This window comes from Sphingomonas sp. CFBP 13733, assembly GCF_014841795.1.
GTDB lineage: Bacteria > Pseudomonadota > Alphaproteobacteria > Sphingomonadales > Sphingomonadaceae > Sphingomonas > Sphingomonas aerolata.
This window is the reverse complement of sequence record NZ_JACYUP010000001.1, coordinates 115343-173013: the sequence shown is the minus strand read 5'-3', so window position 1 is coordinate 173013 and position 57671 is coordinate 115343. Positions and strand designations below refer to the sequence as shown.

47 protein-coding genes (2 of these 47 running past the window's edge) are annotated in these 57671 nt (G+C 64.4%); 23 read left to right on the top strand and 24 right to left on the bottom strand.

The window, feature by feature from the left end; genetic code table 11:
• The 4 genes in view from IFT71_RS00645 to IFT71_RS00630 are tightly spaced (at most 3 nt apart) and all read right to left on the bottom strand, a layout consistent with a single transcriptional unit that may run on beyond the window.
• A protein-coding gene (locus IFT71_RS00645) for a tryptophan halogenase family protein (RefSeq protein WP_192139221.1) crosses the window boundary here: on the bottom strand, positions 1-249 show its beginning. 1260 nt of this gene lie to the left of the window's left edge; the window shows 249 of its 1509 coding nt (coding positions 1-249); the start codon lies at positions 247-249; its stop codon lies beyond the left edge, outside the window.
• A gap of 3 nt (positions 250-252) precedes the next feature.
• Positions 253-1764, bottom strand: a complete 1512-nt coding sequence (locus tag IFT71_RS00640) for a tryptophan halogenase family protein (RefSeq protein ID WP_192138785.1) — start codon at positions 1762-1764, stop codon at positions 253-255.
• On the bottom strand, positions 1761-3257 hold the full coding sequence (locus tag IFT71_RS00635) for a tryptophan 7-halogenase (protein WP_192138784.1): 1497 nt from the start codon (positions 3255-3257) through the stop codon (positions 1761-1763). The genes IFT71_RS00640 and IFT71_RS00635 overlap by 4 nt, the downstream gene beginning before the upstream one ends.
• On the bottom strand, positions 3254-4783 hold the full coding sequence (locus IFT71_RS00630) for a tryptophan halogenase family protein (RefSeq protein ID WP_342212561.1): 1530 nt from the start codon (positions 4781-4783) through the stop codon (positions 3254-3256). Before IFT71_RS00630 ends, IFT71_RS00635 begins: the two co-directional genes overlap by 4 nt.
• A 417-nt stretch (positions 4784-5200) precedes the next feature.
• On the opposite strand from IFT71_RS00630, the gene IFT71_RS00625 reads away from it, so the two are divergent.
• Together IFT71_RS00625 and IFT71_RS00620 are read left to right on the top strand one after the other, a co-directional pair.
• Positions 5201-8488 (top strand): TonB-dependent receptor, encoded by a 3288-nt coding sequence (locus IFT71_RS00625; RefSeq protein ID WP_197975978.1) that lies wholly within the window; start codon positions 5201-5203, stop codon positions 8486-8488.
• A 58-nt stretch (positions 8489-8546) separates the two neighbouring features.
• Positions 8547-9146 (top strand): CC0125/CC1285 family lipoprotein, encoded by a 600-nt coding sequence (locus IFT71_RS00620; protein WP_192138781.1) that lies wholly within the window; start codon positions 8547-8549, stop codon positions 9144-9146.
• Positions 9147-9533: 387 nt separating this feature from the next.
• Here IFT71_RS00620 and IFT71_RS00615 read toward each other — a convergent pair whose 3' ends face one another.
• The 3 genes from IFT71_RS00615 to IFT71_RS00605 all read right to left on the bottom strand — a co-directional run bounded on the left by IFT71_RS00615 (position 9534) and on the right by IFT71_RS00605 (position 12480).
• Positions 9534-10934: a DNA photolyase gene (locus tag IFT71_RS00615; protein ID WP_342212560.1), complete on the bottom strand. Its 1401-nt coding sequence runs from the start codon at positions 10932-10934 to the stop codon at positions 9534-9536.
• 71 nt (positions 10935-11005) lie between these two features.
• Positions 11006-11506 carry a DUF427 domain-containing protein gene (locus tag IFT71_RS00610; RefSeq protein WP_192138779.1) on the bottom strand — a complete coding sequence of 167 codons (501 nt, stop codon included), beginning with the start codon at positions 11504-11506 and terminating at the stop codon, positions 11006-11008.
• Positions 11503-12480, bottom strand: coding sequence for an SDR family oxidoreductase (locus tag IFT71_RS00605; protein ID WP_192138778.1), 978 nt, complete (start codon positions 12478-12480; stop codon positions 11503-11505). The genes IFT71_RS00610 and IFT71_RS00605 overlap by 4 nt, the downstream gene beginning before the upstream one ends.
• Before the next feature lie 269 nt (positions 12481-12749).
• On the opposite strand from IFT71_RS00605, the gene IFT71_RS21135 reads away from it, so the two are divergent.
• A complete protein-coding gene (locus IFT71_RS21135) occupies positions 12750-14717 on the top strand; it encodes an alpha/beta fold hydrolase (RefSeq protein ID WP_206757430.1) in 1968 nt (655 codons plus the stop codon).
• A 146-nt stretch (positions 14718-14863) separates the two neighbouring features.
• Positions 14864-15940, top strand: coding sequence for an L-glyceraldehyde 3-phosphate reductase (mgrA, locus tag IFT71_RS00595; RefSeq protein ID WP_192138777.1), 1077 nt, complete (start codon positions 14864-14866; stop codon positions 15938-15940).
• Positions 15941-16220: 280 nt separating this feature from the next.
• On the opposite strand, the gene IFT71_RS00590 is transcribed toward mgrA, so the two are convergent.
• From IFT71_RS00590 to IFT71_RS00575, 4 genes are all read right to left on the bottom strand, one after another.
• Positions 16221-18137 carry an alpha/beta hydrolase-fold protein gene (locus IFT71_RS00590; RefSeq protein WP_192138776.1) on the bottom strand — a complete coding sequence of 639 codons (1917 nt, stop codon included), beginning with the start codon at positions 18135-18137 and terminating at the stop codon, positions 16221-16223.
• Positions 18134-18607: a DUF6265 family protein gene (locus IFT71_RS00585; RefSeq protein WP_192138775.1), complete on the bottom strand. Its 474-nt coding sequence runs from the start codon at positions 18605-18607 to the stop codon at positions 18134-18136. The genes IFT71_RS00590 and IFT71_RS00585 overlap by 4 nt, the downstream gene beginning before the upstream one ends.
• Before the next feature lie 212 nt (positions 18608-18819).
• Positions 18820-19575 carry a response regulator gene (locus tag IFT71_RS00580; protein ID WP_192138774.1) on the bottom strand — a complete coding sequence of 252 codons (756 nt, stop codon included), beginning with the start codon at positions 19573-19575 and terminating at the stop codon, positions 18820-18822.
• Entirely contained in the window at positions 19572-20636 is a 1065-nt protein-coding gene (locus IFT71_RS00575; protein ID WP_192138773.1) for a sensor histidine kinase, read from the bottom strand. Before IFT71_RS00575 ends, IFT71_RS00580 begins: the two co-directional genes overlap by 4 nt.
• Before the next feature lie 422 nt (positions 20637-21058).
• On the opposite strand from IFT71_RS00575, the gene IFT71_RS00570 reads away from it, so the two are divergent.
• Together IFT71_RS00570 and IFT71_RS00565 are read left to right on the top strand one after the other, a co-directional pair.
• The gene (locus IFT71_RS00570) at positions 21059-21886 is read left to right on the top strand and encodes an alpha/beta fold hydrolase (RefSeq protein WP_192138772.1); all 828 of its coding nucleotides are present in this window, start codon (positions 21059-21061) and stop codon (positions 21884-21886) included.
• Between the two features lie 71 nt (positions 21887-21957).
• A complete protein-coding gene (locus IFT71_RS00565; protein ID WP_192138771.1) occupies positions 21958-22548 on the top strand; it encodes an NADPH-dependent FMN reductase in 591 nt (196 codons plus the stop codon).
• A gap of 51 nt (positions 22549-22599) precedes the next feature.
• Here the strand turns inward: IFT71_RS00565 and IFT71_RS00560 are convergent, their stop codons facing one another.
• Positions 22600-24183, bottom strand: coding sequence for a Na+/H+ antiporter (locus IFT71_RS00560; protein WP_342212559.1), 1584 nt, complete (start codon positions 24181-24183; stop codon positions 22600-22602).
• 170 nt (positions 24184-24353) lie between these two features.
• Here IFT71_RS00560 and IFT71_RS00555 point away from each other — a divergent pair, with 170 nt between their 5' ends.
• Positions 24354-25751: an FAD-dependent oxidoreductase gene (locus IFT71_RS00555; RefSeq protein WP_192138770.1), complete on the top strand. Its 1398-nt coding sequence runs from the start codon at positions 24354-24356 to the stop codon at positions 25749-25751.
• 407 nt (positions 25752-26158) lie between these two features.
• Here IFT71_RS00555 and IFT71_RS00550 read toward each other — a convergent pair whose 3' ends face one another.
• Entirely contained in the window at positions 26159-27295 is a 1137-nt protein-coding gene (locus tag IFT71_RS00550) for a hypothetical protein (protein WP_166747259.1), read from the bottom strand.
• A gap of 311 nt (positions 27296-27606) precedes the next feature.
• Entirely contained in the window at positions 27607-28146 is a 540-nt protein-coding gene (locus IFT71_RS00545) for a hypothetical protein (protein ID WP_031441423.1), read from the bottom strand.
• Positions 28147-28591: 445 nt separating this feature from the next.
• On the opposite strand from IFT71_RS00545, the gene IFT71_RS00540 reads away from it, so the two are divergent.
• From IFT71_RS00540 to arsH, 4 genes are read left to right on the top strand one after another with little or no spacing between them, the layout of a single operon-like run.
• Positions 28592-28924 carry an ArsR/SmtB family transcription factor gene (locus tag IFT71_RS00540; RefSeq protein ID WP_192138769.1) on the top strand — a complete coding sequence of 111 codons (333 nt, stop codon included), beginning with the start codon at positions 28592-28594 and terminating at the stop codon, positions 28922-28924.
• An 11-nt stretch (positions 28925-28935) separates the two neighbouring features.
• Positions 28936-29364: an arsenate reductase (glutaredoxin) gene (gene arsC / locus IFT71_RS00535; RefSeq protein ID WP_056677719.1), complete on the top strand. Its 429-nt coding sequence runs from the start codon at positions 28936-28938 to the stop codon at positions 29362-29364.
• The gene (locus tag IFT71_RS00530; protein WP_192139219.1) at positions 29364-30650 is read left to right on the top strand and encodes an arsenic transporter; all 1287 of its coding nucleotides are present in this window, start codon (positions 29364-29366) and stop codon (positions 30648-30650) included. The genes arsC and IFT71_RS00530 overlap by 1 nt, the downstream gene beginning before the upstream one ends.
• A gap of 37 nt (positions 30651-30687) precedes the next feature.
• On the top strand, positions 30688-31440 hold the full coding sequence (arsH, locus tag IFT71_RS00525; protein WP_192138768.1) for an arsenical resistance protein ArsH: 753 nt from the start codon (positions 30688-30690) through the stop codon (positions 31438-31440).
• A 708-nt stretch (positions 31441-32148) separates the two neighbouring features.
• Here arsH and IFT71_RS00520 read toward each other — a convergent pair.
• Positions 32149-32586, bottom strand: coding sequence for a winged helix-turn-helix transcriptional regulator (locus tag IFT71_RS00520; protein ID WP_031395707.1), 438 nt, complete (start codon positions 32584-32586; stop codon positions 32149-32151).
• A gap of 69 nt (positions 32587-32655) precedes the next feature.
• Here IFT71_RS00520 and IFT71_RS00515 point away from each other — a divergent pair, with 69 nt between their 5' ends.
• The 11 genes from IFT71_RS00515 (at position 32656) to IFT71_RS00465 (ending at position 45538) form a co-directional block, all read left to right on the top strand.
• Entirely contained in the window at positions 32656-33603 is a 948-nt protein-coding gene (locus tag IFT71_RS00515; RefSeq protein ID WP_192138767.1) for an aromatic alcohol reductase, read from the top strand.
• A gap of 672 nt (positions 33604-34275) precedes the next feature.
• Positions 34276-35367, top strand: a complete 1092-nt coding sequence (locus IFT71_RS00510) for an FUSC family protein (protein WP_197975976.1) — start codon at positions 34276-34278, stop codon at positions 35365-35367.
• A 43-nt stretch (positions 35368-35410) separates the two neighbouring features.
• Positions 35411-36322 (top strand): acyl-CoA thioesterase, encoded by a 912-nt coding sequence (locus tag IFT71_RS00505; protein ID WP_192138766.1) that lies wholly within the window; start codon positions 35411-35413, stop codon positions 36320-36322.
• A gap of 145 nt (positions 36323-36467) precedes the next feature.
• Positions 36468-38030 (top strand): OprO/OprP family phosphate-selective porin, encoded by a 1563-nt coding sequence (locus IFT71_RS00500; RefSeq protein ID WP_192099455.1) that lies wholly within the window; start codon positions 36468-36470, stop codon positions 38028-38030.
• A 74-nt stretch (positions 38031-38104) separates the two neighbouring features.
• The gene (locus IFT71_RS00495) at positions 38105-38614 is read left to right on the top strand and encodes a MaoC family dehydratase (RefSeq protein ID WP_031441432.1); all 510 of its coding nucleotides are present in this window, start codon (positions 38105-38107) and stop codon (positions 38612-38614) included.
• 114 nt (positions 38615-38728) lie between these two features.
• Positions 38729-40102, top strand: a complete 1374-nt coding sequence (locus IFT71_RS00490; RefSeq protein ID WP_192138765.1) for an MFS transporter — start codon at positions 38729-38731, stop codon at positions 40100-40102.
• Positions 40099-41493: an MmgE/PrpD family protein gene (locus IFT71_RS00485; protein WP_192138764.1), complete on the top strand. Its 1395-nt coding sequence runs from the start codon at positions 40099-40101 to the stop codon at positions 41491-41493. The genes IFT71_RS00490 and IFT71_RS00485 overlap by 4 nt, the downstream gene beginning before the upstream one ends.
• Positions 41490-42668 carry an acyl-CoA dehydrogenase family protein gene (locus tag IFT71_RS00480; RefSeq protein ID WP_192138763.1) on the top strand — a complete coding sequence of 393 codons (1179 nt, stop codon included), beginning with the start codon at positions 41490-41492 and terminating at the stop codon, positions 42666-42668. The genes IFT71_RS00485 and IFT71_RS00480 overlap by 4 nt, the downstream gene beginning before the upstream one ends.
• Positions 42665-43873 (top strand): CaiB/BaiF CoA transferase family protein, encoded by a 1209-nt coding sequence (locus IFT71_RS00475; protein ID WP_192138762.1) that lies wholly within the window; start codon positions 42665-42667, stop codon positions 43871-43873. The genes IFT71_RS00480 and IFT71_RS00475 overlap by 4 nt, the downstream gene beginning before the upstream one ends.
• 83 nt (positions 43874-43956) lie before the next feature.
• On the top strand, positions 43957-44700 hold the full coding sequence (locus tag IFT71_RS00470; protein ID WP_031441437.1) for a GntR family transcriptional regulator: 744 nt from the start codon (positions 43957-43959) through the stop codon (positions 44698-44700).
• A gap of 10 nt (positions 44701-44710) precedes the next feature.
• Complete coding sequence (locus IFT71_RS00465) at positions 44711-45538, top strand: HpcH/HpaI aldolase/citrate lyase family protein (protein ID WP_192138761.1); 828 nt, start codon at positions 44711-44713, stop codon at positions 45536-45538.
• A gap of 375 nt (positions 45539-45913) precedes the next feature.
• On the opposite strand, the gene IFT71_RS00460 is transcribed toward IFT71_RS00465, so the two are convergent.
• The 9 genes from IFT71_RS00460 to IFT71_RS00420 all read right to left on the bottom strand — a co-directional run bounded on the left by IFT71_RS00460 (position 45914) and on the right by IFT71_RS00420 (position 56315).
• The gene (locus tag IFT71_RS00460) at positions 45914-46636 is read right to left on the bottom strand and encodes a FadR/GntR family transcriptional regulator (protein WP_056677755.1); all 723 of its coding nucleotides are present in this window, start codon (positions 46634-46636) and stop codon (positions 45914-45916) included.
• On the bottom strand, positions 46633-47385 hold the full coding sequence (locus tag IFT71_RS00455; protein ID WP_192138760.1) for a helix-turn-helix transcriptional regulator: 753 nt from the start codon (positions 47383-47385) through the stop codon (positions 46633-46635). Before IFT71_RS00455 ends, IFT71_RS00460 begins: the two co-directional genes overlap by 4 nt.
• 96 nt (positions 47386-47481) lie before the next feature.
• On the bottom strand, positions 47482-48786 hold the full coding sequence (locus IFT71_RS00450; RefSeq protein ID WP_244654678.1) for an MFS transporter: 1305 nt from the start codon (positions 48784-48786) through the stop codon (positions 47482-47484).
• Positions 48787-48795: 9 nt separating this feature from the next.
• The gene (locus IFT71_RS00445; RefSeq protein WP_192138759.1) at positions 48796-49731 is read right to left on the bottom strand and encodes an alpha/beta hydrolase; all 936 of its coding nucleotides are present in this window, start codon (positions 49729-49731) and stop codon (positions 48796-48798) included.
• Positions 49732-49782: 51 nt separating this feature from the next.
• A complete protein-coding gene (locus tag IFT71_RS00440) occupies positions 49783-51186 on the bottom strand; it encodes an FAD-binding oxidoreductase (RefSeq protein ID WP_056677761.1) in 1404 nt (467 codons plus the stop codon).
• Between the two features lies 1 nt (position 51187).
• Positions 51188-53347, bottom strand: coding sequence for a TonB-dependent receptor (locus IFT71_RS00435; RefSeq protein WP_192138758.1), 2160 nt, complete (start codon positions 53345-53347; stop codon positions 51188-51190).
• Positions 53348-53476: 129 nt separating this feature from the next.
• The gene (locus IFT71_RS00430; RefSeq protein WP_056409893.1) at positions 53477-54238 is read right to left on the bottom strand and encodes an SDR family NAD(P)-dependent oxidoreductase; all 762 of its coding nucleotides are present in this window, start codon (positions 54236-54238) and stop codon (positions 53477-53479) included.
• A gap of 10 nt (positions 54239-54248) precedes the next feature.
• The gene (locus IFT71_RS00425; protein ID WP_342212558.1) at positions 54249-55733 is read right to left on the bottom strand and encodes a carboxylesterase/lipase family protein; all 1485 of its coding nucleotides are present in this window, start codon (positions 55731-55733) and stop codon (positions 54249-54251) included.
• A 132-nt stretch (positions 55734-55865) separates the two neighbouring features.
• Positions 55866-56315, bottom strand: a complete 450-nt coding sequence (locus IFT71_RS00420) for an NUDIX domain-containing protein (RefSeq protein WP_244654677.1) — start codon at positions 56313-56315, stop codon at positions 55866-55868.
• Between the two features lie 85 nt (positions 56316-56400).
• Here IFT71_RS00420 and IFT71_RS00415 point away from each other — a divergent pair, with 85 nt between their 5' ends.
• Positions 56401-57671 carry the 5' portion of an alpha-hydroxy acid oxidase gene (locus tag IFT71_RS00415; protein ID WP_244654676.1) on the top strand. Its footprint extends 139 nt past the window's final position, so 1271 of the gene's 1410 nt are visible here — the first part of the coding sequence; its start codon is at positions 56401-56403; its stop codon lies off the right edge, out of view.

Here is a 57671-nt window from a genome sequence, read left to right as displayed (position 1 = left end):
CTCGATCCCCAGCTTGAACGTCGCGGCGGTGCGGCGGACGAAATCGTCCTCGTCGATCCCGAGCAGCCTATTGAAATATTGCAGGTGCGGGATGGTCGCTTCGCCGACGCCGACCGTCCCGATCGCCTCTGATTCGATCAGCTCGATCTCGACCGCGCGACCCAGGACGCGGGACAGGGCTGCAGCCGCCATCCACCCGGCGGTGCCGCCACCGACCACCACGATCCTGCGAATGGCAAGTTCGTCCATCACTCAGCCCTCCGTCGCGGCGCAGTAGGACGCAAGGAAGCTCGCATGTGTCGGCATGCGCGATGCAGCGTCCTTCATCGCCGACGCCATGAATTGCAGGCTGTTCGCCACGTCGCGCGCGGGCAGCGCCGCGACGATCGGATCGCATCGTTTGGGCATGATTCCCTGGCCCAGCATCACCGCCACCCAGCTCGGGCGGGCAAAAAGCTCGTCATCATAGCGGAAGATGCGCCCCGTTTCGCGGAACAGGTCCAACTTGTGCCTGAGGCTGTCCGGCACGGTCATGGTCCGGCAATAGCGCCAGAACGGCGTATCGTCCCTGTTCGTCGCGACATAGTGCAGCACGATAAAGTCTCGTACCTGCTCGAATTTTTTCTGCATGTAACGATTATATTCTACTCGGAGTATATCGGGCATATCCCCGTTGGGAAACAGCGAGATGAAGCGGCTGATTCCTTCCTGGATCAGATACAGCGACGTCGACTCAAGCGGCTCCAGAAAACCAGCGGCAAGCCCGATCGCGATACAATTGCCGCGCCAAAACTGCCGCCGGTGCCCGGCCTTGAAACGGATCGAGCGGGGCTCTGCAAGAAGCGTGCCCTCGACCCCCTTGCGCAGGACCCTCTCCGCTTCGTCATCGTCCATGAAGCTGCGGCTGTAGATGTGGCCATTGCCGACGCGGCGTTGCGTCGGGATCCGCCACTGCCAACCGGCGGGGCGCGCCGTGGAACGGGTATAGGGCGGGGGCGGTCCGACATGCGCGCTCGGCACCGCCAGCGCGCTGTCGCACGGCAGCCACGCGCTCCAGTCGACGAAATCGATGTCGAGCGTCTGCCCGGTCAGCAGCGCGCGAAATCCCGTGCAGTCGAAGAAGAAGTCGCCCTTGACCTGCGCACCCGAGTCCATCGTCACGGCGGCGATGCCGTCGCCCTGCGCGGTCCGGTGAACCGCATTCACCACGCCCTCGATGCGCTTGACGCCCCGCTTTTCGGCGTAACGCCGCAGATATCGCGCGTACAGCGTCGCATCGAAGTGATAGGCATAGCGAAGATGCGAGAACACCGATCGCGGGTTCGGGTCAGGCAGGGCGAAGCGACCCGCGCCGGCGGCAACCGCGGAGAGGCTGTAGTCCTCGATCGGTGCAGTGCCGCCATCCCTGTTCAGGCGCAGCCAATATTGGTGGAAGTCGATCCCCTCCATGTCGACACCGTGCTGGCCAAAGGGGTGAATGTAGCGGTCGCCCTTGTGACCCCAGTCGACGAACTCGATCCCGAGTTTGAACGTCGCCTCGGTGGCACGCATGAACTCGGCTTCGCTGATGCCGAGCATCTGGTTGAAGACCAGCATGTCCGGAATGGTGGCCTCTCCGACACCAACGGTGCCGATCGCATCGGACTCGATGACCGTGATGGACACGTCCTTGCTTTCGACAAGGCTGGAAAGCGCGGCGGCGGTCATCCAGCCGGCCGAGCCGCCGCCGACGATGACGATGGATCCTAGGGGGGCCTGCGTCATTTGCGTGGATCCTGGCGGAGATAGCGTTCCAGTTGAGTCATGTAGACGTGGTTCGACGGCAACGCGGCGGCGGCACTCGCGACCTGCTGTGCCGCATCGTCGAGATAGCGGCGGACCCGTTTGGCATCGGCGCGGTCCGCCAGGCGATCATGGCGTCGCGGACGTCGGCCGATACCGAAGTGCATGATCAGCCAGTCCTCGGGATGAAAGGGCTCGAGATCGTAGGAGACGAGCAACCCGCGTTCGGCGAACATCGCGAGCTTGTGCTCGAGTTCCGCGTCCGGCGTGACGCGCGCGGCGCGCCAGAAATCGCTGTCCGGCAAGGCGGACGTTTCGAGAAGCGCGCGGGTGAAGCGCAACGCATGATCGTGATCCTCGCCATGCCTGCGGTTATATTCGCGTTCTTCGACGGTCATCGACGCAGTTGAAACGGGGATCAGCGTCATCAGCCGTTCGATGTCGCGTTCGAGCAGCATCATGGGGGCCGGTGTGAGGGGCTCGACGATGCCGGCCGCGTGTCCGATACCGACACAGTTCCCCGCCCAGGCCCGTCGGCGCCGCCCGAGCGTCGCAGACGCGCTCAGCCCGCCTATTGTGTTGCACGACGCAGTTGCATCGGAGACCGTCAGCGACCGCGTCGATCCGCGCAGCGGCGTCTGCGCTGTCCAGCCCTCGTCGCGAAACGCAACAGTGCGAACGGGCGGGCCGAGCCGGGCCTCGGCCACGTCGTCTGCGGAGATCTGCAGCGCGCGCCCGCCCAGCCAAGGGGAGTCGAGTCGGGAGAGGAGTTCGGCCGACGGTCCGCTGCAATCGAGATACAGGTCGGCCGTCACCGATTCGGCACCATCGAGCGCGATGCCGGTGATCGCTCCGTCGCCCACCGTGACCCGGGTCAGCGCCCCCTTCAGATGGTGGATGCGGCCGGGCGGTACGGCGGCGGCGAAACACCGGGCGTGACTTGCCGGGTCGAAATGATAGCCATATTCCGCACGCGCCAGCGGCTGCTGACCGGCAGCACCAGGTGATCGCGGGGGATGCGCAAACGTGCCCCGACTTCCCGCGACGGCACCGAGAAGAAACGGGTCAAGCCGCGTCATGCCCTGCTGTACCAGATACTGGTGCATCAGGACGCCGTCGATCACCGGCAGCGCCAGGTTGAAGCACTGGATCCAGGATCGCCCGCCTTCGGCCCAGTGCGCATAATTGCTGCCCCAGGAAAAGGCGGCGGAACTGCCAAGTACGAGAGCGGGTTCGGTGACACCGGCCGCCAGATTGAACGCATAGCTGCCCGGACCGGAGACGCTACCGTAGAAGAGGTCGGTGCACCGGTGATCGCTATCGATCTCTGCAAAGGTGATCTGCACGGTGTCCGGGAGCTGGCGCGCAAGCGTCGCGACCGTCATCCAGGCGGCAAGCCCTCCGCCGCAGACCAAGACGTGGCTGACGCCGTTGCCCGAGGTAAACGCAGCGGATGCGCCCGGTCCGTCGATCAAGCCCCGGCAACGGCCAGACGCGCCGCTCCTCCGCTTTCCCGGATAAAGGCGGTGTGCTCGGGTGTCCGCCTTACCGCAGCATCTACCTTCGCGCGCACATCCATCGCTCTGGCCGTCAGAGCATCGACGCTTATGTTCTCGACGCGCGGATCATGCCGCTCGGGAACGAGATTCTGACCCAGGAACACCGCGACCCAGCTCGGCGACAGGAAAAGGCCGAACTCGTACTGGATCAGGTGACCGCGGGTACGCCAGGCCTCGATCCGCTCGGACAGGCTGTCGGGAAGGCGAAGATTGCGGAAATGCCGCCACATCTCGCTGTCGTCACGTTGCGTCGCGACGTAATGCAGCAGCAGGAAGTCGCGGATGCGCTCATAGTGAAGGCCTATGCGCCGGTTATATTCCGCGATGTCGCGCGCCCCGAACCCCTTGTCCGGGAAGACCGCGAGCAGTTCGGTGATGCCATCCTGGATCAGGTTGATCGACGTCGACTCGAGCGGCTCGAGGAAGCCGCCTGCCAGCCCGATCGCCACGACGTTCTTTTTCCAGAACTCGCGCCGCCGCCCCGTCGTGAACGACAGCCGGCGCGGTTCAGCCTGCATCGGTGCGTCGAGCCCGGCAACGAGCTGGTCATGCGCCTCGTCATCGGAAATGAAGCTGCTGCAATAGACATGGCCGTTGCCGACACGGTGTTGCAGCGGGATCCGCCACTGCCACCCGGCGGTGCGTGCGGTCGCCCGGGTGAACGGGCGCAGCGCGCCATTGCTCTGCGTCGGGACCGCGATCGCCCGATTGCACGGCAGCCATGCGCTCCAATCGTCATAGCCGCTCTGCAGGGCGGTCTCGATCAGCAGTCCGCGAAATCCGGAGCAGTCGATGAACAGGTCGGCGGATAGCGTCGTGCCGTTCGTCAGCACGACATCGCGCACAAAGCCGGTTTCACCGTCCTGTACGACCCTGACCACCCTCCCCTCGGTGCGCGACACCCCCCTTTTCTCGGCAAAGCCTCGGAGAAATCGCGCATAGAGCCCCGCGTCGAACTGATAGGCATAACCAAAGGTCGACTCGACGGCGTCCAGGTCACCAGAGGGCCGTCGAAAGCGGCCCTGCTCCGCGGCGATGACCGGGTAACTATATTCGTCGATCCGGCTCCGGTCTCCCGATTGGCGCAGCTTCAGCCAGTATTGATAGAAGGGCACGTCGTTGGTCGTCGGCCCGAAATCCCCGAACGGGTGGATATATCGATCGCCGCGGCGGCCCCAGTCGCAAAACTCGATCCCCAGTTTGTAGGTGGCCTCCGTCGCCCGCATCATTTCCGCTTCGTCGATGCCGAGCGCGAGGTTGAATGCTCGAATATGCGGCAGCGTCGCTTCGCCAACGCCCACGGTGCCGATCTCGTCCGACTCGACCAAAGTGATCGCTATCGGGAGCCCCGCCAGCTTGGCCGCCAGGGCGGCCGCGGCCATCCATCCTGCGGTGCCGCCGCCGACAATGCAGATGCTGCTAATGTCAGACTGTTCTGCCACGAACGCCCACCACGTATCTTGCGGGTGCACCACAATATGGCATCGCCGCTGCCCCTCCTGTCCCCCGCGCCTATTGGCGCCTTACGCCTGATTAAAGCCTGAGCTCGGGAAGGCAAGCGCGGTCGCGAACGTCGGCAAGTGATTAAAAGACAAGCATTCTGTCGCAATATTCAGGTCTTGATTGTCGCAGAAAGCGGACGTAGCATTACTCTTACATTTGACGACCGGTCGTGATGAAGAGCTCAAAAGCTCAGATCACTCAGAAGCTGGCGCAGGTGAGGAGGAAGCCCGGAACAAACCGGACAAAGAGGGGATGCTGTGATGCAAAATTCGGTTTTTCCGGCGTTATCAAGCTCGACCAAGCGTTTTCTGCTTTCGACTTCGGCGCTCTCAATAGCGTTGATCGGGTCACCAGCCATGGCCCAGACGGTTTCGTCACCGGCAAACGAGCAGACCTCGCCGCCGAAATCCGGTTTGCCGGATACCGACCCGGCGACCGCGCCTCAGACGACCGAGCTCGACGAGACGACGACCGAGGACATCGTCGTAAGGGGCATCCGCGCCGCACTCGAAAGCGCGAAGGACATCAAGCGCAACGCCGACACGGTCGTCGACTCGATCACAGCCTCCGACATCGCCACCTTGCCCGATCTGTCGGTGGCAGAGGCGCTCGGGCGCGTCCCGGGCGTGACGATCTCGCGGTTCGCGACCGGCGGCGCGTCACCCGACTTCCCCTCACCCGAAGGCCAGGGCAACCTGATCCGCGGTCTGGGCTTTGTCCGCTCCGAGTTTAACGGCCGCGACGCGTTCAGCGCCAATGGCGGGCGCGTGCTCGATTTCTCGAGTATTCCGCCGGAGCTCATCGGCGCAGTCGATGTGTACAAGAACCAGACGGCCGATCTCATCGAGGGCGGCATCAGCGGCACGATCAACCTGCGCACCCTGGAACCGTTCGATCGCCAGAAGCCGTTTCTGGCGATCTCGGCGGATAATACCTACACCGACCTTCGCAAGAAGTCGTCGCCCTCGGGCAGCATCACGGGCGGCAGCAGATGGAAGACGGGGATCGGTGAATTCGGCGTGGTAGCGTCGGTTTCACGGTCGAAGCTGAGTTCGCGTATCAACGGCTGGCAGCAGAATTCGCCGTTTCCGCGCGTCCTCGACGCGACCGGAAACGTTCCGCAGACAAGCCTGACCGGCGCGGCGAAGCTGTCCGAGTTCACGGGCGTCGATCCGTCACGCATCCTTGGTACGACGCCGGGATTTCAGTTGCGTACGAACGATGTCGATCGTGATCGTCGAAGCTATTACGGCGCGCTGCAGTGGAAGAATGATACGCTGCAACTCACGGCCAAATATATCCGGGTTGAGGAGGACACGGACAGCATCGAGCGGACGTTCGAGTGGTTCCCCGAGCACGATACGGGCACGACGGCGGGGATCAGCAACCTCAGCGTGAAGCCTGGTTTCGGATCTGATGGTGTCGCCATGTGCAGCGGCGCGGGCGGCTTTCCCTCGAACCCTGGCGACTGCGAGACGCTGATCCCGATCCGCGGCGGTCTGATGGAGTCGGGCTTCGTCACCAACCGGATCGATGCCTGGACGGGCGCGGTGGGATCGCCGGTCGGATCGCTCGGCATCGGCAGGACGGAAGAGAGCAAGACCGAGGATTTCAGCCTCAATCTGCGGTGGCAGCCGACCGAACGCCTGCTGGTGACGGTCGACGGCCAATATACCAAGGCAAGCGCACGGCAGCGTCAGATCTGGGGCGGCTTCAACACCTATCTCGACTGGCAGATTGCGCCCGATCTCGACAATCCGCGGATCGCCTTTTCGGTCAACCCGGCCCATCGCTTCAATCCGGGCAATACGCGCTTCAGCGGTGACAGCGATGCCAATCCGCTCGCGTCGCCGACATCGGCCGGCGATTTGAACGGCACGACCTGGCAATTTGCGGCCGACCAGTTCCAGGTCGGCAAGGGCGATCTCTACGCCTTCCGTGCCGATACCGCGTACGACGTGTCGGGGAGTGACGGACTTGCCGGCTGGTTCGACAGCGTCAAATTCGGCGGTCGCTACTCCGAGCGGAGTCAGACGAACTCGGAGATGGCGCTGAACTGGGGTGCCATCTCGCCTGCATGGGATGGCCGCGGCGGTTACGGCGTGGTCGGCACCTTTCAGGAACCCGCCAAGGCTGCGGAGGCCATCAGCTTCGCCAACTTCTTCCGGGGCGGCGTGGTCGAAGGTCCGAACCAGACCTTCGTCTTTGCGAACTCCGCACTTCTCAACGACTATTCCGCATTCCGCAAATATCTGAACGCAGAGCCGCAGCTGGCCAACGCCAATTACAACTGGGTACCCAGGGGTACGGACGACGGCAGTAAATTCGGGGTCCCCATATTCCGCCCCGAGGACACGTCCAACATCACGGAGCAGACAGCGAACGCGTACGCTCGCCTTGATCTCAAGCACGAGTTCGACAACGGCATGTCGATCGCCGCAAACTTCGGCGTCCGATACGTCCGCACCAAATTGCGATCGACCGGGTTCCAGGCGTTCCGGCCATTCGTGGCCGATGCCCAGACACCCGCGTTTGCCGACACCGATGGCGATGGTGTCCTGGAGCGGACCAGAACCGATGATGCGGAGAGCCGCGACGATCCCGCGGACTTTCTGCCCCAGTCAATCGCGTACGGGGCTCAGGCGGCCGTACCGATCAGCTTCAAGCAGACCAACGAGAACTGGCTTCCGTCCTTCAACCTGCGCTGGAATGTCGACTCGCAGCAACTCGTCCGGTTCGCGTACAGCAAGGGGCTAAGCCGGCCGAACGTACAGGATCTGCGCGCGTCGCAGGAATATGTCGTGACCACGAACCGCGTGAACTTCCCGCCGATCACCGATGAGAATGACCCGCTGTTCGGCATTGATCGGGGTGCGCAGAACATCACGGCAGGCGACATCCGCGTAAATCGCGGAAATCCGCTGCTGCGACCAACCACGGCCGACAGCTTCGATCTCTCGATCGAGCGCTATTTCCGCGGGGGATATTTCTCCGTCGCCGGATTCTACAAGAGCTTGTCCAATATCGTCACGAATGGCGATCTGGCGTTGGGAACGACGACGCTTGACGGGCAGACCGTCAATATCATCTACAACGGGCAGGTGAATCAGGCCAAGGCCAAGGTCAAAGGCATCGAGGTCAGCTACCAGCAGTTCTTCGACAAGTTACCGGGCGTGCTGAGCCATCTCGGCTTCCAGGGAAACTATACCTATATCGACTCGTCGACGACACCGCCTGCGAACGGCGTCGACAGTGATGGCGACGGGAACGTCGATGACCAGACGACCTTCTTCCGGTTCGGCGTCGATGATCTTCTCGGACAATCCGATCACATCCTCAACGTCGTTGGAATTTATCAGGACTCCGCGCTCGAGATGCGTCTGGCGTATAACTGGCGCTCGAAATACCTCACGACCTACCGCGACTATGTGACGGGCAACCCCGTCTACAATTCAGCGGCCGGGTTCCTTGACGCTTCGGTTCGATACAGGATCGGCCCCCTGACGCTGCGCACGTCGGTCGCCAACATCCTCGACACGAAAAGCAAGGCGCGCGTGCAAATCGACCAGAGCGGACAATTGTATGATCGGTTCAGTTTCTTGAACGATCGGCGAATCGTCTTCGGCATCCTGTTGCAGTATTGAGGCTATGCGATCGGGACGGTCGAAACCGTCCCGATCTTCTTTCGTGATGGAGGGCATGATGAAATATGCAGTCCTGATAGTAGCGGCAATGATCTGCACCCCGGCTGCTGCGCAAAAGGGGTATAAGGCAGCGAAGGCGGCAAGTGACGTTGGTTATCAGTCGTCCGTTGGCGCCGACGGCAGGGTAACCATCGTCTACACCGGCGCAAAAGGCGCAAAGCCCGATGATGTCGCCAAATTCGCCATGTTGCGGGCGGCGGAACTCACCCAGGATGCGGGTAAGGAGTGGTTCGCCGTCATCAAGGCCGAGACGCGCGACCTTACTGCCGGTGGCGGCTCCGACCTGCGCGACAAAACCGGGCCGAGCTTCTCTACAGGGACCGGCGCCAGCGCTTCGATGGGGTCGGCCAGTCAGGCGGGCAGCCCTCCCGGGGTGGCCGATGCAGCCGTGCCAAATGGCCCTACGACGGGTGGTTTTGGCGGCGGTGACGTTCCCTATCAGGTGTTGGAACGCTGGCGTCCGAGCCAGTCTGCACAGACCACGGTCGTGATCCAGATGGGATCGGGCGACCAGGCTACATTCCCAGGACTCAACGTGCAGCCGACAATCTATGCTGCTGCGGACGTGATCGAACAGATACGGGGAAAACGCAAATAACGAGCAGCGTGCCGATCGGACACCCTCGATCGACCGGTACATTGGTCGCTAACACCCCCCCTTGGGGCGGCGCACGGCCGCCCCGTTTTTTCGTGGGACGCAGGCTCGGTCGGGTCGGGCGGCTCCGACTTTCGGCGATCGACTATCCGCGATCCTGACAAACCAATGCGAGAGAAAGCCAGCGGGCGCCGGATGAGACGCGCCCCGTTTTTCCCCTCGATTTGGAACCGGGATCCGCACTCGGAATGGACGGGTAAAGCAGCAAATCATTGGCATTCTGAAGACGGGCGCGGTGGTGACGCATGGGAAGCTATGGCAGAGAGGCCGGGAATGCAGGCGTTTGTTCGGCCGCATCTGCAGGTCAAAGCCCCCCTGTCGCACGACCGCTCAGACGGTCGGCTCGCCGGTGAGATATGGATCGACCGGCACCTCCGCCGGAACCGATACCCGCGGCACCGCCCTTGACGCTGCCGCAGCGAGCCATTCGTCGCCGCCGTCCCTGCGCCGGGTGGAGCCGTCACTGCGTGTCGAGACGCGCCCGTAGATCGGTCGTTCGCGGTCCGATGGCGAGCCCGCGAACGTCGCGGCGATGTTGCCGTAGGTCGACGGGTCGCGACCGTCGAGGCTGAGTCGGTCGTTGAGATAGCAGGCTGTGGACCATGCCGCTTCCGGGCTGGGCGTCATCGCGATGATACGTTTGCCCCAGTACATCCGCAAATTGTTGTGCATCCAGCCGTCGACTAGAAATTGCTTCTGGCAGGCATTCCAGGTCTCGTCGCGCGTTTCGCCGTGGAGCATCGCGCTCAACGTCTCCAGCTCGGGGCGGCCATCGGCGGCATGATCTGCAAGCGTGTCGACTGCCCAGCCGGCGACGCGGTCGTAGCGCTCCGGCGCGGCAAGATCCTGCGCCTGATAGTGGAACCACTCGCGCCATCCGAGAAGCTCGTCGGCGAACTTTGCCTTGTGCCTGCTACCTGCATCAGCCGCGGCGACCGCGGCCATCACCTCGCGCGGGCCCAGCACACCAAAGTGCAGATAGGGCGACAATCCGCTGGCGCCGTCCGCGCGCGTGGCGTCGTTGCGCGCTGATGCATAGCCGGGCAGCACCTCGGTCACCAGCCGCCGCAACCGGTCCTCTGCCGCCCCCCGGCCGGCCGGGTGCATGGCGCTGACCGGCACCGTATGATCGATCTCCAGACTCGTCACCAGCGCGTCGAGATCGCATGTGTCCAACGTGTCGGGCGTGAAGGCCAGCGTTCCGGCATAGGCGGGCTGTTCCGGCACCACCTCCTCCGTCTCCACCCAGTTGGAGCGCTCGGGTTCGTGGCGTCGCAGGAAGCCCGACCGTCCCCGGATGTCGTCACCGAGCACGGCTGGGGGTACCAGGCAAGCGGCCTCGACCGCGTAGACCGGTGCGGCGGCCCGGGCAGCGACCCTATCGGACTGCCAGCGGGCGACGAAGGTCGGTTGGTCCTCCACTATGATCGCCGCCGCATCGGCGCCAAGCCGGTGCACAAGACCTTTTTCGCGGTGCCCAGCCCGATCGACGTGCTGAACGCAGGCCAGACCGCGGCTTCCACACCCGGTACCAAGGTCGCGGCTCGCCGCCAGAATGAAATGGTGCAGCCGGTCGGAGGCATAGGGATAATCCTCGCGCACGCCGTGGTACACCAGGACCGGCAGACCGAGCGCGTTGCCGAGCAGAATGCTCGCATCGATCACCGGATTGTCGCGAGCCCGCAGCGCCTGCTGCAGCCAGCACAGGACGTAACGGCCGCCGACGTTCACCGCGCGATCGTTCAGCACCCGCACGCGCGGCGCTTCTCGCCAGTCGCGAAGACCGGCAGGCAGGACGGCCGTCACCATCCCATGCTGCCCGGTATGCCTTTGAACGGCCCCACAAGGTCTGACGTGATCCACCCGCCGTAAAACCCGCCGGGCTGCGGAACCACCTGCTCGCCGTCCACTGTGCATCTATCGAGCGGACCGGCGTAGAAGGCGACATGGTCGCGCAATACCGCAAAGGCCGGCGTCGGGTCCGGATAGCTCCACGCCACGTCGCGCAGAACCTCGCCGCCGATCGCCAGATGCCAATAGACCGCGTGGCCCTTCCACTCGCAGAACGAACGTCGCTCCGAAGGGCGAAGCAGGCTTGGGCTCAGAGCGTCGGGCGGCAGGTACCAGCTGGGCGGGTGACTGGTCTCCAGCGTGCGGACAGCCCGGCGCGTATCGGCGACGAGGACACCGTGATGCTCGATACGGATCCATCGCTCGCTCGCTTCGGCAACAGCCGGGCGGGGAAAGTGCCACACGCTCTCCTGGCCGGGCGCGAGTGAAGGCTCGTGGTCGTTGTCGCTCACCGGCGACGACCGAGCCAGATGCCGATACCCGCAAGGCCGAGCACCGCGATACCGGACGTCGCAGCCGCGACCTTGCGCCCCCGGTGCGGATCGCGCCGGCCGCCATCCGGACCGGCTGCGACGCCGGGGTCGAACAATACCCCGTCGCTGTCGTCGCCGTCGGGTGCGCGCGCTGACCAGGTGTCGAGGAAGCCGCTCAGGATCGCCGCCAGCAGGTTCGGCGCCGCGAACTCCCCCAGCTTGAAGGCGATCGCCGGCGCGCCGACTGCGGTGAGATTGCGTGGTCGCGTGGCAAGCCGCACGACGGCCTTCGCAACCGTCTCGGGTGCGAGCGAACCCGGCGGCAACGCGAGCCGTGCGCCCGTATAGTTGCCGGCGTGGTCGACGCCGGGCGTGTCGACGAAGGTCGGACAGACGTCGCATATATGGATGTGCGGGCGCTTCGACACCTCGCCGCGGAGTGCCGCACTGAACCCGCGCAACCCGAACTTGCTCGCTGAATAGGCCGCCGCATACGGCGTGGCGACGAAGCCGCCGGCCGAGATCATGTTGACCCAGGTGCCGCGATCCTGCGCCAGGAAGATCGGCAGCACCGCGTGCACATCATTCATGTGAGCGACGAGGTTCACGTCGACGACGCGCGCATGGTCTGCGATCGGCACGTCTTCGTACCGGCCGAGCACGCCGACGCCCTCGCAGCTGAACCACAGATCGATGCCACCGAGCAGGTCGCGGGCCTCGGCAGCGAATGTCGCCACCGCGGCTGCATCGGTACAGTCGACGGGCCGGACGATCGCGGTGCTGCCCGCCGCGGCACAGCGGCTAGCGACGTCGTCCAGCCCTTCCCTGCCGCGGGCACCCAGGACGACCCGTGCGCCCGCCGCCGCGAAGGCCACCGCCGTAGCCGCGCCGATACCGCTCGATGCACCGGTGATCACGACCCGGTGTCCGGCGAGCGGTTGGTCCGCGCTCATTGGACCATGCTCGAGGTGCTTGGCCGCACAGCGTCGGCGGGAGGACGCTGTCGCGTCGGAGGGGCTGGCCTGTCATCATGCATAGCCCCTCAACGTTCTGAAGTCGCTGCGGTGTCCCACGAGCGCCGCAGAACCTATCTTACTGTATCGGACTCGAGCTTCGAGAGGTGCTCTCGCTACCGATTGCCGGCCGATTTGAACGCGACGCAGGTGAGTGCGTTGGTGTTGCTCGAGACGGGGGGCGCGCCCTTGGAACGCTAGGACACGAGATGGCAAAGCCCTTTACGATTGCAGTACCCGACGAGCGGCTCGCCGGCATCAACGCCAAGGTCGCATCGTTCGACTGGGGCGCGCTGCCGGACGCCGGAAGCTGGACGTCAGGGGTCGGGCTTGCGGACCTCAAGCGGCTGGTGGACCATTGGCGCATGCGGTTCGACTGGCGCGCACAGGAACGTCGGCTGAATGCTCTACCCCAGTTCACGACCGAGGTGCTGGGCGAAAAGCTTCACTTCATTCATGCGCGGGGCGATGGGTCGCGCCCACCCCTGCTCCTACTGCATGGCTGGCCGGGCTCGTTCATGGAATTCGAGGCGCTCATCGCGCCATTGGTCGCCGACGGCCATGACGTCGTCGTGCCCTCGCTTCCGGGCTACGCCTTTTCCGGGCGCCCTGCCGCGCCGATCGGACCGCGCCGAACAGGCGAGTTGATGCACGGTCTGATGACCGAGCTTTTCGGTGATGCGCGCTATCTGGTGCAAGGTGGTGACTGGGGCGCGGCGATCGGAAGCTGGATGGCGCACGATCATCCCGAAGCCGTGGCAGCGCTGCACCTCAACATGGTTCTCCTTCAGGCGGCGGACATATCGCCGAAGACGCCCGACGAACTCGCCTGGGCGACACGACGGGCGACGCTGGCGAAAGAAGAAACCGGCTACGCGCACGAACAAGGCACGCGTCCGCAGACGCTCGGCATTGCCATGTCGGACAGCCCCGTCGGCGTTGCCGCCTGGATTCTGGAAAAGTTCGGCGCTTGGGCGGACGTTCCGCGTGATGAACAGGGTAGGCCCGATCTCTGGCAGGCGTTCGACGAAGATACGCTCCTCACCAACATCATGCTGTACCTCGTCGAGGGGTCCTTCATCACGTCCACCTGGATGTATCGCGGCCGCATGCTGGAGGGTTCGGGCGAACTTCCCGCAGGCAGCCGTATCAAGGTGCCGACCGGCGTCGCAGCGTTCCCCGACCCCGTCTTCCCGCCTCCTCCGCGCTCGCAGGCGCGCAAGACCTACAACATCGTCCACTGGAGCGAGATGGAGGCCGGCGGCCATTTCGCGGCGCTCGAACAGCCCGGGCTCCTGCTGTCGGACATGCGACGCTTCTTTGCCGACGAGGCGTCCTCGAAGGGGCGCAGACGGCGTCGGATCGCCGCCGCGGCGGGTGTCGTCGGCGTTGCCGCTATAGGATTTTGGACGTTGGCGGACAGTCATCGACGCCCGGACGATACCCAAGCCCGGCATCGCGCGACCTACCCGCCACTGGATGTCCCGAAAGCTTTTGCCGAGGGCGTCTGGATCGTCGACAGCGGACCAATAAACGCGATGGGCCTGGCGCTGCCCGTGCGCATGACGATCGTCCGCCTCGAAAACGGCGATCTGCTTTTACACTCGCCGACCCCCTATTCGGCCGCGCTGGCCAAGGCGATCGAAGCGCTGGGCCGGGTACGGCATCTCGTTGCCCCCAACATCGCGCACTGGACCTACATTGCCGATTGGCAACGGGCCTACCCGGATGCGACCACCTGGGCTGCGCCAGGGCTGCGGGACCGGGCACAGGTCCGCGCATCGTCGGTGCGGTTCGATGCCGAACTCGGTGGAACGGCCCCGGTGGAATGGTCGGACACACTTGATCAAGGCATGGTGCCGGCGGGCGCTGGCTTCAACGAGATTTGGTTCTTCCACCGGCAGACTAGGACGCTCGTGCTTGTCGACCTCATCGAAAACCTCGATCCTGACAAGCTGCCGCCTGTCACGCGGCTATTGATGCAGGCCTTCGCCGCCACGGACGGCACGACCGCACGGTACCTTCGGCTACCAGTACGGCTAGGCGGCGCGGATGCTCGAAAGGCGGTGCGAGCGATCGAGGCGCTCAAGCCTGACCGGGTGATCTTCGCTCATGGTCACCCGTTCGACACCAATGGTGCTGCACGACTGAAGCGTGGTTTCGAATGGCTGATCTAGGCCAGCGTTAGCGCAGCTTGAGTGCGTAACTGCAGCGCTGCATCGCGCACCTGCCCAACGCGATCGAGGCAGTTCAGAAGAGTGATGCACGCTGCGCCGAAACGGTTTGCGCGTTGCGCATCGAAGACGTTCACAAGGAGTCACCAATGTCGTTTCCACGTCCGTACATCGCGTCCCCGCTCCGGTATGACAGCGGCATGCCCTATCGACGCACTGGCCGAAGCGGGCTGAGGCTCCCGGCAATCAGCCTGGGGCTGTGGCAGAACTTCGGCGGACAGGATGTGTTCGAGACGGGGCGAGCCATCCTGCGGCGGGCATTCGATCGTGGCGTGACCCACTTCGATCTCGCCAACAATTACGGCCCGCCCTATGGTTCGGCGGAAGAGAATTTCGGTTGCGTCCTCGCCTCCGATTTCGCGGCCCATCGCGACGAACTCATCATCTCGACCAAGGCGGGTTGGGACATGTGGCCCGGACCGTATGGCGATGTCGGTTCATCCAAAAAATACCTGATCGCAAGTTGCGACCAGAGCCTCAAGCGAATGGGCCTCGACTATGTCGACATCTTCTACTCGCACCGGGTGGATGCCGCGACCCCGCTCGAGGAGACGATGGGCGCGCTGGTGCAACTTCATCGACAGGGCAAGGCACTGTATGTCGGCATCTCCTCCTACGAGCCGGGGCTGACCCGCCGTGCGGCCGAGATCCTGGCCGCGGAAAAGGTGCCGCTGTTCATCCACCAGCCCAGCTATTCGATTCTCAACCGATGGATCGAGCGCGACCTGCTGGCGACGCTGGAGGAACTGGGTGTCGGCTGCATTGCCTTCTCACCCTTGGCGCAGGGCATGCTGACGAACAAATACCTCCAGGGCGTCCCGCAGGATGCACGAGCCACGCGTGACGGGTCGCTGTCGCAGGCCTTGCTCACGGATCAGAACCTTGCTGCCATCCGTACCCTGAACGATATCGCGGGTGAGCGCGGACAAACCCTGGCCCAGATGGCGATCGCGTGGGTCTTGCGTGACCCGCGCGTCACATCGGCGCTGATCGGCGCCCGCACGGTCGAACAGCTCGACGACTCGCTGGACTCGGTGAAGACGCTCGATTTCTCCGCCGACGAACTCACCGCGATCGACAACGCGGCCGACGATGGCGGCGTCAATCTCTGGTCGGGATCATCTGACATCACTGCTCTGCCGGCAGCACAAGGAGTGCCCGCCTGAACAACGGCCAGGACGACCACCTTCGGGACATTCCAGGCGGCGTTTGCTGCCCAACCTTCGGACATCCGTTCATGCCCGGTTACGTTCGCCGACAGCGGCGCACAATTGTCAGAACACGCGATATCGTCATCTGTTTGAGCAGACCACGCTTCTTGAGCCTTGCCCCGTCGTGATCTGAGAAACTCGCGACGCTCGTAGATGCTCGCCTGAAACGAAGAGCTCCGATGTCAGGCTGATAGCGGAATGCCTGCTTCCGATCCGGACCAAGCGGGGCGCCGCCTTACCGGGCCGGGACGACATGGTCGTGTGTTCCGATCTGGCGATGCAGCTTGAGCGAGCCGCCAGCCTGACGCTGCCACAGCCGTATGCCGCCGCCCATGACGGTGCCCGACTGGCCCCCCGCGGTCCACTCGACGCGGAATTTGGGATATTCGATCACCCACGCACCGTGGTTCTCGAACGCCAGGGTCCAGACCCGCACGTCGCGGAAGGTCGCGCCGCTTCCCGCTGCGGTATAGGCGGTCAGATAGGGGCGGATCTCGGCCATGCCGCGTTTGGGCGTATCAGCGAAGGGCATGAAGACGGCGTCGTCGGTGTAATCCACGAGTTTCGCCTCGACATCCTTGGTCCGCACGGCCTCGGCGTCGCGGTCGTTATGGGCTCGCAGAAATTCGCCGAGTGGCCGGTCGGCTGCGGCTGGCGGGATCGGCGAGGATGACGACTCCGGTATCGCGGTGAAGAAGACCGCGGGATCGGCCAGCGGGCGGAAATAGCCCCAGGTGTCGGCCTTGAGCCTCAGGCTGCCGTCCCGCTCGACGCCCCAGACATGTGCGTATTTTCCCCGCTCCTCATCGATGCGGTCGGACCAGCGGATCGTGAAAGTTCCGATCTCGACCAGTGTGTTGCCCAGGTCGAAGACTTCGCTCGCGACCGGCACATAGCTGACCACCTGCCGCCGTTCACGCATCGCGCGGTGATAGGCGGCAATCTGGCGGGTACCATGCAGCGCGGGTTGATATTCAGGCATGCTCAGCGCGTCGGCGCGGTAGAGCGCGGCGCGCGCATCGGCATCGTTGGAAACTATCGCCTCGCGCAGCTTTCCGTGTGCGGCGTTGACGCGTTCGGTCGGCGTCGCGGGAGGTCCGAACAACAGGTGCCGCGCGAAGAAGGGCAGCACATCGGTGTAGAACCGCCCCTGCTCGCCCCAGTGCCGGTCGCGAAAGCCGCCGCCATGCTCCTCGGCCTCATGCGGCACGCCATATTCGGCGAGGAGATTGGAAAAGGCCTGCGCGCCATAGACATGATCGACCAGCGTGTCCTGACGCCCCCAGTCGAACTTGAAACCGCGCAGCGATTTGAGATTGTCGGCATAAGCGGGGAGCAAGGCCGTCAGCGCGAATCCCTGTTTAAAACGCGCCGTACGGTCGCTGTCCACTACGATGCGCCCGTCGACACGCCGTGCCGGCGGATCGAAGAACAGTGGCGGTCGATTGGGGTTCGGCGAGAAGGCCTGATAGATCGACGTGAAGATCAACGAGAAGCCATCGTCCCGCAGATCGTCGAGCGATGTCGCGCGCGCCATGCGTTCCAAGTTCGGGCGGCTGTGCGTCGGCTGGATATTCGGTCCGCTCGCCACCGGCTGCATGCCATAGACCGCGCCGAACATGTCTGGATGGCGCATGCCGAAACGGATCGCGCCATAAGCCCCCGGGCCATCCCCCGCGATCCCGCGCGAATCCCGGGTGGCGAGCGTGCGGTAGGTGGCATCGATGTGCGGCACCAGTTCGCGCACCATGAAATCCTCCCAATTGCCCGTCACTGACGAGTTCACGTACCATGCGCTGCCCGCGGGGGTCGTGAAGTCGGCGGTCACGACGATGACGTCGCCGATCAGACCCTGCCCTATCGCCTTGTCCAGCAACGCCTTTGCGCCGTGGCTGGCGAAGGGTTCGCGGTGATCTTCGAAGAAATAGTTGAGGAAATAGAGGACGGGAAATCGCTTGCCCGGCTCGGCGTAGCGCGGCGGCAGATAGACCGTGAGGTTGCGGACTGGCGAGATGCCGATCTTGCTGCCGGCGAAGCTGATCGATTGCAGCTTGCTGACAACGAGCCGGCCCTGCGGCTGCGCCATCGCCGGAGCGACGAACAGCGCCAGCAAGCACCAGGCGACGGCGTAAAGCTTGCACAGCGCGCTCATGACGGTGCTCCATCGCTTCGCCGCGCGGGGCCTGATGTACGCCGGAAGGGAATCACGAGTGTCTCGCGTTCCTGGCCCTCCGAGCGATTGAGGAAATAGACCGTGAAGCTATCCGGCCCGGTTCGCGAGAAAGTCGCGCCGTCGAAGTAGAAGCTGGTCGAATCGCGATCGACCAGCGGACGGTCGATATAAGCCGCCTGCGCTTCCCAGCCGGCGAGTTCCGGGGTGAAGTGCTTGACCCGAAGCGTCAGCGAATCTCCAATCTCCGCGAACACGCCGATCTCGTAAAAGGCCAGGTTCTGGGGAGCGAGCGCGCGGACGAAGCCCGGAAGCTGCCCAAAGCGAGGCCTGAGAAGCACATGCTCGACCGGCCCATCGGGCATGTCGCCGATCCAGTGGCCCTCGATCCACGCCATGTCGGCGATCGTCGCACGCGGGGCCTGGCGACCTTCGGCGTGAAGCTTGATCATGGCCCGGGGGTTGTCGAGTTGCGCCGATGAAGGGCTTGCGTGGAACAGTATCGCCAGCGCGAATACCGCCGTCGGAAACCTGAAAAGGGCATATGCCCTGTGCCTCAACCCCATGCCCACCCCCTGTTTTGGTTGAGCGGCATACGGGCCCGGAACGGTGTTTCCCGGCAATGGATTTTCGCCGGGCGGGTTTGGCGGATCGCCAAGCCGGATCAGCGGGTAAGGTAGACGTCGATTGGCTCGCGGTATCGCCGGCTGAACCGGAGTTCCGCGCCGCACGCCAGCCGCACCACACCGTCGCCGTGCGTGCCGGGCCGGACTTCGACCAATCGGTCGAGCCGGACGATCGCGGCGCGATGGATGCGCGCGAACGCGGCATGGGGCAGCCGCGCCTCGAGCGACGTCAATGATTCGTGGATCAGCAAGCTGCGTCCGCCGGCATGGACTTCGGCATAGTCGCCGGCCGCACTGATCCAGTCGATCTCGTCGAGCCGAACCAGTTGCGTCGCGCGATCGCCGCGCGCGACTAGCCGGCCCTGCCCGCCGAGCAGCGATCGCATCCCGTCGCGCTGGCCGTCGCGCTGGCCGCCGCGCTGGCCGTCGCCCGTGCCGATGTGTCGCCGCACCCGCTCGATAACGCGGGCGAAATGCTGGTCGTCGAACGGCTTGAGCAGGTAATCGAGCGCCTCCGACTCGAACGCGCGCACCGCATAGGCGTCAAACGCCGTCACGAACACGACCAGCGGCATCGCATCCACGCCAATCGCCTCGATCACGCCAAAGCCGTCCATCTCGGGCATTTGTACGTCGAGGAACACCAGGTCGGGCCGCAGCGTGCCGATTGCCGCCACTGCTTCCGCCCCGTGCCCCGCTTCGCCGACCACTTCGAAATCGTCGTGCCCTGCCAGCGACTGGCGCACCGCGCGGCGTGCCAGCGGCTCGTCGTCGATGATCAGGGTCCGGATCACCGCGGCACCAGGATGATGACGCGGAAGCCCTCCCCTGGCGCCGTGTCGATCTCAAGCGACTGGCGCTCGCCATGGAGCTGGCGCAACCGCAGCCGTGCGTTGCCGAGCCCGACGCCCTCGCGGATCGTGCCCGCGCCCTTGCCGTCGTCGGCGATGCTGATCCGCAGCATGTCACCCGCGGGCTTCGCCTCGATCGTCAGCGTGCCACCTTCGATCGTCGGCGCAATCCCGTGGCGCACCGCGTTCTCGACCAGCGGCTGCAGCAGCAGCGCCGGCACCTGGACGGTTTCCAACCCGGGCGCGATGGCGCGGACGATCCGCAGTCGCTCGCCCAACCGGGCTTCCTCGATCGCGAGATACGTGTCGGTAAAGTCGAGTTCATCGGCGAGCGCGCTGTGCTGCGACCTGCGCTGATCGATCGACAGTCGCAGCAGATCGCCCAGCCGCGCGATCAGCCGCTGGGCGACGATCGGATCGTCGGGCACCAGCGCGGAAATGGCGTTGAGCGTGTTGAACAGGAAGTGCGGCTGCAGCTGCGCGCGCAGCGCCGCGGTTTCCGCCTCTGCGAGCTGCGCCTCCAGCCGCGCCGCCGCGACCTCGCGATCGCGCATCGTCCGATAGGCGCGCGCGCCGAGAACGATCGCGACGAGCAGCGCGTAGATCATCAGATGGACATGGATGCTGGTCGCCAGCTTCGTGATTAGCAGCCCATTGCTCCACGGCGCCCAGGGCGCGCGGACATAGATCATCGCGTTAACCACGCTGTAGAGCGCCGCGTGCAGCACCGCGAAGAGCAGCCCGAAGGCCAGATGGATGGCCAGCAGCCTGCCCAGCCGCCGCTCGTCGGCGAACGCTCGCGCCACGCTCACAACCCCGGGCGTCAGTGCTGCCCAGGCCGAATACCAGATCAGCCCATTGACCAATGCCTGCCCCAGCGCGAGCTTTGGCCCACCCGCGAAACCCGCGGCATAGGTCTGGAACGCCGTCACCACCGCGACAGCCAGCCATGCGGCCCAAATGCCCAGATAGCGAACAAGGCGTTGCCGATGCGCTGCGGTCATGGCCAATCATGCACATTCGCCCGACATTGAACAGCTGCCCGGCGGGGACGAAGCCTGACGGCCGCCGACGTCTGCGTGCTTCCCAAATTCGCGACCGACGAATTCTGCCTCGCCAACGTCTATCGCGTCGGTGTCGCGATGCGCGCGAGGCTGCGCATTCTGACGCGGTGCAGGCCCTGCCGAAGGCAATCGCCGAATATCCAGTCGGCGCCGACCAGCGTAGCGACTTGATACCGGCGATCGGGTCGATCAAGGTCAACTTCACGCGTCTCGATCGGCGAGAGGGGGCCGCCGTTGCCGACTAGGCCGTGCTGCGCATGACCGCTATCAAGGATGGAGAGATCGTCGTCGTCGACGCCGCCTGATTGTCACCTTCACTCTGTAGCGTGCCGCGTACCCGACCAAGCCCGAGGAGACATCGAATGCCGTTCGTCACCACCGTCGACAAGACCGAAATCTTCTACAAGGATTGGGGCAACACGGATGCGCCCGTCGTCATGTTCCACCATGGCTGGCCGCTCAGCTCGGATGACTGGGACGCGCAGATGATGTTCTTCGTCCAGAAGGGCTATCGTGTCATCGCGCATGACCGCCGCGGGCATGGCCGTTCGACCCAGTCGGCGGGCGGTCACGACATGGACACCTATGTCGCGGATGTCATCGCGCTGACCGACGCGCTGGATCTGCACGATGCCGTTCATGTCGGCCATTCGACCGGCGGTGGCGAGGTCGCCCGCTATGTCGCGCGCGCCAAGCCCGGGCGGGTCAAAAAGGCCGTGCTGGTCAGTGCGGTCGCACCGATCATGGTCAAGACCGATGCCAACCCGGACGGCGTGCCGATGGACGTATTCGACATGGTCCGCGAGCAGACGGCCACGAACCGTTCGCAATTCTATTACGACTTCACGCTGCCCTTCTTCGGCTACAACCGCGACGGCGCGGAGGTGAAAGAGGCGGTGCGGCTCAACTGGTGGCGCCAGGGCATGATGGGCTCGGCGCTCGCCCATACGCTGGGCGTCAAGGCCTTTTCCGAGACCGACTTCACCGACGATCTCAAGGCGATCGACGTGCCGACGCTGGTCCTGCACGGCGAGGACGACCAGGTTGTTCCGTTCGCCACCACCGGCAAGATGTCGGCTGAAATCGTGAAAGACGCCAAGCTCATCTCCTACCCCGGCTTTCCCCACGGCATGCCGGTTACCAACGCCGCTCGGATCAACGCCGATCTGCTGGCCTTCATCGAAGGTTGATCCACGGCAGGGCACGGAGCGATGGGGCGCTCCGTGCTTCTGCACGACACGCTTCACAAGGGATTGCCGCGATGCCCGATCGGGTTCTGATCTTCTACGGCTCCTATCGGTCCGACCGGCAGGGCATCCGCCTCGCCGAGTGGCTCGTCCGCGCCTTCGCCAAACGCGGTGCATCGGCCGAGTTGATCGACGCCAGGGCAGTCGACCTTCCCATGCTCGACCGCATGTACAAGGAACATCCCAGCGGCGAGGCGCCGCCGGCGCTGGACGCACTCGCCGAAAAGATCAGGACGGCCGACGCCTTCGTCTTCGTGGCCGGCGAGTATAATTGGGGCGTGCAGCCCGGGCTCAAGAACCTCACCGACCATTTCCTGGAGGAATGGTACTGGCGGCCAGCGGCGATCGTCAGCTATTCGGCCGGACGTTTCGCCGGTGCGCGTGCCGGTCTCGCATGGCACGGCATCCTGTCCGAGATGGGCATGGTGGTGGTGTCCAGCACGATCGCGGTGGGTGGGATCGGCCATGCCTTCGATGCGAGCGGAAAACCAGCGGGCGACGGTGGCGCCGCCCTCACCCGCGCCTTCCCGCGCTTCGCCGACGATCTCGGCTGGTGGACGCAGGCCGCCCGCTCCCAGCGCGAGCGGCGTGATCCGCCCTATTGATCCGGCCGACGTCCGCGCCTCTACATCGCGGCTCCGGTCAACCGAGTTCGTTCATCCCTTCGCTGCCGTTGCGGCCAGTTCCTCGAGGTCGAGATCATGTTCGAGGTCGTGAAGCGTCTCGTCATCGATACGACCGGCACGGTGCAGGCGAACCAGCTCGGCGCGGCCGGCCGCGACCGCGGCGATGATGACGTCGAAATGGCTGGCGATCGCCACGTTTCGCTCCTCCGCCGTACCGTCGAACGCATCCGCTGCGGTTGCACGGGTCCGGTAGCGCCGCAGGAGCTGCGGGTGGATGACCGTGCCGTCGACCGCCACCGCCTCGCGCTCGACAAGCGCCAACTGCGCCTGGAACAGCATCATCTCCGCCGCGTGCAGATCGAGCGGCGGTCGCGCGCTGCCGTCGTCGTGCGGCTTCAGGGTTCGGATGACCCAGCCGAGCGAGGTGCCTTGCACCAGGACGGTAACGAGGATCACGACAAAGGCGGTGACGAGCATGAGATCCCGCGCCGGCATCGCCTCGGGCAGCGAGAGCGCGACCGCGAGCGTCACCACGCCGCGCATCCCGGCCCAGCTCATCACCACCGCCGCCCGCGTTCCGAGCGGTTGCTGTTGCGTCCACCCGATGCGGCGACCGGTGGCGACGCCGGCATCGACCGCGAAGATCCACAGAAACCGCGCGGCAACGACCGCCAGGACGATGAGCAGCACAGGCCGCGCCATCGTGTCTATGACAATGTCGAGCCCGCCGACCCGGTCCAGCAGCCCCCGCAAGGACAGGCCGATGAGCAAGAACACGGTGGCTTCGAGAAGGAACACCAGCACCTGCCAGAATGCCATTGCCCGGATGCGCACCCGGGCGGTGAAGACGACATGCTGATACCAGCCGCAGACAAGGCCCGCGGTGACGACGGCAATGACGCCGGACACGTGCAGCAGTTCGCCCGCGATATAGGCGCTCCAGCACACCAGCACGGTCGCTGCGATCATCAGCGTATCATCGCCTAGCCGGCGGAGCAGAACGACCCAGAGCCCGCCGCTCGCCGCGCCGACCGCGATGCCGCCCGCCACCAGCACGAAAAACGTTCCGGTCGCCGCCCCCAGATGGAAGCTGCCGGTCAGCACCGCTGCCACCGCGAAACGGAACAGCACAAGGCCCGCGGCATCGTTGAGCAGGCTTTCGCCCTCGAGCAGCGTGGTCAGCCTGCGCGGGAGCGTCACCCGCTGCAACACGGCACGCGCGGATACCGCATCGGGCGGCGACAGGATCGCGCCCAGCGCGACGCAGGCGGCCCATGGCAGTTCCGGCATCAGCAGCCTGGTCACGATCGCCACAACCGCCGTGGTGAAGAAGACGGCGCCGACCGCCAGCGAAAGAATGCCGGCCATGTGCCGCCGGAATGGCGCGACCGCGGTGAACCACGCGCCATCCATCAGCAGGGGCGGGAGAAACAGGACAAGCACCAGCTCCGGATCGATCGCGATCCCTTGCACACCCGGTACGAAGGCGACGGCGCATCCGCCGACGATCAGCGCGGCTGCTGGTGGCAGCGACAGACGCCGGGCCAGATAGTGAAGCCCCAGCACCACCAGGAACATGAGGATGATCAGCTCGAAGTTTGCCGCTGGATGCACAGAGCCGCCCCTTTTCCTGCCCGCCCGGTGGTCCTGCAAGCTGTCCCGAACGGCGTCAATGCGATCGGGCAGCGTATCGGCCGCGCTCGCATGTGGCCTGGGCCGTTCCCGGGCGATTGCCGTCGTCGCGTTCGCCGGGCTAGTGTCGAGGGGGATAGGGGACAGCGCTCATGGAAACGATCGGTCGTGACCTGCGGGAAATGCAGCGGGTTCCGCTACAGCCTGCGCATATTGCCGCGATCCGGGCCGCAGGGACGCGTAAGCACTATCCCAAGGGAATGATGCTCGCCGAGATCGGCGCGCCGGCCGACCGCTTCGTGTATGTCGAAGAGGGGGAGATCGAGGTCGTCAACCCGTTCACGGGCGATCGGCTGGTGCCTTCGACGCTGGGGCCCACCCAGTTCATGAGCGAGATCTCGCTGCTGTCCGGCGGCACATGGTCGCTCCCGATGCGCGCCGCGAGCGACACGACCGTCGTCGAAGTCCCGCGATCAGCGATGCTTCGCCTGATGGCGGCGATACCGGAGATGTCGGACATCGTCATCACGGTCCTCGCGGCACGCCGTCGGCGGCAGCTGGATGCTGGCGATGGCATGCTGGTTCTGGTTGGCGAAGACGAGGACAGAGCCGTCAGACGTGTGGCCGAGTTCGCTGCGCGCAATCGCCTGCCCTACCGCTCCTACCCGCTCGGCAGCGCCGAGGCCGCGCATGTCGCCAGCAGTTGCGGAACCACGCCGCGCGAACCCGTCGTGGTGTTCGGCCGCGACGTGGTGGTGAGCGATCCAACGCCGGAAAAGGTGGCACGGCTGCTCGGGCTCGATCAGGACGTTCCCGAAGACGAGGCCTTCGACGTGCTCATCGTCGGGGCCGGTCCCGCCGGCGTGTCGGCGGGCGTCTATGCGGGAGCCGAGGGGTTGCGCGCGCTGGTAGTCGACGAGACCGCGATCGGCGGCCAGGCCGGCACGTCCAGCCGGATCGAGAATTATATGGGCTTTCCCACCGGCATTTCCGGCGCCGATCTCGTGTGGCGCGGCGAGGTGCAGGCGATGAAATTCTGCACGCGCTTCGTCATGCCCCGGCGGATCGAGTCGCTGGACCAGCTCGACAATGGCGCCTTCTGTGCGACCTTCGCCAATGGTCGGCGCGTTCTCGCCGCCTCTGTCGTGGTTGCCACCGGTGTCCAGTACAGACGTCTGCCGATCGCCCGCCTCGCCGAGTTCGAGGGCACGGGCATCTATTATGCAGCGACCGAGAATGAGGCGCGCTTCTGCCGGGATACGGAGGTGTTGGTCATCGGCGGCGGCAATTCGGCCGGGCAGGCGGCGATGTTCCTCAGCCGTACGGCACGCCACGTTCGCCTGCTGGTACGCGGCGATACCCTGGCCTCATCCATGTCCAGCTATCTGTCGAGCAGGCTCGAGGCAGACCCCGCGATCACCATCGAATACGGAACCCATGCCGTCGAACTTCACGGCGGGGACAATCTGGAGGCGGTGACGATCCGCAACGGAGACGGCGACCGCATTGTGGCCTGTCCGGGAAAGCTACCGTCGGCGGGAAGGCCGTAACCGGCAATCAGGCTGTCGCCGATTGCGAGTATCAAAGGTCGGTCGAGTGTCATGCGCCGCTGTGAGATAGTTCGCGTTCGATGCAATGTAAGGCGTCCGGTCACCATCGCGCCGCCCCTTTGACGCTGGTGCTCCTTCGTCTGCAACGAGATACAGACGGCCGATACGCATTCCGGCGACCATCGCACCATCAGAACTTCCAGACGACCTATTGCCAACATCGTCGGCCTGGATGGGGTAATGGCCTAACGCCGGAACGCGGTCGTCGGCGCGGATGATGTGGTGTCGTACCTGCAACGTGGCACGGCGACCGATGAATGTGCCCGAACTGCCCCGCCAGATGGCCGTCCCCAACGAAGCAGCTTTTGCATCATCAGCCGCCGCCGGAGCCCGTCTCACATTTGTCGTTATGAGCGGTTCGACGAGCCGGATGTATTTGGCTGCGTCAAGTCGAGCACTTCCAACCTTGCAGCGTCGCCTCGCCTTGCAATCAGGCTCCCCACTGGAACCTGGTACGTACCGCGTAAGGTGAACCGCTCGACACGGTACACACCCCGATCAGTGCTGCTGGTCGAAAAGCCGGTGTAGCGTCGTTCGGCAACCTGCTTGAGGAGGTACCCTGCCCATCCCGTCGAACGCGAGCCGCGCAAGATTTCGGGTTCGTCCGTCTTGCCGTCGGGTCGGATCCAGAAGCCGATGTCGACCCATTTGATCGGATCGACATCGGACGATCTCGCGGGAAGCGGATTGCGCAAGTCGAACTTGCGCGCTTCGTCTTGCGCAGCCGCCAGCGCCGTAGGTCGATAAGGCGGCGCCCATACCAGCTCAGGGCGGGTCGAGCCATCGCGGCCGATCGCACGCACCAGCTGGTCAATCTGCGCGTTGTCCTTTTGCCCCGCCGCCAAGCGCAACCGGACAACTTGCAGCAGGTTGCGAAGCTTTGGATCCGCCGCGATCGGCCGGGCTTCTGCTTCGGCCATAAGCCTGGCCGCACCGGCCGTGTCGCCCCGTGCGTTGGCCAGTCTGACGCGGCGCAACGTCGCCTGCAGGGCGAGCACCGCGTTTCCGTCCGCTAACGCCTGACGCTCCACCGCCTTGTACGAAATCTCGGCACTACGCCCCTTGCGCATCGCGAGCCACATATCGCCGGTCGCAAATGCGGCTGCAACGACGGCCGGGTCATTGGCCGGCAGATTGTCGCGCAGCGTGCGAACCTGCTCACCGACCGCGCTCTTGAACGCATCCAGATCACCGTCGTGCAAAGAGACGGTCGCATACGCTTCATACAATGCGGACACCGGTTTCGGGTCGGTCGCAGCGTGACGCTTGTTGCGAGATATGGCGCGCATAAGCGTGTGACGCGCCTTGAGGTACGCACCATCCCGGAATTGCTGCTCGGCAAAGGCGATCGAGGCTTGTGCATCTCGCAACGGCGGACAGCCCTGCTCGACGCAGGCTGCATACGCTTCCGAAAGCTGCCTGCCAGAAATTACGATATCGGGGGCGGCTGCCTGCAGCGACAATGCGAGGAATAAAGCAATCATCACCAGGCCTCCACTTCGAGTCACACCTTGCACCGCTGCAAGCCTGACCTCGCATCAGCGACTGTATTGCGAAACTTTTATCTTTGCAGCAGCGAATGACTGATCAGGAGAGGAATGCCGACTCTCTCGATAGATGAGCGGTAAGCCGGGTGGACGTTTTCAGAACGTGGAGTGTTAACTACGCCACGCATCCGCCTCCCTATGACTTCAGCGACGCCGCCCTGACGAGGGGCATTCGCCCAACCACGTACGGGGCAGGACGTTGATCGCGGCACGCGATGGTATTCTGCAGGCGGCTCTCTGGCGTCTTCCTACGGGGATATTCCCGCCTTGTTGGGCTCGAGCATTGCGAGAATCTGGTTCTTGCAGATGTTGAGATCGAAGACGACCGTTTGCCGGCTGGGATCGTCGCCTGCGGCGGCGGTTGTCAGTTGAAGCCCCTTATATTCGCAAGGCCCCGTCCAATATGTCGATTTTGAATGGGTCGTGTGGTCCCCAACGGAATTGTTGGCCCTCTCATTGAAGTTGAGGATCTCGTAGCGCCCCGGGTCATGGCGCAATTTCGTCACGACCCGCGGGTCGTACGGAAACTCGTTCACGTGCCGTCGTGATCGACTTGGGTCCCGCAGGCTTATGATCTTTCGGTTCGAACAATTGACCAGGAGCAAGACCCCCATCTCGTTCTTTTGCTTCGGCGCTGGCAGCGCCAGAAGACCAATGGCGTCATCGGCAATCGAGGGTGCGCGCAGTTCACATATCGATTCCCGCACGCTCCTGACGACGTTGCCGGATTCGAGCGGGTTGGAAGCGACGGCCACCGCCTCGGAAAACATAAGAGCAACGGCAAACATCTTTGTCTCCGTTATTGAGCTGCCGGTTGATATTAGCACTAGTGCTTATCAACAGCCAAGTCCGTTCAGCAGGGATAGTGTATGTTGGACGGCTAGCAAATCTTGGCGGTTCCCACTGAGCCGGTTTACCGGAGCAGGAGCCCGCTGTTGGACAGCCCGCCTTTGGCACTGACATCCGCCGGGTTAGTCCGCTTTCAAGAAATACTCTCTCGATAGACCTTTTCGGAAGTTACCGCTGGAAACGAACGATCAGACGTCATCGGGCTGAGCGAATGTCCGCTCTCGGGCGTATGAATTGCCACGGGGGTGTCCGATTGGGCATCCAAAGTGGATGGCTGGGATGCGCTGCGCCCTCGCCCTCATCGAAAACGGTCGGCAGTCTCCAAAAACCGGCATGTCGGAAGTTCGTGCTGTTGCCGCCTAACATATCCTCTATGCTGGATTTATGGATAAAGATTCGGCTATCGTTGCGTTTGGCGCGCTCGCTCAGGGCACAAGGCTCGACGTGTTCCGGCTGCTGGTGCGCCACGAACCGGACGGAATGGCCGCGGGCGAAATCGCCCGCCGGCTCGACGTGCCGCAGAACACCATGTCCGCGCATCTCGGCATCCTAGCGCGCGCCGGCATCGTCCGCTCCGAGCGACAGAGCCGGTCGATCATCTACCGCGCCGATCTGGACGGCCTGCGCGCACTCACGCTCTTCCTGGTCAAGGACTGCTGCGCCGGCTCGCCCGAGCTGTGCGTGCCGCTTCTGGCCGAACTCACCCCCTGCTGCTGAAAGGACGCGCCATGGCCGTCGACATCGTGATCTACCACAACCCCGCCTGCGGCACGTCGCGCAACACGCTGGCGATGATCCGCAATGCCGGCATCGAGCCACACGTCATCGAATATCTGAAAACCCCGCCCTCGCGCGCTTTGCTGGTCCAGCTGATTGACCGCGCCGGTATGACGCCTCGCGAACTGCTGCGCGAGAAGGGGACGCCCTATGCGGAGTTGGGGCTTGGTGATGAGACGCTGACGGACGACGCGCTGGTGGACGCGATGATGGCGCATCCGATCCTCATCAACCGGCCACTGGTCGTCTCGCCGCTCGGCGTGCAGCTGTGCCGACCGTCCGAAGCGGTCCTCGGTCTGCTGCCCGAGCCGCAACTGGGCGCCTTTGCCAAGGAGGACGGCGAAGCGGTGGTGGACGCCTCGGGTCAGCGCGTCGCTTGATGCTGCTCGCGCTCGCCATCTTCGTCGCCACGATCACGCTCGTCATCTGGCAGCCCAAGGGCCTCGGTATCGGGTGGAGCGCGATGGGTGGGGCGGTCGTGGCGCTGCTCGTCGGGGTGGTCTCGCTCTCCGACGTCCCGGTGGTGTGGGGTATCGTCTGGAACGCGACCGCGACGTTCGTCGCCATCATCATCGTCAGCCTGCTGTTGGACGAGGCCGGCTTCTTCGAATGGGCGGCGCTGCACGTCGCTCGCTGGGCGGGAGGACATGGCCATAGGCTATTCGTCCTGATTGTCCTTCTCGGCGCGGCCGTGTCGGCGCTGTTCGCGAACGACGGCGCGGCGCTGATCCTGACCCCGATCGTCATCGCGATGCTGCGGGCGCTCGGCTACCGCGACAGGGCGACGCTGGCGTTCGTCATGGCGGCCGGTTTCGTCGCCGACACGGCCAGCCTGCCGCTGATCGTGTCCAACCTGGTCAACATCGTGTCGGCCGACTTCTTCGGGATCGGGTTCGCCGGCTATGCGTCGGTGATGGTGCCGGTCGACCTCGCGTCGATCGGTGCGACGCTGATCGTGCTGCTGCTGTACTTCCGCCGTGACGTCCCAGCCGACTACAACGTGGCGCAGCTCCGCGCGCCGGCCGACGCCGTCCGCGATCGGGCGACATTCCGAGCCGGTTGGGTCGTCCTTGCGGCCCTTCTGGCAGGCTTTTTCGTTCTCGAACCTGTCGGCATCCCGGTCAGTGCAGTTGCCGCTGCCGGCGCGGTGCTGCTGCTCGTCGTCGCCGGGCGCGGTTGCGTCATCGAGACCCGCAAGGTGCTGCGTGGCGCGCCGTGGCAGGTCGTGATCTTCTCGCTCGGCATGTACCTGGTCGTCTACGGCCTGCGGAACGCCGGCCTGACCGACCACCTAGCCGGTCTGCTCGACCGCACCGCCCAGGGCGGTGTGTGGGGCGCGGCGTTCGGCACCGGCATCATCGCCGCGCTGCTGTCGTCGGTCATGAACAACATGCCGACCGTGCTCGTCGTCGCACTGTCGATCGACGCGACCCACGCCACGGGCGCGATCAAGGACGCCATGATCTACGCCAACGTGATCGGCTGTGACCTCGGCCCCAAGATCACGCCGATCGGCTCGCTCGCCACATTGCTGTGGCTGCACGTGCTCGAGCAGAAGGGCATCCGCATCGGCTGGGGCTATTATTTCAGGATCGGGGCAACCTTAACGATCCCGGTGCTGCTGGTAACGCTCGCCGCGCTCGCCCTACGGCTCGGTGCCGCCTGATGCCGTTGGATCGAACCAATGACAGGACATACCCCTGATGCCCCTGCGCCCGCTTTCCGACCCCGACCACCTGCCCGCACTCGATCGACGCTACACGCTCGACCGGCCCGCCATCGGGCTGGGTGCGGGAGACCCGCCCCCGCGCATCCTGCTGCTCTACGGCTCACTGCGCGAGCGGTCATATTCCCGGCTTTGTGTCGAGGAGGCCGCGCGCCTGCTACGCTTCTTCGGAGCCGACACGCGCATATTTGATCCCTCGACCCTGCCGCTGCCCGATCAGATGGCTGGCGACGACCATCCGGCGGTCCATGAACTGCGCGAGCTGTCGCTATGGTCCGAGGGGCATGTCTGGTGCAGCCCCGAGCGGCACGGTCAGATCACCGGCATCATGAAGCTGCAGGTGGATCACTTGCCGCTGTCGATGGGCGGGATGCGGCCTACGCAGGGCCGGACGCTCGCCGTCATGCAGGTGTCGGCCGGATCGCAGTCGTTTAACAGCGTGAACACGCTGCGCGTCCTCGGCCGCTGGATGCGGATGGTGACGATTCCGAACCAGTCGAGCGTCGCCAAGGCGTTCGAGGAGTTTGACGAGGCCGGCCGGATGAAGCCGTCCAGCTACTATGATCGCATCGTCGACGTGATGGAGGAGATGGTCCGCTTCACGGTCCTGCTCCGCCCTCACGCGGCCCAGTTCGTCGACCGGTATTCGGAACGGAAGGCTTCCGGCGTGCCGATCGATCCGACAACCGATCTGTCGAGCATAGCTACGGCGTCGCATCCATCACGGTGAACGAATGCCCGGTTCGGGCAGGCACGCTCCGGCGCTCCGGCTTTGACCAGCGCTGCTTCCACCATCTATCCATGGGGCGAGTTGGTCTTCGTGTTCGCACTATGCGTTGGCATAATGACGACGACAGCCCCGAAGCTTTCGCTGCGGGGCTGTCGTTGGGTTGGTTGCAGGGATAGGATTTGACCGCTGCAGAACTCGGTTTCGTCTGATTGACTCAGCAGTCATCAACAGCCAAGATGCCAAAACTGATCATCAGGGCCTAGCCTCGTTCAGGGCCAGAATGCCAAGACGGTGGAAAGTGCCACATCTAATAATAATTTGGCAGCGGACTTATTGTACCGGGTGGCGAAGCAATTAGGGATCTTTAAACGATATAAGTTGATCTCAGTGATTTTTCGACCGAGCCAGTCGACATCAATGCTTAGCGAGCTTGGATATTTGTTGCCGATCACCGACAGCGTCTAAATTCGCTGACTTTTCAATAGCGCTTCCGAGATGAAGGCTCAGACACCGTCTAAGTTCTTTCATGGTAGGGCCAAGCCGGTCGAGCTTCCACACTACGAGAATGTCGCCGGTTCGAGCATAGGAAAGCGCGTCGACGGGAGGCTTACGGAGCGGTTTATTGCAATAGCAGACAGAGCGGGGCGCGGTCTTTTTCCAAAGACGATGGTATTTCTGGAAATTTAAGCCTGTAAGCCGATGTCGCCTTCAGGGCTCTTCTCCCGCGTGTTCCCGATCAAACATCTCTCGTGATGCGCGAAAGCTGTCGACGTTTTCGACGATCCACGTCCACAGGGGAACCATCATGACCAGTAGCTTCAATCCGGTTTCGGACAGAGCATATTCTACATGAGGAACCACCTCCTCGAAGTCGTGACGCACCACCAATCCATCGCGCTCCAGATGGCGCAGCGTGCGCGTCAGCATCCGCTGCGTAATACCGTGCATCCGTCGGCCGATTTCCACGTGGCGAAGCTGGCCGTACACGCCGAGCGTATGGATGACACCAAGCGACCAGCGGTTACCGGCATGGGCCAACACCTCACGGCGCACCCCGTCGTCATCGTCCCGAAGGCCATCGCAAACCGTTTGCGAATATCGGAGGATGTCCTCCTCGCTTAGAGATTGAACGGCAGTATCACGCATGTACCCATCTTTCACGCTTGCCCGTGGCTTGCCAGATCACCGGCATCCACGGTGAAACGAGTTAGAACGATGAACGATACAGTCTCCAATGTGAACTCACGCAATATCCTCGTACTGGGTGCCGGCGAGCTTGGCATGCCCGTGCTCCGCAATCTGGCGCGTCGCGCCAAGGGCATCGACGGTGCCAGGATCAGCGTCCTTCTCCGCGAGAGTGCGGTCGAGTCGGGCGATCCCTCCAAGCAGCGTGATATCGCCGAGATCCGCGAAGCGGGGATCGAGATCGTGCTCGGCGACCTGGTGAACGACACCATCGATGAGCTGGCATCGCTCTTCTCGGACTACGATACGGTGATCGGCTGCGCGGGTTACGCAGCGGGGATCAACACGCCGATGAAGCTCGCCAAGGCGGCGCTGCAATCCGGCATCCCGCGCTATTTCCCCTGGCAGTTCGGCGTCGACTTCGAGGCGATCGGCCGCGGCGGGCCGCAGGACATCTTCGATGCGCAGCTCGACGTGCGCGAGCTGCTGCGCTCGCAGGACAAGACCGAGTGGGTCATCATCTCCACGGGCATGTTCATGAGCTACCTGTTCGAGCCGGACTTTGGTGTCGTCGATCTGGAGAAGAGCGAAGTTCACGCGCTCGGCAGCCTTGATACTGCTGTGACGCTGACGACGCCGGATGACATCGGCGTGCTGACCGCCGAGATCGTATTCTTCGAGCCGACGATCCGCAACGAGGTCGTCTTCCTTGCCGGTGACACCGTCAGTTATGGTGAGGTCGCAGACAAGTTGGAGGTGGCACTGGGCCGGGCCTTCAAGCGGTCGGTTTGGACCGTGCCTTTCCTGATGGAAGAGCTGGCGAACGATCCGAAAAACATGATGCGCAAGTACCGCGCCGCCTTCGCGATCGGTCGCGGTGTGTCCTGGCCGAAGGCAGGCACGTTCAATGATCGGCAGGGTCTTCCCGTCACCGACGTTGCAGCCCTGATCGATGCCTATTTGCGAGGGGCGCAATAAGAAGAATGATGTGGGCGGGGTGACTGTAGAGACCTTCCCAAAGACGAACCTAGAGTGGGACAGCCGCCCCGGCGATCACGCAAACAGCCTGGGGCAGCTTACGTGCCAAGATCCGTTCCCGATTGGCCTTTCCCAAGATGGCCAATCGGAGACGGAAAAACGGGAAAGATCGCGCTGAACGAATGGCCGTTATTTGGCGCCCGGATCGCCAGCCTAAACGTCCGGACGTGGACGAAACTGTTGGGCATCGCAGGGCTGCCCAGACCAACATTCGGTCATTCCGATGCGGCTTTTGCCGTTCCAGCTTCCGACATCCGTTCATGTTCGCCGCTGACTTGAGCTGTCAATCATGCCAGCGGTACGGAGCAGCTTGCGCGGGCCAGCGACGTATATCCGGTGCAGTGATCTCCCTTGACCTGCTCCTCAGAATTCATCCGATTGGTAAGTTATCTCGTCAGATTGAGGGGAGTGATGCGGCATGGCCGATCTTCCGAGAATCAGATCCTAGGCTTCCTGCGCGAGCGTAAGGCTGAGACAAAGACCCCGCCCAGGGGGCGACGATATCAGCCAATCGGCTTGTAACTAAGCCAATCAAGGCGAATTACGATTGCAGGTACGAGCATTACCGCCGACGGACTACTTTACAGAACGTTGGGGGGAAAAGCGCTGACATTGGAACTCCGACCAAGCGCGTTGATCAAGGCGAATGCGGATAGCCTGCGCCAGACGGTCCGCGTGATCGTCGCGACTGCGGCGGCGTTTGCGGCGTACAAGACGCTCGGCCTGCACGAAGGCTATTGGGCGGTGTTCACCGTACTGATCGTGATGCAGGCATCGATCGGGGGAACGCTCGGCGCAGCCACCGATCGCTTGCTGGGGACCTTGCTGGGCGCGGTGCTGGGCGGCATCGGCGCGGCGCTCGGGCGAACCGATACGCTCGAACTCGGGCTGGTGCTCGTCACCGTTACCGGCATCGCCGCGCTCGTCGCGTCGGTCCGGCCGCGGTTGCGGATCGCGCCGGTCACCGCGGCAATCATGCTGCTCAGCGCGCCGCCGGGCTCTTCGGTGGAGATCTTCGTCCGGGATCGCATCATCGAGATCGGCCTGGGCGGCATGATCGGTGTGCTGGCGGCGATGCTGATCCTGCCGGCACGCTCGCACGGCGTAGTGATCGCGCGTACTTTGGCCGTGTTGAGCCATATCGAACGGATGCTGCGGGCGCAGGCCGACGCGTTGACCACCGGGCTGGCGCTGCCATCGTCCCCCGAACACGCCGCGCTGCGTCATGCGCTGGCCGCGGTGGAGCTGGCGATGAAGGACGCCGACCGCGAACGCGCCTCGCGTCTCGCCGATCACGGTATCCCCGCCGCCGTCCCGCGCACGCTCTGGCGTATCCGCAACGATTTGGTGCTGAGCGGTCGCGCGCTCGACGAGCCGCTGCCCCCGGCGGCGATGGCCGCGCTCGCCAAGCCATCGGCGGCGATGCTCACCGCGCATGCCGCGCTGGCGACCCGGTGTTCGGAGGCGCTGCGCACGCGGGGTAAGGTCGATCGGGGCGACGTCGAAACCTGTTATCGGATGTTCGGTACTGCGCTCGATCTGTTCCGACGGAGCGAGGCCGCGGCGACCTTGGATTTCGACGCATCGGGCCGCGTATTCGGGCTCGCCTTCGCCGCGGGTCGGCTTCACCGCGACCTGCTCGACCTTGCCGGTCGCGTCGACGAAATCGCCCCGACCAAAGTGCTTGCTGCCGAACCAAGCTGACCGCGCGGCTTTGCCACTGGCCGCGCGCGCGGTACGGGCGGCGATGACCGAAACCTTATCGACGCCCGACCTCGCCGCCGAACTGGTCGCGCTGCTCGACCTCGAACCGCTCGATACCGACCTGTTCCGCGGACCCCAGCGACCCGGCGCAACCGCACGCGTCTTCGGCGGGCAGGTCGTGGCGCAGGCGCTGATGGCGGCGCAGCGTTCGGTCGATGCACCCGCCGTGGCGCACAGCATGCACGCCTATTTCCTGCGCGCCGGCACCGAGACGCAACCGATCATCTTCCGGGTAGAGCGTGATTTCGACGGCAAGTCGTTCGCGAACCGCCGCGTCACCGCCAGCCAGAACGGCGCGACGATCCTGACGCTGGCCGCATCGTTCCAGCGGCCGGAAGCCGGCCTCGAGCATGCGACCGCGATGCCCGACCTTCCCCCGCCAGAAGAACTGCGCTCGCTCGACATCCTTGCTGGCGACTATGCGGGTATCTCCGCGCAAGCCGTCGCGTTCCTCAGCCAGCCGTCCGCCTTCGATATCCGGCCCTGCGGCGTTCCCGCGTTCCTCCAGACCAAGCCCGGCACGCCCGTATCCCATGTCTGGATCCGGTTTCGGGGAAGCGTGCCAACCGATCCCGTCGTGCGCCGCGGCGTGCTCGCCTATCTGTCCGATTATGCGCTGCTCAGTGCGTCGCTGATCCCGCACGGGGTCAACATGTTCGAGCACAGCATGCAGACCGCGAGCCTCGATCACGCAATGTGGTTCCACGACGACGTGCCGCTGGACGATTGGCTGCTCTATACCAGCGAAAGCGCGTGGTCGGGACATGGCCGCGGCATCGCGCGCGGTGTCTTCCATAGCCGCGACGGGCGAGCGATCGCGCATGTCACGCAGGAGGGATTGATCCGGATGCGGCCCGATCTCGCGCCACGTACGACGATCCCGCATATGCCCTGATCGGTGCGCCCCGGATCGGGTCGCCGTGCAAAACCATGTTGACAGCGCATTTGTACGGACATTAGGATCATCTTACGCCAGTGAAGCTGGTTCCAGGATGTCGCGCCGCGCAAGACGGACGATCCCAATCGATGAGGATGTCTGTATGCGTCATTCGTACGCTGTATCGCTGTGCGCGTTGCTAGCCGTGCTGCCATCGGCAGCGCGGGCGCAGACGGCGTCGCCGCTCGATACCGATCCGTCGTACCAGACGATGCTGGCGCTGATCGACGAGATGGTCGAGAACAAGCTGGTCAGCCGCGAGCGCGCCGATACGCTGATCGCCAATGCCAAGGCGAAAGCCGGCCGTGCGCTTGCCGCGAATGCCCCACCTCCGGCCGCTGCGCCATCAACGGCCCCGCAACTGGCAGCGCCTGTGCCAGCCCCCCCGTCAGCGGCCCCGACCCGCGTGCAGGTCGCCAACCAGACGGCCGACCCCGGCGCGAAGATCGCCCCCGTGCCGGTCGGCAACCCGCAGGTCGTCAATGCCGGCGGGGTCGCGCTGCCCGCCGATCTCGCGGTCGACTGGAGCCGGGGGGCCCCCGTGTTCAGCAGCCGCGACGGAAAGTTCACGTTCAAGATGCGCGGGCGGTTGTTGGCGGATATCTCCTCGACCGGGGGGTCGGATTTCGACCGTCGCAACATCACCGTCTCGACGCTGCGCCAGTTTCGCGTCGGCGCGATTGGCACGATCGGCGATCACCTCTTCTATCAGTTCGAGACCGATTTCCGGCGTAACGCGACCGAGGTCGTGCAGGCGTTTGTCGGTTACCGCCAGAAGTTCGGCAAGACCGACGCCGATGTCCGGTTCGGCAATCTCATCACCGATCGCGGCATCGACATCGGCACCGCGTCGACCGCCAATCCCTTCATCACCACCAACATCAACACCACCGCGCTCGCGACGCAGGGCGGCAAGGTGTTCCTGATGGGCGCGGTCGGCCGTGCGGGCGGCAAGAACTGGCATGCGAGCCTTGGCGTTCACGGCGATGCGATCGACAGCGATTTCACGCGTAGCGACAACCGCATGCTGCTGGGCCGCGCGCACTGGAACCCGATCCTCACCAAGCATGGCCTGATCCACATCGGCGGTTGGGCGTACAGCGAGAACATCCCCGATACGACGCTGCCGACCACGTTCGCGCAAGGTATGGCGGGGGCGCTCAATAACAGCGTCCGTGTCGAGTCCGCGGCGCTGGCTGGCGCGGACGGATCAAAGGCGTTCGGCCTCGAACTCGGCGGCACGCTCGGGCCATTCTACGCGTTCGGCGAATATGGTCAGCGGACCGTGCATGGCGGCCCGACCTCGACCTTCCGCAGCGGCAAGATCAAGGCCTTGTCGGTCAATGGCGGCTTCTGGATCACCGGCGAGACGCCGACCTATGCCTCGCGCAGCGGCACCTATGTCGCGCCGAACGTGCTGAACTCGGTGCTCGATGGCGGATGGGGGGCGCTGGAGGCGGTGATACGCTACGAGGATCTCGACAGTTCGAGCCTCCCGCTCGGCGGCACCGGTACCGCAGGTACGGTCGGCCTGAACTGGTCGCTGACCAACAATTTCCGGTTCATGGCAGACTATACCCATTTCCGTACCGACAACCGGACCGGCGGTTTCATCGGGCGCGATAGCGGCGACACGTTTGCGGCAAGGGCCGAAGTGGCGTTCTGACCGTCGACGCCGGCTTCACCTTGCCAGCGTACCATAAGTTCGATAATGTCCGTACAAAGCGATAAGGAGGATGTATGAGCCTTTCGGCTATCAAGGTTGGCGAGCAGCGCTACCGCGCGAGCTATGGCCGGTATCTCGAGGATTTCGTCGTCGGGGACATTTACGAGCATCGCCCCGGGCGGACGATAACCGACGCGGACAATATCCAGTTCTCGTTGATGACGATGAATTCGCACCCGATGCATTGCGACGCGCAATATGCCGCCAAGAGCGAGTTCGGGCGGCTGCTGGTGAATAGCGGGCTGACCTTGGCGATCGTGCTCGGCATGACCGTCAACGACGTGAGCGGCAAGTCCCCGGCCAATCTCGGCTGGACCGAGATCAAGCTTACCCATCCGGTGTTCGGCGGCGACACGCTGACCGCGGAAACCGAGGTACTCGAAATCCGCGAGTCCAAGTCGCGCCCGACGCAGGGGATCGTCACCACCCGCACTCGGGCGTTCAACCAGGACGCCAAACAGATCATGGAGTTCACGCGCAACTCGCTGGTCTACAAGCGCGGCGAATCTCCCGACGACAAATAGCCTGACTGATCGACTAACCGGTCGCCGTTGGTGACCGGACGCCCCCAGCGCGGCCTGCGAGAGCTTCGACAAAAGAAGTCCCGGCCCGTCGTCATTACGAAGAGAGGTAGCCCCATGGCCGATACCATCGCCGTCAACGCAGGAGCCAGGCTGGACCGTCTGCCTATCTCCCGATTCCACTGGCGCATCCTGGGGCTGATTAGCGCGGGCGCATTCCTAGACGCGTTCGACGTGTATCTCGCGGGGGGTGTCATCGCCGCGCTGAAGGCCGAGGGCTTCTCGACGCTGGCGCAGGCCGCGGTGTTCATGTCGATGACCTTCCTCGGCATGATGATCGGCGCAGGCATGGCCGGCTATGTTGGCGATCGCTTCGGACGTCGCGCCTCTTACCAGTTCAACCTCGCGCTGTTCGGGCTAGCCTCGATCGCGGCGATCTTATCGCCCAACATGACGTTCCTGATCGTCTGCCGCTTTATCATGGGCATCGGCCTCGGCGCCGAGCTGGTGGTCGCAGCTGGCACGCTCGGCGAGTTCATCCCGCCCGCCTATCGTGGTCGCTGGGTGTCGATCATGGGCATGGTCGTCAATTCGGGCCTGCTGGTCGCGACGTCGGTCGGCTATATCGTCATCCCGACGCTCGGCTGGCGCTACATGTTCGCGATCGGCGGCATCCTTGCGCTGATCGTCTGGGTGATGCGCAAGAAGATGCCGGAATCGCCGCGGTGGCTGGAATCGGTCGGTCGCAACGAAGAGGCAGAGGCGACGCTTCGCGAGATCGAAGCCGACGTCGTCAAGCACAAGGGGCCCCTTGCCGCCGTCCCCGAAGTCCGCATCGTACCAAAGGTCCACGCACCGCTCAGCGCGCTCTTCGGCGCCAAACTGCGCCGCCGCCTGATCGCCGCGACGCTCGCCGCGATCGCCGTCAACGTCTCGGTCTATGGGTTCGTCGCGTGGTTGCCGACCTTCCTGGTGAGCCACGGCACGGGGATCGTCACCTCGCTCTGGTACACGACGCTGATGTCGTTCGGCAGCGTGTTCGGTGCGATCGTCGCGATCGGTATCGCCGACCGCATCTCGCGCCGCGCCTCGCTGATCGCGGCGGCCGTTGCGATCATGATCTTCGGCTTCCTGTATCCCAATGCGCACGGTGACCTTATGGTGCCGCTAACGGGCTTCCTGCTCGTGTCGAGCATCTACACGCTCGTGACGCTGGCGCTGTTCGCCTACATCCCCGAGCTGTTCCCGACCGCCTATCGGCTGCGTGGCACCGGTTTCGCGGGCATGTGCGGACGGGCCGCGTCGATGGTCACGCCCTATGCCACCGTCGCGCTGTTTGAGCGCTTCGGGCTGGAGGGCGTGCTCGGCATGGTCGGCGTGGTGCTCGCCTGCATGATCGCCGCCGTCGGTCTTTTGAACATCGAGACCACCGGTCAGTCGCTCGACGACGTCGCCGACGACTCGCTGGTCCTTGGGGGAGCCGCCAAGTGACGCTCTCGCAAACCTTCGCCGATTTCGCGACCGGCCTGACGATCGATGCCATTCCCGAGCGGGTTAAGGAGCGCGCACGCCACCTGATCCTCGACTCGGTCGGCACTGGCCTAGCGGCAGTCGGCGCAGACTGGGCCGAGGCGACTTTCGCCGCCGCGGGCGACCTCGGCAGCGGAACAGCGCCGGTGCTCGGCTATGGCCGCACGCTGGCGATGCGGGACGCGGCGCTGATGAACGGGGTCGTTACGCACGGCCTCGACTATGACGACACGCATTCACGCGGGATCATCCATGCGACCGTCAGCGCCTTTCCAACTGCGCTGGTCGCGGCGGACAAAGCCGGCGCATCGGGCGGCGACCTGCTCGTCGCCTATATCGCAGCGATGGAGGTTTCGACGCGGGTCGCGGCCGTCGGCGCGGGCGGGTTTCACGGCTTCGGCTTTCACCCGACCGGATTGATCGGCGCGTTCGGATCGACGCTCGCGGCCGGCAGGTTGCTCGGACTCGACGCGCAGCAGATCGCGATGGCGCAGGGGATCGTGTTGTCGATGGCCGGCGGGAGTCTGGAGTTCCTGGCCGACGGTGCGTGGACCAAGCGCTTGCATCCAGGCTGGGCGGCGAGTTCGGCACTGACCGCGGCGACGCTTGCCAAGCGCGGCTTCGTCGGACCGCCGGCTGCCTATGAAGGGCGCTTCGGTCTTTATGCCCTGTATCTTCGCGACGCCGCCCCTGCCCTGCTCGCGCAGGCGACCGAAGCGCTCGGCGATACCTGGGAGATCGAGGCGGTGTCGGTAAAGCCGCTTCCCGCCTGCCACATGACGCATGCCGCGATCGATGCGGCGATCGCGCTGCGTGCGGAATACGACCTGACCGCTGCCGATATCGCCAAGGTCATCGTGCTGGTACCCGAGGCGGTCATTCCGATCGTCTGCGAGCCGGTGGCTCCCAAGCGGACGCCACACACCGGCTACGACGCGCAATTCTCGATCCCCTACACGGTCGCAACCGCGCTGCTGACGGGCAAGTTCACGCTCGATTCGCTCGATCCGGCAGCACTGAACGATCCGGCGGTGCTCGATCTAGCCGCCCGCGTCTCATACGCCGTCGACCCCGACAGCGATTATCCCAAGCACTTCACCGGCGAAGTCATGGTCGAAACCCGAGATGGCCGGATGCTGCGCCACCGCGAGGCGATCAACCGCGGTGCATCCGACCGGCCGCTCAGCAACGCCGACATCGACGCCAAATATTTCGAGAACGCCGCGCGCACGGTCGACGCGACCCGCGCGGCGCATATCCGCGCCGCCGTGCTCGATCTGCACCTGCACCCCGCTTCCGCGCTCGGCGACATCCTCGCCGGCGCCACTGCCCCTCAAGGAGTATCCGCATGACCCTGGCAAACACGATCGCCGCCGATGGCGCGATGACCGACGAAGAGATCATGATCCTCGATTCGATCGACAAGTTCCTCGAAACCGACGTGAAGCCGTTCGTCCACCAGCTCGAGCATGACGACGAATACCCGCAGAAGATCGTCGACACGATGAAGGAGATGGGCCTGTTCGGGCTCATGATCGCGCCCGAATTCGGTGGGTTCGGCGTCTCGACGCTGACCTATGCGCGGATCATCGAGAAGATCTCGACCGTGTGGATGTCGGTCGCAGGGATCATCAACAGCCACATGATCATGGCGATGACCGTCCAGCGCTGCGGTACCGAGGCGCAGAAGGATCATTACCTTCCCAAATTCGCGACCGGCGAACTACGCGGCGGTATCGGCCTGACCGAGCCCGACGCGGGCACCGACCTGCAGGCGATCCGCACCACCGCGGTCCGCGACGGCGACGACTATGTCGTCAACGGCAGCAAGATGTGGATCACCAATTCGGGCTCGGGCAACACCATCCTGTTGCTGGTCAAGACCGACACGGCCGCCGAGCCACGCCACAAGGGCATGAGCCTGCTGATCGCCGAGAAGGGTGACGGCTTCATCGTGTCGAAGAAGCTGGAGAAGCTTGGCTACAAGGGCATCGACAGCAACGCGCTGACCTTCGACGGGTACCGCGTGCCGGTCGATCGGCTGATCGGCGGGATCGAGGGCGTCGGCCTGAAGCAGGTGCTGGGCGGGCTTGAACTCGGCCGCATCAACGTCGCCGCGCGCGGCGTCGGCATCGCGCAGGCAGCACTCGACGAGGCGGTCGCCTATGCGCAAACGCGCAAGACGTTCGGCAAGCCGATCTGCGAGCATCAGGCTATCCAGCTGAAACTCGGCGAGATGACGACGCGCACCTACGCCGCGCGGCTGCTCACCGAAGCCGCCGCCAAGGCATATGACCGCGGCGAGCGCTGCGACATGGAAGCCGGCATGGCCAAATACTTCGCGACCGAAGCAGGGCTGGAAAATGCGATCGAGGCGATGCGGATCTTCGGCGGCTACGGCTATTCGAAGGAATATAATGTCGAGCGGCTTTACCGCGATGCACCGCTGCTGACGATCGGCGAAGGCACCAACGAACTGCAACGTATCATCATCGCCAAGCAGATCATCGCGCGGAACCCGGCATGAGCCAGACAGCGCCTAATCAACCACTCGCCGGCCTCCGCATCGTCGCGGTCGAACAATATGGCGCCGGGCCGTTCGGTACGCAGCAGCTCGCCGATCTCGGCGCCGAGGTCATCAAGATCGAGAACCACAAGGACGGCGGGGATATCGGTCGGCATGTCGGCCCGTATTTCTTCGCACCGGGCGACAGCCATTTCTACGAATCGCTCAACCGCAACAAGCGCAGCATCGGCCTCGACCTGAAGAGCGCGGACGGGCGCGCGGTGCTCGAGAAGCTCGTCGCAGAGTCGGACGTGGTGTTCAACAATCTGCGCGGCGACCTGCCGGCAAAGCTCGGGCTCGACTATGCCGCACTGTCGCGCTTCAACCCCGCGATCGCGTGCGTCCACCTCTCCGCCTATGGTCGTACCGGCAGCCGCGCGGCATGGCCAGGCTATGACTATCTGATGCAGGCCGAGGCCGGCTATCTGTCGCTCACCGGCGAGCCGGGAACGCCGCCTGCACGCTTCGGGCTGTCGATCGTCGACTTCATGACCGGCACCACCGCTGCGCTCGCGATCCTGGCCGGCGTCGTCTCGGCGCGCGGCAGCGGGATCGGCCGCGATCTCGACGTCAGCCTGTTCGACGTCGCGCTCGGCAACCTCAACTATGTCGCCGAATGGTATCTCAACGGCGGCGTCACCGTCGAACGTACGTCGCGCTCGAGTCACCCGTCGCTCACCCCCAGCCAGCTCTACACGACCAGCGACGGCTGGATCTTCGTGATGTGCAACAAGGAGAAGTTCTTCGAGGTTCTGTGCGGGCTGATCGAGCGTCCCGAATGGGCGACCGATCCGCGCTACGCGACCTTCGCCGCCCGCCTGGAGAACCGTCCGGCGTTCAACGCGGATCTCGATGCGGTGCTGTCGACCCGCACCACCGCGGACTGGATGCAGCTGTTCGAAGGACGCGTGCCGGCCGCGCCAGTGCTCGACGTTCAGCAGGCGCTCGACAATCCGTTTCTCGCGGAATCGAAGCGGATCATCTATTTCCAGCATCCCGAACACGGCCCCCTGCCCGGCATCGCTTCCTCGATCCGCGCGGGCGGCGTCGAACATCCGGACAAGGCTGCTCCCACACTCGGTGCGGATACCAGCGCCATCCTCGCGACCCTCGGCTACACCGATGACGACGTGGCAGCCTTGCGGACCCGCGGCGCGGTCCGGTGACACCCGCGCTTGCATCAAACGCCAAGGCATTGGACGGTGCGCTATTGTCCGGATCACCCGACAAAGCGACCGATGGATATTTGATGCCCCAGCTTCGTCAGCAACCGCGTTACCTGCAACTCGCCCAGACGCTGATCAACGAGATCGAGGATGGGCGCTATCCAATTGGCACGCTGCTGCCGACCGAGTTCGAGCTGTGCGACCAGTTCGGCGCGAGCCGCTTCACCGTGCGCGAGGCGATCAAGCGGCTCGTGCAATCGGGCATGGTTTCGCGACAGGCCGGGGTCGGCACGCGCGTCCTCGGGCTGTCGCGCCCGGCGGCGTATCGTCAGGTGATGGAGGGGCTGTCCGATCTCCAGCAATACACCAACGAGACCAGCCTCACGATCATCGCGCGCGAGACGATCGCGCTGGACGGCCCGCTCTCTGAACAAGTCGGCGCGACATCAGGCCAGACCTGGCTGCATCTCATGGCGTTGCGCCGCGCCGCCGGGACCAGCCCGATCTCCTTTTCGGACATCTATCTCCACCCCGCGTTCCGCAGCCTGAAGCTTGACGACGATGTCGGCGATGTGCCGATCTTCAGCCGGATCGAGGAGCAATTCGGCGAGCGCGTCGCCGAGGTCCGCCAGCATATTGAAGCGGTGGCGATCCCCGCGCCGATCGCCAAATTGCTCGAAACCAAGACCGGTGCGCCGGGCCTGCGCCTGACGCGCCAGTATCTGAACGCACGCGGCGAGGTCGTCGAGATGGCGATCAACACCCATCCCGCGGACCGCTATTCCTATTCCCAGACCTTCCGCCGCGATCCCGTATCCGGCCTGTAGAGGATTTTTCATGACCAGTGCCGCCCGCAGTATCCTGTTCGTGCCCGGCGATCGTGCCGAGCGGTTCGAAAAGGCGCGCGCGAGCGGCGCGGACATCGTTGTGATCGATCTCGAAGACGCTGTCCTCCCCGACCGCAAAGTTGCCGCGCGCGATACGATTTACGATGCGCTCGCCAGTCTGACGGAACCGCGCTTCTTCGTGCGCGTCAACAGTCTGGGTACCGAGTGGCATGCGGACGACGTACGTGCCCTCGCGGCATTGCCAGGCGTCGCTGGACTGATGCTACCCAAGGCCGAGCGCGCGTCGGACTTCGCGGCGATGCACGAGGCAGCAGCCGGCAAGCCGCTCCATGCACTGGTAGAAACCGTTTCGGCGGTCTTGAACCTAGCGGACCTCGTCACCGCACCCGGTCTCTCACGGCTGTCGTTCGGTACGGTGGACTTCCAGGCGGACGCCGGCATCGACGGCGACCAGGCGGAGATCGACTATGTCCGTACCCAGCTCGTCCTTCACTCGCGAAGCGCCGGACTTGCAGCACCCGTTGATGGCGTTTCGACGGATCTCTCTAACGACGAGGCGCTGGCACGCGACACCGACCACGCACGTCGCTTCGGCTTCGGCGGAAAGCTTTGCGTCCATCCACGACAGGTGGGGATCGTCAACACGGCATTCCTGCCCTCCGCCTCTGACGTGGACTGGGCCACCCGCGTGGTCGCCGCTATCGACGGCGCGTTCGGAGCCGTTGCCGTCGACGGCAAACTGATCGACAAACCCGTCGTCGATCGCGCTCGTCGAGTTCTTGATACATATTCGGCATTTGATTCTTTCCGCCGGTGAGCAGACAGCGTGAATAGCCCGCCGGGTCGCAATATTTGCGGAGGATGACCCAGTTGCGGACGTTAAAGTTCAGTCGGTTGCGTCACGGAGGTGGACGCTCGTTTATCATTGATCGGAGCCGGTTTTGGCGGGGTAACGCAACGGAGGATGCTTGGAAGCGTCGCCAATTCGTCGCCAAGCCATGTGCATCTGATCCCAGACCTTCCAAGGCTAAGGCATTTCGTAAGCTTCATTGCCCGTGCCGGCTCGCAGAGCTACGTCCTTTGAGGCGACATATAAGCGTCCGCATCCGCCAATCCTTGATGTCATTCAGTCAGTACAGCCGGTACTCTAACCTCATTCAAAAACGATCGATGCTCGCCCAGAAAGCGCTGGCTAATTGTCATTCTCACGACGGGCAAACAGATCACCGATGGACGCGACAAAATGCGTGTTCATTGCTGCGGTCGCAGCTTTCGGGTCACGATCGGCGATCGTGCGCGCTAACGCATGATGATGTGCCAGCACGGCGGCACGCTGCCGCGCGGTGGTCCGCGTTGCCCACGCTGCAGGGACGGCATGAACCATCATCGGTGCGAACGAGCGGATGATCTGCAAGAACAACATGTTGCGTCCAGCCTGCGCAATTGCTTGGTGAAACGCGATGTCGTGGCGGGTCAGCGCATCGATATCGCTACCGGCTGCTTCCATTGCCTCGGCCAGACCGATGATCGTCCGCGCCTCTTCGTCGGTGCGGTCGATCGCGGCGAGCTCGGCAGTGCGCAGTTCCAGCGTACGGCGCACGTCCCAGATCTGTACCATCGAGATTTGCGCCGTTGCCACCGCGTGGTCGAGCGACGTTGCCATCACAGATCCGTCGATCGCGGCTACGCGCGCGCGCCTGCCGTTGCCCACGTCGATAAGTCGCAACGCCGCTAGCGCGCCGAACGCCTCGCGGAGTACTGGGCGGCTGACACCCAGTTCTGTCGCAAAATGCCCTTCGGACGGCAGCGTGTCGCCGACTTTCATGTCGTTCGTGCGGATGTGCGTGCGGACCGCATGGACCGCCTGATCGACCAGCGAGCCGCCCTCGATCAGTCGCACGCTCGTCGCGCTCATGCCGCGAGCCGTGGTGCGCGCAGCGACGACGGGGTCGCGCCAAACTGCCGCGAGAAGGCCCGCGTGAAACTGGCATTGTTGAGATAGCCGCACTGGTATCCGATTGACGATACCGGCAGATCGGTCGCGATCAGCATCTGGCGTGCCGCTCCGAGCCGGCGGTCCAGCAGCGCGTCGGCGACCGTGCAGGCGAACATATCGCGGAAGCCGCGGGTCAGCTTCGCACGGTTCAGTCCACAAGCGCGCGCGATCGAATCAAGCGTCATCTTCTCACCCCAACGCTCGTCGATCATGCGCTTGGCCGCGACGATCCGCTGGCTGTCCCTCGCAGACAACTGCCCGGCGCCCGCGAGCGGCACAAGGTCGTCCTCGACGATCCGCTGAAACGTGATGGACAGGAGTTCGATGCATTTCGCGGACCGGTGTGTGCTGCGCCAGGGTTCGGAGAGCGCGCAATCGCGGATCGCGACGACGATCAGCCGCAATTCGCTTGGCAGATGGCACGCGATGTTCGCGTCGGGCGCGTAATCGAAGACCCGCAGGCAGGCACCGCGTTCGACCACAAGAATGAGGTCTGCCCGCTCCTCCGAAAGAACCGCACCGGTCGTGACGGTGACCTGGGCCGGCGTCTGCTCGCCCAGCGTGAAGCAGAGGACCACGGCATCGGCGGGAAACGTCGTCGGGTCGACCATACCCTCCCCGATGAATGCCGCCATCTCGGGCGACACCGTGACGCGTTCCTTCTGCATGCTTCCCTCGCCCACCACCGCTCTCCGTCTCCCGTTTGCCGGGCTTGGGTCGATCATGCAGCTATCAGATAGCTCCTGCAAGAGCTATCTTACAGGTCAGGCCGTTGCTGACTCCGGCGCGCGACGCATTGCCGTCGTAAAGGCGACGACGGAGATCGCGCTGGTCACGACGCCGACGATCGCGAGACCTTGCGCGAGATGCGCTTCGCCGCCCAGCATGCCGCTTGCAGCCGCGACCAGCGTGGGTGCGAGGCCGTAGCCGATCAGCCCAGCGATCGCGATGAACGCGCCGATGCACAACCCGCGCAGTTCGTTGGGAATCAGCACGGTCAACGCCACCGAAGTCACAACGCCCGTCACCGCACCGCACGTTACCAACAGACCCACGGCGACCCCGAACAGCGGGACCGAGGGCATGATCGGGAACAACGCCGCGGGTACGCCGACCGCGGCGGCAAGGATCGCACCGATCAGCAGGCCACCGCGGCGGCCGCTCTTTTGCCCGCGATCGGCGGACAGACCACCGACGATCGCACCGACCACGCCGGCACCGAACAGCAGCGCGCCCATCCAGCCGGCGAACTGGTCGGGTTGGAGGTGGAACGTTCGCGACAGGACCGGCGAAACCCAGATCCCGGCCGCGGCATCGGCCATCACGACGCTGATCTGGCCGACGAACAACGGGATCAGGAACACGCGGCGCGCCCAGAGTTCGCCGGCCACGACCTTGAACGGCGCATGCGTGCCGGCCGCAACCTCCTGCCGCACCGGTTCGCGCAACAGGAACAGTGGCAGGATGGCGAGCACGCTGACGACCGCCAGGCACAGATGCACACTTCGCCACGGCATCATCCCTGCGAACCACGCTGGCGCGCGGCCATGTGCGAACAGCCCGAACAGTGCGCCCGACAGTGCCAAGGCGAGCGCGACGCCGAGCGACTTGCCGAGGTTGACGATCAGCATCGCCCTGCCCCGCTGCGTCGGAACGCAGAAATCGGCGCACAGCGAGAGCGCTGCGGTCAGCGCGCCGGTCGTGCCGATCCCGGTCAGCATGCGTGCAACGAACAGCAATGGAACGCTATGCGCGAGCCCGGTCAGCACCGTGCCCAGCGTCCACACGAACGCGAGTGCGATCATCATTCGCACGCGGTTGTAGCGATCGACCATGATGCCGATCGGGATCGAGAACACCGCCAGCGGCAGCGCCGCCGACAGCCCCTGGATAAGGCTCAGCGTATAGTCGCTGAGGTGGAGTTCGGCTTTCGCGCCTTCCTGCACCGTGCCGAATGCGCCCATCATTGTGAAGCCGACCGCCATGGCCAGCGCGAGCGCGAGCAACGGCAACAGCGTCTTGGCAAACGGCGGTGCGGCCGCCTCCATCGGTCGGGCGAAATCGGTCATTCTGGATCCTTATGCAAGCGCACGGCGCAGAGCCTCGCGGCTGTCGCGGCGTGCCTGTTGCGAGACCGGACCGTCGGCGAAGATGTCGAAGGCGTGATAGCCGCCGGGATAGACGTGAAGCTCGACCGGCACTCCGGAGCGGATCAGCCGCGTCGCGTAATCGATGTCCTCTTCGACGAAGAGATCGAGCGCGCCGGTCGCGATATAGGCGGGCGGCAGGTTGCCCAGATCCGTCGCCCGCGCTGGTGCAGCATAGGGTGACACGGCGTCGCCACCGGGCGCGTGGCCGAGCAACGCGGTCCAACCAAAACGATTGCTCTGCGCAGTCCAGACGAACTCGCCGGCATAAGGATGCGGCAGTGCGGTACAGCTACGGTCGTCGAGCATCGGGTAAATCAGGTGCTGGAACGCGAGCGCATGTTCGCCCCGGTCGCGCACCATCAAGGCCAGTGCCGCGGCATACCCGCCGCCCGCACTCTGCCCCATCACGCCGAGCCGCGCCGGATCGATCCCGAGCCGGTCGGCATGGGCGATCGTCCATACCAGTCCTGCGTAGCAATCTTCGATCGGGCCGGGGAAGTTCGTCTCCGGCGCCAGCCGGTATTCGACCGACACCACGACGCATTGCAGATCGGCGACAAGCGGACGAAGCAGCGGATCATAGTCGGACACCTTGCCCATCACATAGCCGCCGCCATGGATGTGATAGATGCACGGCAGGGCGCCGGTGACGCCCGCCGGGCGGAAGACGTGCAGGTCGATATCAGGCGCCCCGGCAGGCCCTGGAACCGCATGGATCTCCAGCGTCGCTAGGGTTTCGTCGGCGGGCGGCAGCATCGACGGGCGGTCGCGCATCGCCGGCAGGATGTCGGCGGTGAGCGAGATCTGCGGCATCATCTCGAGCAGCGGGCGCAGCGTCGGATCCACCAGGTGCAGGCTGTCCATCATTCTTTCCACGATCCTTGTTGTGACGCGCGTCCGATACCGGAACGGCGTTTAGAACGCGAAGATCTTGCCCGGATTGAACAGATTGTCGGGGTCCAGCGCGTGCTTCAGCGTCCGCATCAGTTCAACCGCGTCGCCCAGTTCAGCGACCAGCCAGTCCTGCTTGCCGATGCCGATGCCGTGTTCGCCGGTGCAGGTGCCGTCCATCGCAAGCGCGCGTTCGACCATCCGCGCGTTGATCGCCGAGACCTCGGCCAGCTCCGCCTCGGACTCCGGATCGATCGAGAAGACGACATGGAAATTGCCGTCGCCGACATGCCCGAGAATGGTCGCGGGGACCGACGACGCCTGGAGGTCGGCCTTGGTCTCGCCGATGCACTGCGCCAGGCGGCTGATCGGCACGCACACGTCGGTCGCCCAGCCGACTGCGCCCGGACGCAGGTTGACCGCCGCGTAATATGCCTCGTGCCGCGCCTTCCACAGCTTGGAGCGTTCCTCGGGCAGGTTCGACCAGCGGAAATCACCGCCGCCATTCGCCGCCGCGAGCTCGCGCACGGTCTCCGCCTGTTCGTCGACATAGCTTGGCGAGCCGTGGAATTCGAAGAACAGCGTGGTCAGTTCGGGGTAATCTAGCTTCGACCAGGCGTTGACCGCCTTCATCTGCATGTCGTCGAGAATTTCGACGCGAGCGAGCGGCACGCCGATCTGGATCGCCTGAACCACCGTATCGACCGCGCCGTTCAGCGTTTCGAAGCTGCACACCGCGGACGAGATTGCCTCGGGAATGCCGTGCAGCCGCAGCGTCACCTCGGTGATGATGCCGAGCGTGCCTTCGGAGCCTACGAACAGCCGGGTCAGATCATAGCCCGCCGCCGACTTCCGCGCGCGACGGCTCGTACGGATCTCGCGCCCGTCCGGCGTCACCACGCGCAGGCTGAGCACGGCCTCGCGCATCGTGCCATAGCGCACCGCATTGGTGCCGCTCGCGCGCGTCGCGGCCATCCCGCCGATCGTCGCATTCGCACCGGGATCGATCGGGAAGAACAGCCCCAGGTCGCGGATATGCTCGTTGAGCTGTTCGCGACGGACGCCGGCCTGCACCGTACAATCAAAGTCCTCGGCGTTGATCGACACAATCTGGGTCATCTCGGACAGGTCGACCGAAACGCCGCCATGCACCGCCAGCGTGTTGCCCTCGATCGAGGTCCCCGCACCGAACGGCACGATCGGCACCTTGGCCGCGGCGCACAGCCTGACGAGATCCACCACCTCCTCGGTCGACCGCGCGAAGACGACCGCGTCGGGAAGCATCGGGACGAAATGCGCCTCGCTGCTACCGTGGTGGAGGCGCATCGCGTCGCTCATGTGCAGCGCAGTGCCGAAACGCTGCTGGAGCGCTGTGACGAACGCCGGATCGAGCGGCGCCCTTTCGATCTGTTCGACGTGCATGGTCATCCTAGAACCGGAAGCTCGCCCGCACGCCGTATCGGCGGCGGTCGCCCTGGATGGCGAGGTTCGACGCCAGCGGCGCAAGCCCGGCCCGCACCAACGCCGATTTGTCGATATAGCTTTCGATGAATTTGGTATTGAACAGGTTGGTACCGAACGCAGTCACCGTCAGGCCGCTGGAGAAGCGGAAGCCGAGCGAGGCGTTAGTGATAGCATAGGCCGATAGCCTGGGCGCGACATCGGGGTCGAGCGACGACCCGATCCGGCTGCCCTTCCCGAAGATCCCCGCGTCCAGCAACACCGCGTTATCGCCGACCGGGACGGTGTAGGTGGTGTTGAAGTTGAAGTTGTAGTCGGGCGTGAAGATCACACGGTCGCTCGATACATGGACGCCGGTGGTCGCGAAATACTGGCTGTCGTCGGTGATGCGGGCATGGAGATAGGAGGCGCCAGCGTCGATCCGCCAATGATCGGTAAGGCGGAGGTGCGCTTCCAGTTCGGCGCCGTAACTCTTGACGGTGCCGGTGTTCAGGTTGATCGCGACGAACCCGCCCGTGGCACTCGGCGCCAGCGAGTTCTGTCCGATAAAGTCCTTGTAGTCGTTGTAGAATATGTCCGCGTTGATCGTCAGGCGGCGGTCGAATGCATCGAACTTCGTGCCCAGCTCATAGGTCCAGACATTGTCGCCCTTGTACGTCGCGTCCTGCGGCCGCGTACCCGGACCGTTCTGGCCACCGCCGCGGATCCCCTTGGCGACCGAGGCGTAGCTCATCACCGCTGGCGTCCAATGCTGGGTCAGCGTGACGCGGGGTTGGAACTGGTCCTTCTTATAGACCGGCGCGGTATAGGGCGTCACGCCGTTGACCTGGCTCGCGACCAGCTTCTGATGATCGTAGCGCCCACCGACCGCGAGATCGAGCGTGCCCACTTTCAGGAAAGCGGTCGCGAAGATCGCGCGCGTGTCGTTGCGGACATAGGTCGACGAGGGCGTGGTCGAGGCGGGCAGCGGGAAGGTCGGGCCCAGCAGCGCGCGGAAGTCGATCGTCGTCAGCTGATCACTCACCTGCGTGTAGCGATTGCCGTACAGCCCGATGAGCGTCGAAAACGCATCGCTCCACTGCGTATCGAAGCGCAATTCGGCCGTCTTGGTCTTCAAGGTCGAACCACCGCGGGTACGGAGCAGGTCGACCGCACCGAAATCGCCGTCATTGACCCCGGAGAGATTCTTCTGGTTGTACGCCCCGATTGCGGTGATCTTGGTCTTGAGCGATGCGACGTCGAACTCGCCCTTCAGGTTCGCGCCGTAATAATCGATCACCGCCCGGTTCAGCACGTTGGTCGCGCCATCGAGCCGGTAATCGGTCGGCCCGGCGACATGGATGTACGACGTGCTGCCGCCTGCGGCCCGGTCGTAATTGCCGTTGACGGTGAACACCGCCCAGTCGGCGGGCGTGAAGCGGAGCGTTCCACCGACGCTCTGCTGCTTCAGCGGGTTCATGTCCCCGATCGTCAGCGTGTTGCGCATGAAGCCGTCCTGCTCGTGATAGGACGCGCCGATCCGGAACTGGAGCAGGTCGCGGACGATCGGCCCGCTGACCGACCCCGAGACCGAGGCGTAGTTGTCGGTACCGGCGATAGCGGCGTCGAACCGCCCCTCCCACTCGTTACCCGGCTGGCGCGTGATGACGTTGATCGCGCCGCCCAGCGTGTTGTTACCGAACAGCGTTCCCTGCGGCCCGCGCAACACCTCGATCCGCGCGACGTCAACGATCGGAGAGTTCAGATATGATGTGTTCGGCTGATAGACGCCGTCAATGAAAATGCCGACGCCGGGCTGCACCGTGTCGATCAGCGTCGTACCGATACCGCGGATCGACACGAATGCGCGGCCGACGCTGTCGGAATTGATGTTGAGGCCCGGCGTGTAGGACGCGATGTCCTTCACCGTATTGACCTGCAACTCCTTCAGTCGGTCGCCGGAGATTGCCGTCACCGCGATCGGCACATCCTTCAACGATTCCTGGCGCTGACGTGCGGTGACGATGATGTCGTCAGAGCGTGCGGGAGGTGTCGCCTTTGCCTGATCGGCGGCGTCTTGCGCGGATACCGGCGTGGTGACGAACGCGGCGACGGCGCATCCTCCGGCGAGCAATGTCTTGAAGCGCATTGGATCCTCATCCCCTCAGAGCGCCGATCCATCGCCGGCTACTTCTAGGTTCCAAGCTATCTGATAGCTAACCTGTCTGAAAGGTTATCGAGTGTGCCGCCCGGCTCGCGGGCTTCGCCGATCGGTACGCTACCAGCAGCTATAGCCGCCATCGGCGAGCACGATGCTGCCGGTCATCAGACTGGCCGCGTCCGAGGCGAGAAAGGCGACGATCGCCGCGACTTCTTCAGGTTCCCCCAGGCGCCCCTGCGGCGTACCGTCGATCCAACGCTTGTACATCTCCCCCTCACGGTCCGCGAAGCTGTTGAGGACGGTGTTGATATAGGTCGGCGCGACGGCGTTTACGCGCACACCGCGCGGCGCCCATTCGGCCGCGAGGCTCTTGGTGAGCTGATGCACCGCGGCTTTGGATGCGTTGTAATAGCTTTGCGGTTGCGGCCGGTTGACGATGAAGCCGCTCATCGAACCGACATTAACGATCGCTCCCTTCCCTGCCGCCAGCATGTGCCGTCCAAAGGCGCGTGCACACCAGAAGGTGCCGTTGAGATTGACGTCGAGCACGTTCAGCCAATGCTCGTCGGCGACGTCCTCAGCGGCGGTCTCGCTCCGCGCGATGCCGGCATTGTTGACGAGAATGTCGATCGCCCCGAGCTGATCGGCCAGGGCGGTGACCTGTGCAGCGTTCGTCACGTCCATCACATGGCCGTCGACCGCATGGCCCTTGTCCGCAAGCGCAGCTCGCCCCGCCGCGATCGCCGTCGCGTCGCGGTCGGCTAACGTCACGTGTGCGCCCATTTCGGCTAACGCCTCGGCACAGGCGAGACCGATCCCCGCCGCGCCACCCGTCACGACGGCACGACGGCCAGTGAGTTTAAGTCGTTCGAGATACATGACCGGTCCTTCACGGCAGATAGGGTGCGGCGGGCATGACGGGCTCATGCCGCGCCTCCTGCCGGACCAGGGAATAGACCTGTCGAGTCTCGGTATCGAATTCGGCCCAAGGCAGGCTACCGTCCGTTGCGAAGCGGATCCACAGCGCATGCATCCGGTTGGCGAGGTCTTGCGGCGGGTTGGGTCCGCACAAGCCCTGCTCGCCGGTTGCGGTCGCCAGCGTATCGAACACGAACGGCAACTCCATCCCGTGCGACGCACCGAGTTGGCCGCCGAACATCGGCGAACGCCAGTCGAACTCGTACATGTGCGTGCGCCCTTGGTGCGCCTCAGCAAACCTGCGTGCGGGCCAGCGAAAGACGAGGTCGTTCATCGCGTCGGTCAGCGCCTGGCCGGGCTTCCTGCCCTTCGTCCCGATACCATATGCCTTCAATAGCTTGCGGGCATGCGGTTGCGACTTGTGGAGGACATAGGTAGCCAGCAACCGCCCGATCTTGTCCCGCACGCCGGTCGGAACGAGGTACAGGTTCATCTCTTCCGCGTTGGTGCCGATCAGCAGGTCGACTTGCGCGCCCGCACCGTTCGCTAGCGCATCGAGCGGACGCTGCGGCAGCACGTCGTCGCCGTGGACGGGCACGAAGCGGCTGATCCCGAACACCGGTTCGTGCCCGCCTTCGTCGCGCAGATCGATCCGTGCGGTCGGCGCTGATACCGCCTCTACCGCGTCGATCAGCGCATCGTACGGTACGCTGCCAAAACCACTGACGTCGGGAGTGATTTTCAGGACCTTCGCCAGCTTCTTCACCAGACGCTGCATCACCGGCACCGAACGCGTCATCCCGCCATGCCCGCTCTGAACGATCGCGCGCCGGAACAATCCCCTTGAGAGCGGGGATGCCATCAGGTCGGCGATCGCCATCGCGCCGGCGGATTCGCCGAACACCGTGACGTTGCCCGGATCGCCGCCGAACTCGGTTATGCCGTCCCGTACCCACGTCAACGCCGCGATCATGTCGCGGAGGCCGAGGTTGGTCGGCACGCCCGGGATCGGCAGGAAGCCGTCCACCCCCATCCGATAGTTGATCGCGACGCAGATCACGCCGTCGCGCGCGAAGGTGCCGCCGTCCTGCACGGGTGCATCCTTGCTGCCGATCACGAAGCCGCCGCCGTGGATGAACACCATCACCGGCAAGCCGGTCCGGTCGTCATCGGGACGCCAGATATTCGCCGTCAGATATTCATCGCCCGGCACCCAGCCTTTGCCGATCAGCGGTACAATATCGAGGCCGGGAAATGCCTTGGTCCGCTGCGGCGCGTTAGGTCCGGCCACCGTCGCGTCGCGCACCCCGGACCACGGCGTGACCGGTTGTGGCGGCGCGAACCGGTTCGCACCCACCGGCGCCGCGGCGTAAGGCACGCCGAGGAACCGCAGCACACCGCCCGTGGCCCCTCCCTGCACGATACCGTCGGCGGTCGAGACCATAGGTTCGCTCACGATATTCTCTCCTTCCGATCCGCAGCAGCGATCAAAGGGCAAAGGTAGCAGCCGCGAGGCGCCAGTCTCGAACTCAGGCTATGCCAATCGTCGTTTTGATCGTGCCGTACGGCGGGCCAGCACCCACCCGCGTTACCAGGCTCCAATTCCTGTCGCGCCCTGCCGGTATTCGGCGATGCGCCGTCGGGTCGCCGGGGACGTAGTCTCAGGAAGGTCGTCCACCGGGAACCAGTCAGCCTGTTCGATCTCTTGCAGATCAGCACGCCCCAGGGTTCCGCTTGCTGCCGTTCGCACGATAAAGATCACGATATGGTCGTCCTTGCTCTCTCGGCGACTGTGATAGACGCCCAGCACCCGCTCGATCACCGGGGCGGCAATCGCCACTTCCTCGGCAAGCTCCCGCACAAGCGCGGCGGCGATACTTTCGCCCTTCTTCACGCCGCCGCCCGGAAGATACCATTGATCGACATAGGTATGTCGCACCAACGCGACCCTCTCGTCCGGATCCAGCAATACAGCGCGGACACCGATCGTGCGCGGCTTGCTGATCCGCCATACCAGCCTTGCTACCCTGCCGACCATCCGATGATGTATCCCCACGCGCTCGTTTCCCTGCCTGTAGTCGACGCTTGGCAGTGATACCCTAGAACAGGGCCGTACGCTCCAAATGCCTTCGGTGCGCATAGTCATGCAGCGGCGTTGCACAGTAATTGGTTTCGTCGCCTGCCCCGAATGCGCGCAGACTACGACAGCTCTCCTGATATCCGGATCACGGGGGCGACGCGTCGGGATCACGTCTGCTCGCCGTGCTTGCCATCCCGGACATCGGGGAGGGGTCAAGACGTGGGAGAGTGATGGTGAATCAGGGTGCGCTGCTGTTTGCGATCAAGACGCGGGCACGACCATGAGGCAGCTTCACCGGGCGACCAATGTTGCTGACCTGCGCCTCATGGCACGCAAACGGCTACCGCGACCGATCTTCGACTATATTGACGGTGGCGCCGACGACGAAGTGTCGCTGCGCCGAAACGTCACCGCATTTTCAAACTACGAGCTGGTGCCGGACATACTGAACGACGTCTCTGTAATCCGGACCGGCACGACGCTGTTCGGACAACCATCGCGCTGGCCATTGATGCTGGCGCCGACGGGGCTCACCCGGATGTTCCACGGCCATGCCGAACTGGCCGTCGCTCGCGCCGCTGCGCGTTACGGAATACTGTACAGTCTGTCGACGATGGGAACGACGCGGCTGGAAGACCTTGCCCAGGCATTCGCCGGACCGAAGGTTTTCCAGATCTATATTTTCAAGGACCGCGGTCTGACCGCAGAGTTCGTCGCGCGTTGCCGGGATGGAGGCTTTCATGGGCTGGCGCTGACCGTCGACACGCCGGTCGCCGGCAACCGCGAGCGAGACAGGCGCAGCGGACTGTCCCTGCCGCCCAAACTGACGCTGAAGTCGCTACTGAGTTTCGCGCGTCATCCGTCATGGTCGCTCCCCGCGCTGACAGGGTCAAAATTCGATCTCGCGAACGTGAGCCACAGGATCGACGCGCTCGCGTCGGGGCCGATGAGCCTATTCGACTATATCGGCGGCCAGTTCGATCGGTCGGTCGGTTGGCGCGACGTCGAATGGCTCGCACGCGAGTGGAACGGGCCGCTCGCGATCAAGGGCGTGATGACTCCCGAGGACGCGCGGCGTTCGATCGCGTCGGGCGCGACCGGCGTGATGGTATCGAACCACGGCGGACGCCAGCTCGATGGAGCGCCCGCCCCGATCGACCAGATCGCAGCGGTACGCGACGCGGTTGGCGGTGGGCCGGACGTCATCTGCGACGGCGGCATCCGACGCGGCTCGGACGTGGCGAAGGCGTTGGCGCTCGGGGCAACCGCCTGTTCGATCGGGCGCCCCTATCTGTACGGCCTCGCAGCCGGCGG

Coding starts and splice junctions, on each gene's coding strand:
- IFT71_RS00640 (WP_192138785.1), bottom strand. CDS start 1,764: ATGACGCAGGCCCCCCTAGGATCCATCGTCATCGTCGGCGGCGGCTCG.
- IFT71_RS00625 (WP_197975978.1), top strand. CDS start 5,201: ATGGCCCAGACGGTTTCGTCACCGGCAAACGAGCAGACCTCGCCGCCG.
- IFT71_RS00620 (WP_192138781.1), top strand. CDS start 8,547: ATGAAATATGCAGTCCTGATAGTAGCGGCAATGATCTGCACCCCGGCT.
- IFT71_RS00605 (WP_192138778.1), bottom strand. CDS start 12,480: ATGAGCGCGGACCAACCGCTCGCCGGACACCGGGTCGTGATCACCGGT.
- IFT71_RS21135 (WP_206757430.1), top strand. CDS start 12,750: ATGGCAAAGCCCTTTACGATTGCAGTACCCGACGAGCGGCTCGCCGGC.
- mgrA (WP_192138777.1), top strand. CDS start 14,864: ATGTCGTTTCCACGTCCGTACATCGCGTCCCCGCTCCGGTATGACAGC.
- IFT71_RS00590 (WP_192138776.1), bottom strand. CDS start 18,137: ATGAGCGCGCTGTGCAAGCTTTACGCCGTCGCCTGGTGCTTGCTGGCG.
- IFT71_RS00585 (WP_192138775.1), bottom strand. CDS start 18,607: ATGATCAAGCTTCACGCCGAAGGTCGCCAGGCCCCGCGTGCGACGATC.
- IFT71_RS00575 (WP_192138773.1), bottom strand. CDS start 20,636: ATGACCGCAGCGCATCGGCAACGCCTTGTTCGCTATCTGGGCATTTGG.
- IFT71_RS00570 (WP_192138772.1), top strand. CDS start 21,059: ATGCCGTTCGTCACCACCGTCGACAAGACCGAAATCTTCTACAAGGAT.
- IFT71_RS00565 (WP_192138771.1), top strand. CDS start 21,958: ATGCCCGATCGGGTTCTGATCTTCTACGGCTCCTATCGGTCCGACCGG.
- IFT71_RS00555 (WP_192138770.1), top strand. CDS start 24,354: ATGGAAACGATCGGTCGTGACCTGCGGGAAATGCAGCGGGTTCCGCTA.
- IFT71_RS00550 (WP_166747259.1), bottom strand. CDS start 27,295: ATGATTGCTTTATTCCTCGCATTGTCGCTGCAGGCAGCCGCCCCCGAT.
- IFT71_RS00545 (WP_031441423.1), bottom strand. CDS start 28,146: ATGTTTGCCGTTGCTCTTATGTTTTCCGAGGCGGTGGCCGTCGCTTCC.
- IFT71_RS00540 (WP_192138769.1), top strand. CDS start 28,592: ATGGATAAAGATTCGGCTATCGTTGCGTTTGGCGCGCTCGCTCAGGGC.
- arsC (WP_056677719.1), top strand. CDS start 28,936: ATGGCCGTCGACATCGTGATCTACCACAACCCCGCCTGCGGCACGTCG.
- IFT71_RS00530 (WP_192139219.1), top strand. CDS start 29,364: ATGCTGCTCGCGCTCGCCATCTTCGTCGCCACGATCACGCTCGTCATC.
- arsH (WP_192138768.1), top strand. CDS start 30,688: ATGCCCCTGCGCCCGCTTTCCGACCCCGACCACCTGCCCGCACTCGAT.
- IFT71_RS00520 (WP_031395707.1), bottom strand. CDS start 32,586: ATGCGTGATACTGCCGTTCAATCTCTAAGCGAGGAGGACATCCTCCGA.
- IFT71_RS00515 (WP_192138767.1), top strand. CDS start 32,656: ATGAACGATACAGTCTCCAATGTGAACTCACGCAATATCCTCGTACTG.
- IFT71_RS00505 (WP_192138766.1), top strand. CDS start 35,411: ATGACCGAAACCTTATCGACGCCCGACCTCGCCGCCGAACTGGTCGCG.
- IFT71_RS00500 (WP_192099455.1), top strand. CDS start 36,468: ATGCGTCATTCGTACGCTGTATCGCTGTGCGCGTTGCTAGCCGTGCTG.
- IFT71_RS00495 (WP_031441432.1), top strand. CDS start 38,105: ATGAGCCTTTCGGCTATCAAGGTTGGCGAGCAGCGCTACCGCGCGAGC.
- IFT71_RS00490 (WP_192138765.1), top strand. CDS start 38,729: ATGGCCGATACCATCGCCGTCAACGCAGGAGCCAGGCTGGACCGTCTG.
- IFT71_RS00480 (WP_192138763.1), top strand. CDS start 41,490: ATGACCCTGGCAAACACGATCGCCGCCGATGGCGCGATGACCGACGAA.
- IFT71_RS00475 (WP_192138762.1), top strand. CDS start 42,665: ATGAGCCAGACAGCGCCTAATCAACCACTCGCCGGCCTCCGCATCGTC.
- IFT71_RS00470 (WP_031441437.1), top strand. CDS start 43,957: ATGCCCCAGCTTCGTCAGCAACCGCGTTACCTGCAACTCGCCCAGACG.
- IFT71_RS00465 (WP_192138761.1), top strand. CDS start 44,711: ATGACCAGTGCCGCCCGCAGTATCCTGTTCGTGCCCGGCGATCGTGCC.
- IFT71_RS00460 (WP_056677755.1), bottom strand. CDS start 46,636: ATGAGCGCGACGAGCGTGCGACTGATCGAGGGCGGCTCGCTGGTCGAT.
- IFT71_RS00455 (WP_192138760.1), bottom strand. CDS start 47,385: ATGCAGAAGGAACGCGTCACGGTGTCGCCCGAGATGGCGGCATTCATC.
- IFT71_RS00450 (WP_244654678.1), bottom strand. CDS start 48,786: ATGACCGATTTCGCCCGACCGATGGAGGCGGCCGCACCGCCGTTTGCC.
- IFT71_RS00445 (WP_192138759.1), bottom strand. CDS start 49,731: ATGGACAGCCTGCACCTGGTGGATCCGACGCTGCGCCCGCTGCTCGAG.
- IFT71_RS00440 (WP_056677761.1), bottom strand. CDS start 51,186: ATGACCATGCACGTCGAACAGATCGAAAGGGCGCCGCTCGATCCGGCG.
- IFT71_RS00435 (WP_192138758.1), bottom strand. CDS start 53,347: ATGCGCTTCAAGACATTGCTCGCCGGAGGATGCGCCGTCGCCGCGTTC.
- IFT71_RS00430 (WP_056409893.1), bottom strand. CDS start 54,238: ATGTATCTCGAACGACTTAAACTCACTGGCCGTCGTGCCGTCGTGACG.
- IFT71_RS00420 (WP_244654677.1), bottom strand. CDS start 56,315: ATGGTCGGCAGGGTAGCAAGGCTGGTATGGCGGATCAGCAAGCCGCGC.